This is a genomic window from Streptomyces sp. NPDC051677 (assembly GCF_044453465.1).
Lineage (GTDB): Bacteria > Actinomycetota > Actinomycetes > Streptomycetales > Streptomycetaceae > Streptomyces.
Genome location: NZ_JBITCT010000030.1, coordinates 1 through 57,671, shown reverse-complemented (window position 1 = coordinate 57,671; position 57,671 = coordinate 1). Strand labels below are relative to the sequence as shown.

Sequence of the window (57,671 nt, the reverse complement as noted above, 5' to 3'; positions counted from 1 at the left end):
GGCGGCGTCCCGAACGCCCCCGGTCTGCCCGTCGCCGCCCCCGGCGTCGCTCCGGGCGTCGCTCCGGGCGTCGCTCCGGGCGTCGCTCCGGGCGTCGCTCCGGGCGTCGCTCCGGGCGTCGCGCTCGCCGCCGCGCGGGCCGCGGCGCAGGGCGTCGACTTCGGGAACTGCTCCGACGCGCAGGACCTGCCCGGCAGCATGCAGTGCGGCACCGTCGTCGTCCCGCTGGACTACGCCCGCCCGAACGGCAAGCAGATCACACTGACCGTCAGCCGGGTGCAGGCCACGCACCGGGACCCGCACAACAGCAAGCGCCGGGTGCCCCGGCAGGGCGCGCTGGTCTTCAACCCGGGCGGTCCCGGCGGCTCCGGGCTGTACTTCCCGCTGATCGGGCTGCTGCCGGAGTGGAAGCGGATCGGGGCGGCCTACGACCTCGTCGGCTACGACCCGCGCGGGGTCGGCCGTTCCGCGCCCCTGTCCTGCCAGGATCCCAAACGTTTCCTCAAGGGCCCCTCCCCCGCCCCGGTCCATCCCTCGGAGGCGTACAAGCGGGAGCGCATCGCGCAGGCGAAGGCGTATGCGCAGGGCTGTGCGAAGCGGGCGGGCAGTGCCCTGCGGCACTACAACTCGCTCAACAACGCCCGTGACCTGGACGTGCTGCGCGCCGCGCTGGGCGAGGAACGGCTGACGTTCATGGGGGCGTCGTACGGCACCTACTTCGGGGCGCTCTACGCGACCCTGTTCCCCTCGCACGTGCGGCGGATGGTGTTCGACGCGGCCGTCGACCCGGACCCGGCGCAGATCTGGTACCGCAACAACCTCGACCAGTCGGCGGCGTTCGAGAGCCGCTGGACGGACTTCCGGGAGTGGATCGCCGAGCACGACGACGTGTACGGCCTCGGCCGCACGGCGGAGGCCGTGCTGGCCAGCTACGAGCGGGCCCGGGCGCGGCTGGCCGCGAAGCCGGCCGGCGGGAAGGTGGGACCGGGCCAGCTCCAGGGCGCGTTCTTGCAGGCCGGGTACTACGACGACTACTGGCCGACCCGGGCGCAGGCCCTGTCGGAGTACCTGAAGGGCGACCCGAGGCAGCTGATCGCGCAGGCCGGGCCGGTGCCGGAGGCCGCCGCGGAGGCGGAGAACGCCAACGCCGTGTACACGGCCGTGGAGTGCAACGACGCGTCCTGGCCGACGGACTGGAAGGTGTGGGACCGCGACAACACGCGGCTCGCGCGCGTCGCGCCGTTCGAGACGTGGGACAACGTGTGGGCGAACCTGCCGTGTGCGTTCTGGCCGGCCCCGCGGCAGCGGCCGCTCGACGTGCGGACCGGTCCGGGTGAGCTGCCGCCGACGCTGATCCTGGCCGCCGAGCGGGATGCCGCCGCGCCTTACGCCGGCGCCTTGGAGATGCACCGGCGGCTGACGGGCTCGGTGCTGGTGACCGAGCGGGACTCCGGCGCCCACGGCATCGCGGGCGGCCCGAACGCCTGCGTCAACGGCCACCTCGACGCGTATCTGCTTCAGGGCCGGCTCCCGGTGCGGCGCGCGGCCTGCGCACCGCACCCGGAACCACGACCGGCGGCCCCGTCCAAGGAGCGGGCCGACCGGCCCAAGAGCTGATCAGGCGAGCCCTGCGACCAGCTCGGCCACCGACTTGCGACGGCCCGTGTAGAACGGGACCTCCTCGCGGACGTGCATACGGGCCTCGGAGGCGCGCAGATGGCGCATGAGGTCGACGATGCGGTACAGCTCGTCGGCCTCGAAGGCCAGGATCCACTCGTAGTCGCCGAGCGAGAACGAGGCGACCGTGTTGGCGCGGACGTCCGGGTAGCCGCGGGCCATCTTGCCGTGGTCGGCGAGCATGCGGCGCCGGTCCTCGTCGGGCAGCAGATACCAGTCGTAGGAGCGCACGAAGGGGTAGACGCTCACGTAGTCGCGGGGCGTCTCGTCGGCGAGGAACGCCGGGATGTGCGAGCGGTTGAACTCGGCGGGGCGGTGCAGCGCCATGTTCGACCAGACCGGCTCCAGGGCGCGGCCGAGCCGCGTACGGCGGAAGAGGTTGTACGCCTCCTGGAGCTGGTCGGCGGTCTCGGCGTGCCACCAGATCATGAGGTCGGCGTCGGCGCGCAGGCCGGACAGGTCGTACGTGCCGCGGATCGTCACGTCCTTGGCGGCGAGCTGGTCGAACAGCTCCTGGACCTCGTCGGCGTAGCCCGCGCGGTCCTCGGGGAGCACGTCCTTCAGCTTGAAGACGGACCACAGGGTGTAGCGGATGACCTCGTTGAGGTCCTTGGCCAGCTTGCCCTTGTTGGGGATCCTGCCGGCCTCGGTGGTGGGGGCGTCGTCACTCATGGTTCTCATTCTCCCGCTCCGCCGTGCAGACTTTGCACCGGGTTGGCCGTGAGCTCCCGGACGGCGCTCAGGTCGCCGCGGAGCTGGTCCACCGCGGCGTACGCGCTCGCGATGCAGGCCGGGATGCCGACTCCGTCGTACTGCGCGCCGCACACGGCGAGGCCCGCGAGCTTCGCGACGTGCTCACGGATGCGGGCCACGCGCGCGTGGTGGCCGACCGGGTACTGGGGCAGGCCGTCCGTCCAACGGGTGACGCGGGTTTCGAGGGGCGTCGCCTCCAGGCCGGTGGCCTCGCGCAGGTCGTGCCGGGAGACGTCGACGATTTCGGCGTCGTCCTTCTGGAGGATCTCCGTCTCGCCGTACCGCCCCACGGAGGTGCGCAGCACGACCGTGCCCGGGTCCTGGTCGGCGATCCAGCCCCACTTCTGGGAGGCGAAGGTGGACGCCTTGATGGTGCGGCCGTCGACGGGCGGGACGAGGAAGCCGCTGCCGTCGGGCAGGGCGGTCTCGGTGCGCCGGTAGGCGAGGGTGACCAGGGCCATGGAGGCGTACTCCACCGTGCGCAGTTCGGCGGCGGCCTCGGGGGACTCGGCGGCCAGCAGCGCGGCGGCGGCCGGGGCGGGGACGGCGACGACCACGGCGTCGGCGCGCAGCACCCGCTCCCCCGCGGTGACCTGCCAGCCGCCCGCGGGCTCCCGGCGCAGTCCGGTCACCGGCACGCGCGTGTGGATCTCGCCGCCGCGGGCCCGGACGGACTCGGCGACCGCGAGCGGCAGGGAGCCCACGCCGCCCTCGATGCCCATGAACACGGGCCCGGTCTGCTGGTTGGCCGCCGCCTTGGCCTGGATCTCGCGGACGGCCTGCGTCAACGACGTGTGCATGCGCGCCGCCTGGAAGAGCTGCGGGACGGCCGAGCGCATCGAGATCCGGTAGGCGTCACCGGCGTACACCCCGCCCAGGAGCGGCTCGATGAGACGGTCGACGACCTCGCGGCCCAGGCGGGCGGCCACGTACTCCCCCACCGCCACGTCCTCCCCGACCTCCGTGCGGGGCAGGTCCGCGTCGCGCTCGATACGGGCGAGGCCCTCGTCGGACAGGACGCCGGCGAGGGCGTCCGCGGTGCCGGGGACGCCCATGACGTGGCCTTTGGGCATGGGGCGCAGAGCGCCGCGGGTCCAGATCGAGGCCGTCGCGGTGGCCGGCGGCTGCAGGCGGTCGTCGAGGTGGACCTCGCGCGCGAGGGCGACCGCCTCGGGCCGGCGGGCCAGCATCGACTCGGCGCCGAAGTCCACGCGCACGCCCGCGATCTCGCCGGGCAGCAGCTTGCCGCCCACCCGGTCGGACGCCTCCAGCACGGTCACCCGCACGCCGTGCGCCAGCAGCCGGTGGGCCGCGGCCAGCCCGGCGATTCCGGCTCCGATGACGACGACGTGCTGCCCCGTGCCCGTACCCGTTGCGCTCATGTCCCCACTCTCTCAAACCCCACTGACACTCCCGCCGCGACCCGGTGTCCTCCCCGCGTCCCGACCGTGACCTCTTCGGAACCGATCCCCGCCAACGTCCCGGCCCACCCGGGCGTCGAAGGAGCGTCAGTCGCCACGACCCTCGGGGGGCACACCCGCATGAGCACACGACAATCCGTACGACGCTCAGGACGACGTTCCGCACGACGTTCCGCGCGACCCGCCCACGTCCTGGCCGGGCTCCTGCTGACCGGCGCGCTCGCGCTCACCGGATGCAGCGGCGCGGACGACACGGACGCGGGCGGCAAGGCCGACAAGGCAGCCGTCGCGGACGCGGCCTCCGGGAACCCGGGGGCCGCCCAGGACACCGAGGAGGGCGCGGGCGCGAGCGGCTCGAAGGCCACCGCCGCGCCGAAGCTCACGGCGAACCGCATCATCCGCACGGCCTCCCTGACCGTGCAGGTCAAGGACGTGCCGAAGGCTCTCGGCGAGGCCCGCACGACCACCGAGAACGCGGGCGGCTACATCGGCGACGAGACGACCGTCCGGGACCAGGACGGCGCCGAGCGGACCCGGGTGGTGCTGCGGGTGCCCGTCGAGAAGTACGACGACGTCCTCGCCGCCCTCCAGGGCGCGGGCAAGCTCCTGGAACGCACGGCGAAGGCCGAGGACGTCACCGACCAGGTCGTCGACGTCGACAGCCGCATCGCCTCCCAGCGCGCCAGCGTCGCCCGGGTCCGCGACCTGATGGACCGGGCCGCCAAGCTGAGCGACGTGGTCGCTCTGGAGGGCGAGTTGAGCAGCCGGGAGGCCGACCTGGAGGCGCTGCTCGCCCAGCAGGCCTCCCTGAAGGACCGAACGAGCCTGGCGACCGTCACCCTGACCCTGTCGCAGAAGCCGGTCGCCCCGGCCGCCGAGGACGACGATCCGGGGTTCGTGGACGCGCTGGCCGGCGGCTGGGACGCGTTCGTGACGATGCTGCGCTGGATCGCCGTCGCGTTCGGCGCGGTGCTGCCCTTCCTCGCGGTGGCCGCGCTGCTCCTGCTGGCGTGGCTGCGCCTGGTACGACCGCGGCGGCGGGCGGCGCGGGTGAGCGAGCCCGGGAGCCGCGCGACGGCGACCGGCGGCACGGGAGCGGCCGGCACGGGAGCGGCCGGCACGGGAGCGGCCGGCACGGGAGCGGCCGGCACGGGAGCGGCCGGCACGGGAGCGGCCGGCACGGGAGCGGGCGGCACGGGAGCGGGCGGCACGGGAGCGGGCGGCACGGGAGCGGGCGGCACGGGAGCGGGCGAGCCCGAGCAGGACTGAACTGCGAGTCCCCCGTAGCGTGTTCGTATGAGCATCGAGCGACTGGTCGTGATCGGCGGTGACGCCGCGGGCATGTCCGCGGCGTCCCAGGCCCGCCGCCTGAAGGGGCCCGAAGACCTGGAGATCGTCGCCTTCGAACGCGGCCACTTCACGTCCTTCTCGGCGTGCGGGATCCCCTACTGGGTGGGCGGTGACGTCACCGAACGGGACGATCTGATCGCCCGCACGCCCGAGGAGCACCGCGCGCGCGGGATCGACCTGCGGCTGCGCACCGAGGTCACCGAGATCGACGTGGCCGGACGACGGGTACGCGCGCGGGACGTGGATTCCGGGGCGCAGTCCTGGACGTCGTACGACAAGCTCGTCCTCGCAACCGGGGCCCGCCCGATCCGGCCGGACATGCCGGGGGTGGACGCTCCGGGCGTGCACGGGGTGCAGACGCTCGACGACGGGCAAGCGCTGCTCGACACGCTGGCACGCGCGCGTGGGAAGCGGGCCGTGGTCGTGGGAGCCGGCTACATCGGCGTGGAGATGGCCGAGGCGCTCATCAACCGCGGCTACCAGGTGACGGTCGTCAACCGGGGCAGCGAGCCGATGTCGACGCTGGACCCGGACATGGGCCGGCTGGTGCACCGGGCCATGGAGGGCATGGGCATCACCATGGTGAACGACGCCGAGGTCACCGCAGTGCGCACGGCCGGGGACGGCCGGGTGCGGGCGGTGGTGACCGAGGACGACGAGTACCCGGCGGACGTGGTGGTGCTGGGCATCGGCGTCCGCCCGGAGACCGGTCTCGCGAAGGCCGCCGGCCTGCCCCTGGGCGCGCACGGCGGGCTGCTCACGGACCTCGCGATGCGGGTCCGCGGGCCCCTCGCCGACGGGTCGATCTGGGCCGGGGGCGACTGCGTCGAGGTCCTCGACCTGGTCTCCGGCCAGGAACGTCACATCGCCCTCGGCACCCATGCCAACAAGCACGGCCAAATCATCGGAACCAACGTCGGAGGCGGTTACGCGACGTTTCCCGGCGTGGTCGGCACGGCCGTCAGCAAGGTCTGCGATCTGGAGATCGCCCGCACGGGCCTGCGCGAGAAGGACGCGCGCAGGGTCGGCCTCCAGTTCGAAACCGTCACCATCGAGTCCACCAGCCGCGCCGGCTACTACCCCGGCGCCTCCCCGATGACGGTCAAGATGCTCGCCGAGCGAAGGACGGGCCGTCTGCTGGGCGTCCAGATCGTCGGACGGGAGGGTGCGGGCAAGCGCGTGGACATCGCGGCGGTGGCCCTGACAGCCGGAATGACGGTGGAACAGATGACGGCCCTGGACCTGGGATACGCGCCGCCGTTCTCACCCGTGTGGGACCCCGTACTGGTAGCGGCAAGAAAGGCGTCGGCGAAAGTACGGAACTTCTAGGCGGGCGCAAGGGCGACTGGCCCGGGGTGCGCGGGGAACTGCGCGACCGCTCCCCACGCACCCGCCCTCACGCACCCGCCCTCACGCGCCCGCCCTCACGGGCCCGCCCCGCAACGCTCCTTAAGCGGTTCCGGTCAGTCGCGGCAGCGCGGAAACCGCCGCGGTGGCCGGCTGTTCCGCCGGCTTCGCGTGGGCCGCAGCCGCCGGCCGCGTCCGCAAGCGGTTACTGACGGCCTCGTCCAGTGTCACCGGCCGCTGCATCTGCGAAGCGAGTCGCCCGGCCTCCTGGCCGAGCCGCGCCACGTCCTCCCAGGGCAGCCGGATCACCAGGGAGATCTCCGCCTCGCCGTCGGGCGTGGCGTGCATCGTGGGAGTAACTCGGTCGTTCATCGCCTGTTCCTCACGTCGTCCCCGCGACCCGCCTTCCTCGTGCCGCGAGCGGTTGCCGGTTCATACGCGCCCGTGGGGACCCGCGTTCACCGGTTCGTCGAACGGATCGGGGGCAGTACTTCCTTGTGGTCATCCCCGTCCATGACGTGAACCCCGTGCGCCGCACCCCCGTGGTGACGTATGCGCTGATCGCGGTGAACGTCTTCGTCTTCTGGTTCATGCCCGGCCTGTCGGGCTCCGTGGCGGGCGACAGCAGCCTGGCCCAGACGTGCCACCTGCACGCCTTCCTGGAGCACTACGCGGCCGTGCCGCGCGAGTTGATCCACCATCAGCTGCCGCAACTCGTCCCCACCGGCGAGACCATGGGCGCGACCTGTCAGCTGGGGCCGCCGGGCTACGACAAGTCGCCGGCGCTGAGCGTCCTCACCGCGATGTTTCTGCACGGCGGCTGGCTGCACCTGCTGGGCAACATGCTGTTTCTGCTGATCTTCGGAAACAACATCGAGGACCGCATGGGGCACGTCCGCTTCGCGCTCTTCTACGTCGCCTGCGGCTACGCGGCGTCGTACGGCTTCGCCGTCCTCAACGCCGACTCGACCGACCCGTTGATCGGCGCGTCCGGGGCCATCGCAGGGGTGCTGGGCGCCTACCTGGTGCTGTATCCGAAGGCCAGGGTGTGGGTGCTCGTCCCGTTCCTGGTGTTTCTGCCGCTGCGCCTGCCCGCCTGGCTGGTGCTGGGTTTCTGGTTCGTGCTGCAGGCGGTGTACTCCTCGGGCGAGGGCGTCTCCGACGCGGGCACCGTGGCGTACGCGGCGCATGTCGTCGGTTTCCTCGTGGGCATGCTGCTGGCCTGGCCGCTCAAGCCGGGCACGCCTGCGCCGCCGGAGCCGCGCGGCCTGCTGTTCGGCAGACGGGCCCGGCCCCGGCACACATGGTGAAACCGGTTACCGGACGGTCTGCGCGTGGACGTACTCGACCAGGCGGGTCAGGGCATCCGGGTCGGTGGACGGCATGACGCCGTGGCCGAGGTTGAAGACGTGGCCCTCCAGGCCGGACGCCGCGTCGAGGACCTCTCGGGTCTTGGTCTCGACGGCCTCGGCGCCGGCGAACAGGACGGTCGGGTCGAGGTTGCCCTGGAGCGCCTTGCCGGGGCCGATCCGGCGGACGGCCTCGTCGAGCGGGACGCGCCAGTCGACGCCGACGACGTCCGCGCCGGCCTCGCCCATGAGCTTCAGCAGCTCGCCGGTGCCCACGCCGAAGTGGATGCGCGGGACGCCGTAGGACTCGACGGCCTGGAAGACCTTCGCGGAGGCGGCCATCACCGAGCGGCGGTAGTCGACGGGGGCGAGCGCGCCGGCCCAGGAGTCGAAGAGCTGGACGGCGGAGGCGCCGGCCTCGATCTGCACCTTCAGGAACGCGGCCGTGATGTCGGCGAGCCGGTCCAGCAGGTCGGCCCAGAGCTCCGGGTCGCCGTACATCATCGCCTTGGCGTTCTCGTACGTGCGCGACGGGCCGCCCTCGACGAGGTAGCTCGCGAGGGTGAAGGGCGCCCCCGCGAAGCCGATCAGCGGGGTGGCGCCGAGCTCGGCGGTCAGCTGGCCGATGGCCTCGGTGACGTAGGAGACGTCATCGGGGGTGAGGTCGCGCAGCTGGGCGAGGTCGGCGCGGGTACGGATCGGCTTCTCGACGACCGGGCCGACGCCGGGCTTGATGTCGAGGTCGACGCCGATCGCCTTGAGCGGGACGACGATGTCGCTGAAGTAGATCGCCGCGTCCACGTTGTGCCGACGGACCGGCTGGAGAGTGATCTCGGTGACCAGGTCGGGCCGCATGCAGGACTCGAGCATCCCGACGCCCTCGCGGACCTTGCGGTACTCCGGCAGCGAGCGCCCGGCCTGCCGCATGAACCACACGGGCGTGTGCGGCACGGGCTCACGCCTGCACGCCTTCAGGAAGGCACTGTCATACGTCGCTGTCGGCTGCCGGCCCGCAGGGCTCTCGTTCACGCTCACGACGGCAAGTCTCGCACGCCCCCACAGCCCCCGAACCCGCCCCCTACCGGGACCCCACCCCCCGCCCACCACAACCCCACGGCACCCGCACCGCCCCCTGCCACACCTCGCCCACACCCCCGCCACGGCGACTGCACCGCCCCCTGCCACACCCCGGCCCCACCGCCTGCGGCACCCCTGCCATGCCCCTGCCATGCCCCTGCCGGGACCTAACCGGCCCCCCGCCACGCCCCCGCCAGCCGGGCAGCGCCTCGGCCCCGCCCCTCCGCAAGCCCATGCCACACCTCCACCGCGCTTCGCGGACCACCTCCGCCATGGCCCCCGTCACGCCCTTGCCACACCCCCGCCGCGCTTCGCGGACCACCTCCGCCATGGCCCCCGTCAGGACCTCGCCGAGCATCCGCCATCCCCCCGCTGCCGCTCCGCCACGGCCCGACCACACTCCCCGCAGCGCCCCGTCGGAACCCTGTCCAACCCCCGGCGCGACTCCGCTCCTCCGCACCCCGGCTGCGCCTCGCCACACCTCCACCGCGCCCTGTCGGAGCCTTGTGCGACGCCCGTTGTTCTCCGCGCGCGCCCCGTCGATGTCTTCGGCAGGGGTGTCAGGCGCGTGTGGGCCGTGTGTCTGTTCGCCCAGCGCGCATCCGTCCGCGAGCGCCGCAGGGGTGTCTTGCCCTGCGCGGAGGCCCCGTTCCCCTTAATCTTCCCCGCATGGCTGCGGCTCAGGGACGACTGTCGGACGGCGCTGGCGGGATGGATGACGCGAACGAGGGGGACCCGGATGGGAGCACGTCGGCTCCGTTGCCCTTCCGGGCCGCCGTCGACGCGCTGAGGGCGACGCGACTGCGGCCGCAGATCGAGGTCGAGCCGACGCCGGCGCCCAAACGGCTCGCCCCGTTCGCGTACGCGCTGGAGGCGACGGTCGTGGACGGCGAGCAGGATCTGGCCGACGGCCGGCTGGTGCTGCTGCACGATCCGGCCGGGCACGACGCCTGGCACGGAACGTTCCGGCTGGTGACCCTCATCCGGGCCGAGCTGGAACCCGAGATGGCCGCCGACCCGCTGCTGCCGGAGGTGTGCTGGTCGTGGCTGACCGGCGCGCTCCAGGCGCGCGGACTGACGTACGGCGAGCCGAGCGGGACCGTCACGCGCGCGAGCTCGCACTACTTCGGCGGGCTGGCGGAACGCCCGGCGGCCTCACAGATCGAGATCCGGGCCTCCTGGACGCCGCGCGAGGGCCTGGGCGGCGTGCCGGACACGGGGTCGCACCTGGCGTCCTGGTGCGACTTGCTGGCGCAGGTCGCGGGGCTGCCGCCGGCCGGACCTGGAGACGCGTCGGTGGTGACGCTGCCGCAGCGCAGGGGGCCACACTCACGTTGACCATCTCTTTGTCGATACGGCCATTTTCGGTCCCGTAAGAGGCCCACTTAAACCGACTCGATCTTCGGATGATCGATCGCATGTCCGAGTCGCACAGATTGTTACTCACTAGATCGTGATCATTCTCTAAAGGACCCCGGGTTCGCTGCCGAAGACGACTGTGACCTTGAAAGCACGGTTCGTCCCGGCTTCATCCCCACAAGCCCCACGAGCCGGCTCCCGTCCCCCACCCAGGAGGCCTGGTGTCCGTTCTCCTCGAGCAGCCCGCAAGCCTGGTCGCCTACCGCCCGAACAAGCCCACCGCCATGGTGGTCGTGGCCGACCCGCGCGTCCGCTCCACCGTCACCCGCCACCTGTGGGCGCTCGGTGTGCGCGATGTCATCGAGGCCTCGTCCATCGCGGAGGCTCGTCCCCGCATCGGCAACCCCCGCGACATCTGCGTCGCCGACGTCCACCTGCCCGACGGCTCCGGCCTCACCCTTCTGTCGGAGACCCGCGCCGCGGGCTGGCCCAACGGCCTCGCCCTCTCCGCCGCCGACGACATCGGCGCCGTGCGCAACGCCCTCGCGGGCGGCGTCAAGGGCTACGTGGTCACCGGCACCCGCACTAACCTCGGTCTCCCCAACCGACCCGGTGCCGCCCCCCTCGGCTCGGCCGCCCGCCTGCACCGCCGCCCCCCGGGTGCCCCGAGTCACCCGGGTGGCTACCGCGAGCTCTCCGGCCGTGAGGTCGAGGTGCTGCGGCTGGTCGCGGAGGGCCAGTCGAACAAGGCGATCGGCGTCTCGATGGGCCTTTCGGCGCTGACCGTCAAGAGCCACCTGGCCCGCATCGCCCGCAAGCTCGGCACGGGCGACCGCGCCGGCATGGTCGCGGTGGCGCTGCGGACCGGCATCATCCACTGAGCGACCGCCAGTACCACACAAGCCCCACGAGCCGACTCCCGTCACCCCGATCATTCACCGACCTGACTGGTTTACGACCCTCTCGCGCCCGCCGACGGAACGTTCCGTCGGCGGGCGCCGTCCATACACAGATACCCTTGACAGGTGACCGACGCCCAAGAAACCGCAGCAGCCAGTTCACTGCGAACCACCGGAGGCGCCCCTCCGGACGACGGCGGATCGACTGATTCCGGGGCGCCGACACCATTGCTCGAACCACGCGAGGGCATCCCTCCCGTGATCGCCGACGAAGCCTCCCTCGCCGAGGTGATCGCCGCCTTCGCCGCCGGCTCCGGCCCGCTCGCCGTCGACGCCGAGCGGGCTTCCGGCTACCGCTACGGACAGCGCGCCTATCTGGTGCAGCTACGTCGCGAGGGCGCCGGCAGCGCGCTGATCGACCCCGTGGCCTGCCCCGACCTGTCCGCGCTCGACGAGGCCCTCTCCGACGTCGAGTGGGTCCTGCACGCGGCCACTCAGGACCTGCCGTGTCTGCGCGAGATAGGCATGGCGCCGACGCGGCTGTTCGACACCGAGCTGGCCGGAAGGCTCGCCGGGTTCCCGCGGGTCGGCCTCGGCGCGATGGTCGAGGGCGTGCTCGGCTTCGTCCTCGAGAAGGGCCACTCCGCGGTGGACTGGTCGACGAGGCCGCTGCCCGAGCCGTGGCTGCGGTACGCGGCCCTCGACGTCGAGCTCCTGGTCGACCTGCGCGACGCGCTGGAGAAGGAGCTGGACCGGCAGGGCAAGCTGGAGTGGGCCCGCCAGGAGTTCGACGCGATCGCGTCCGCCCCGCCGGCCGAGCCCCGCAAGGACCCGTGGCGTCGTACGTCCGGCATGCACAAGGTGCGCCGGCGACGGCAGCTGGGTGTGGTGCGGGAGCTCTGGCAGACGCGGGACAAGGTCGCGCAGCGGCGGGACGTGTCGCCGGGCAAGGTGCTGTCGGACGCGGCCATCGTGGAGGCCGCGCTCGCCCTTCCGGCGAACGTGCACGCGCTCGCCGCGCTGAACGGGTACGGGCACCGGATGGGACGGCGGCAGCTGGAGCAGTGGCAGGCGGCGGTCGACCGGGCGAAGGCGCTGAGCGAGTCCCAGCTGCCCCAGCCGGGGCAGCCGGTGGCGGGGCCTCCCCCGCCGCGGGCCTGGGCCGACAAGGATCCGGCGGCGGCTGCGCGGCTCAGTGCGGCGAGAGCGGCCGTCTCGGCGTTGGCCGAGGAGCTGAACATGCCCCAGGAGAACCTCATCGCCCCGGACGCGGTACGACGGGTGTGCTGGGAGCCCCCGAAGGCGCTGGACCGGGAAACGGTTGCGCAGGCACTCGCCTCGTACGGGGCGCGGCCCTGGCAGGTGGAGCAGGTCACGCCCGTCCTGGTCGCGGGACTGTCCGGCCAGGAGGACTAGGGCTGGCCTGGGGCCTGTCCTGGCCGCCGTAGAACCGTGCGTCGTACGGCGGCCCGGGGACCCGTCTCGGAAGCGGTTACCTCGTCGCGCCTCGCATGAAACCGTTGTAGATGTATTTCTGGAGCGCCAGGAAGACGATCAGTGTCGGCAGGATGACCAGGACCGCTCCTGCCGAGATCGTTTCCCAGTGCGCGGCGTAGGGGCCCTTGAACCGGAACAGGGACGTCGAGATCACGCCAAGATCTTGCGAGGGCATGTAGAGGAAGGGGATGTAGAAGTCGTTGTAGACGGCGATCCCCTTCACGATCACGACCGTCGCGATCGCCGGTTTCAGCAACGGAAAGATGATCTTTCGGTAGATCGTGAAGGCGTTGGCGCCGTCGAGGCGGGCGGCCTCGTCCAGGGAGATCGGGATCGACCGCACGAACTGCAGGAAAATGTAGATCGAGACGATGTCCGTTCCCATGTAGAGGGCGATCGGCGCCCAGCGGGTGTCGAACATGCCGAGGCTGTGGACGATCTGGAAGGTGGCCACCTGGGTGGTCACCCCGGGAACCAGCGCGGCGACCAGAAACAGGGCGATCACCAGTTTCCGGAACCGGAAGGTGAACCGGTCGATCGCGTACGCCGTCATCGAGCCGATGAGGACCGTTCCGCCGACGGAGACGACGAGGATGAAGGCGGTGTTTCCGAACGCCGTGAGCATTCCGCCGTCCTGGAACGCCGTCACGTAGTTGTGGAAGTTGAGCAGGTCGTGCGGGAGCGTGAGCGCCCCGCCGCCGTTCGCCGTCTCGTTCTCGGTCTTCAGGGATGTCAGCAGGACGACGCCCAGCGGGAGCAGGACGACCAGGGTCGCGGCGATCAGCGACAGGTACACGAGGGTGCGGGCAACGGCTCGACGCGTCATACGAGGTCCACCCTGTCATCGGGGACGAGGCGGCGCTGCACCCAGGTCACCAGCAGGATGATCAGCAGCAGCACGACGGCCGCCGCCGAGGCGAGCCCCGTCTTGTTGAACTGGAAGGCCAGTTTCACGGTCTGGATCACGAAGGTCTCGGTGCCGGTCGCCCCGCCGGTCATGATGTACGGGATCTCGAAGGCGGAGAGCGACCCGGAGACGGAGAGGATCACCGTCAGGGTCAGCACCGGCTTGATGCCGGGCAGGATGATGTAGCGGAACTGGTGCCGGCGCCCGGCGCCGTCCAGTTCGGCCGCCTCGTACAGCTCCCCCGGGATGGACTGGATCGCGCCGAGGAACAGGACGAAGTTCATGCCGAGGTAGCGCCAGATCGAGACGCCGGCGAGGGAGACGTTCGCAGAGGTCGGAGTGCCCAGCCAGGCGTGGTCGGTGTGGTAGCCGAAGAGGCCGAGGACGGTGTCGAGGGTCCCGCGGTCCTGGAAGAAGTAGAGGAAGACGAAACCGATGGCCACGCCGTTGACCAGGGACGGGAAGAAGAGCACGCCCTTGAAGAAGTTCCGGAAACGGATGTTGAAACTCAGGATGGTCGCGAAGTAGAGCGCGGCGACGATCTGGATCACCGAGGCGGCCAGGTAGTAGCCGCTCACCCAGAAGACCTGGAACAGGTCCTCCCTGGTGAAGATCTCCGTGTAGTTCTCGGCGCCCGTGTAGTGCAGCTCGGGGCTCACGCCGTCCCAGTCGGTGAAGCTGTAGGCGACCATGTTGGCGATCGGCGCGTAGGTGAAGGTGATCAGCAGGGCGAGCGGGGCGAGCAGGAACAGCCAGGGGGTGAGCAGCCGCCAGGTGCGGGCCCGGCGCGGAGCCGGAGCGGGAGCGGGAGCGGGGGCGGCGCGCTTCGAGGCCGGCGCCATGGCCTCGAAGGTCGCTTTCTCGGTGCCGGGCCCGGGGGTGTGCGTGTGCGCGTGCGTCATCAGTGGCCCACGTTCGCTTGCGTCCCGGTCCACTTCTTGCCGAGGCCGCCGAGGAAGTCGTCCAGGCTGCCCTTCTTGGCTCCGCGGGCGAGGTCGACCAGGTCCTGGCGGTACTCGGGCTTGTAGATGCCGACCTCGGACTCGTCGTCGATCAGCTTGACCTTCGCGCCCGCTGTGTCGTCCAGCTCGATGAGCTTGACGCCCGCCGCCTCGTACGGCTTCAGCACCTCGGGCATCGCCGCGTCCTTGAGCGGGGAGATCGCCAGGTTGTCCTTGTCGTAGCCGGACTTGTCGGTGAACCAGTCGATCCAGGCGCGGGCCGCCTCCTTGTGCGGGGAGTGGACGTTGACGGCCTGGTTGTAGTCGGGGCCGACGGTCGCGCAGAACGCGCCGCCCGTCTGGGCGGGAAACGGCATGAAACCGATGTCGTCCGGGTTCACGCCGGCCTTCTTCGCGGCGTCCTGGAACTGGATGATCGCCCAGGTGCCGAGCCACTGGGTGGCGATCTCGCCCTTGGCCGTACGGGGCTTGGACTCCTCCCAGTTGCTGGTGGTGGGGTCCTTCTCGGCGAGGCCCTGCTTCACGATGTCGTACAGCAGCGTGTCCCCGACGCGCAGGTCGGAGCCCTCGGCCCACGGGTCGCCCGCGGCGAGTTTCGTGGTCGCCTGCGGGTCGCAGTGGACCGAGCCGTCGACGTACGTCCACGAGGTCAGCGGCCACTGCGCGGCGAAGTTGGTGTAGTAGGGGATCGCGTCGGTCTTCGCCTTGATCGCCTTGAGGTCGGTGAGGAACTCGGCCGGGGTGGTGGGCCATTGGGTGACCCCGGCCTCCTTCCAGACCCGCTTGTTGTAGACGAAGCCGGGCATCACACCGACCGGGCTCTGGCCGTACACCTTGCCGTCGACGGCGGTGAAATCGGTGAAGCGGTATTTCTTGCTGCGTTCGGCGGCGGTGCCGAGGGAGGCGAAGAACTTCGGGTAGTCGTCCTTCTTGATCACCGCGGGGATCAGCAGGACGTCGCCGTAGTCGTCCGTGTTCATCCGGATCTTGATCTCGGACTCGTAGTTGGTGAGGGCCTGGAACTCCACCTTGACCTTGGGATAGGTCTTGTTGAACTCGGCGGCGTACTTTTTCATCGTGCCGTCCTGCACGAGGTCGGTGCGCACGGTGAGGACCGTGATGTCTCCGCTGACCTGCGACGGGTCGTCGGGCGCCGTGGCGTCCGCGCCCTTCGTGCTGCCTGAGGTGCCGGTGCAGCCCGGGAGCAGCAGAGCGGCTCCCGCGACCGTGGCGAGGATCTGGGCTGTACGACGGTTCATGTGCACCACTTCCGTTCTCGGGGCGTTCACGGGACGGATGAGCACGTGCGGGTTGGTCGAACACGAGTGAGTCGGTCGAACACGAGCGGGTTGGCTGATTCGGCACTCTGACAGCGCTTTCTCAACCGGTAAAGTCCCATTCCCGCCAACGATGAAGACATGGCGCTCAGTTATGGGCTTGACCGGTTTAGGGAGTGCGCATGCTGGAGGCCTCACCGCTCGACGACGGATGGCAGCTGCGGCACGAGGGACGGGCGCTCCCGGCCGTGGTACCCGGCTGTGTGCACACCGATCTGCTCGCCGCCGGGGTGATCCCGGACCCGTTCCTCGGCGTGGGTGAGCGCGAGGTCGCCTGGGTGGGGCGGCGCGAGTGGACGTACGAGACGGAGCTGCCGGCCGTCCCGTCCGGGCATGAGCAGACCGACCTGGTCTTCGACGGGCTCGACACGGTCGCGGAGATCACGCTGGGCGGTCAACTCCTGGGCCGGGTACGGAACATGCATCGTTCGTACCGTTTCGACGTGACGGGGCTCGGCGGGCCGCTGTCCGTCCGTTTCGTCTCGGCCTACGCCGAGGCGGAGGCCGTGCGCGGGAAGGTCGGCGATCGACCGGCCGCGTACGCCGAGCCGTACCAGTACGTGCGCAAGATGGCCTGCTCGTTCGGCTGGGACTGGGGGCCCACGCTGGTGACGGCCGGGATCTGGCGACCGGTGCGGGTGGAGCGCTGGTCGACGGCCCGGCTGGCCCGGGTGCGCCCGCTGGTGACCGTCGAACAGGGCGTCGGGGTGGTCGAGTTGCAGGTGGACGTGGAGCGGACCCGGGTGGAGGCCGGACTCACCCTTCAGGCCCGGGTGGGAGGAGTGCGGGCGCGGGCCCAGGTGGCGGGGACGAGCGGTGTCGTACGGGTGGAGGTGCCGCAGGCGGCGCTCTGGTGGCCCCGGGGCTACGGCGAACAACCGTTGTACGACGTCGAGTTGACGCTGCATCACGGAAACGCCCCACTCGACGTCTGGCGGCGGCGCGTGGGTTTCCGCAGCGTCGAGCTGGACACCTCCGCGGACGGGCATGGCACCGGCTTCACGCTGGTCGTCAACGGGGAGCGGCTGTTCGCGCGGGGCGTCAACTGGATCCCGGACGACGTCTTTCCGTCCCGGGTGACCCGGGAGCGTTACCGCAAGCGGTTGCGACAGGCGGCCGACGCGGGCGTCGACCTGGTCCGGGTCTGGGGCGGCGGGATCTATGAGAGCGAGGACTTCTACGACGCCTGCGACGAGCTGGGCCTGCTGGTGTGGCAGGACTTTCCGTTCGCGTGCGCGGCCTACCCCGAGGAGCAGCCGCTGCGGGGCGAGGTGGAGGCGGAGGCCCGCGAGAACGTCGTACGGCTGATGCCGCATCCGTCGCTGGTGTTGTGGAACGGGAACAACGAGAACCTGTGGGGGTTTCGGGACTGGGGGTGGGAGGAGCGGCTCGGCTCGGACTCCTGGGGTGAGGGGTACTACCTGGGGGTGCTCCCGCGGATCGTGGGCGAGTTGGATCCGACGCGGCCGTACACGGCGGGGAGTCCCTGGTCGGGGTCGTGGGAGCACCATCCGAACGACCCGGCGCACGGGACGCACCACTCGTGGGAGGTGTGGAACCGGGAGGACTACGCCGAGTACCGGAGCGAAGTGCCGCGGTTCGTCGCCGAGTTCGGCTGGCAGGCGCCGCCCGCCCATGCGACGCTGCGGCGGGCGCTGCCGGGCGAGGAGCTCGCGGCGGACTCCCCCGGCATGCTGCACCACCAGAAGGCGGAGGACGGCAACGGCAAGCTGGAGCGCGGGCTCGCCCGCCATTTCGCCGTGCCGGAAGGGGACTTCGACCGGTGGCACTACCTCACGCAGGTCAACCAGGCGCGGGCGGTGGCGACGGGGATCGAGCACTGGCGGTCGCACTGGCCGGTGTGCGCGGGCACGATCGTCTGGCAGCTCAACGACTGCTGGCCGGTGACGTCCTGGGCGGCGATCGACGGCGACGGGCGGGAGAAACCGCTGTACCACGAGTTGCGGCGACTGTACGCGGACCGGTTGCTCACCTTTCAAGCGCGGGGCGAAAGCCTGGTGTTGGCCGCCGTCAACCAGTCCGCCGAGCGGTGGACGGGTGCGTTGTCGTTGCGGCGGATGTCCGTGGCGGGTGTGGTGGTCGCGGCGGTGCGGGTGGAACTGGCGGTCGGCGCACGGGCGGTGAGCGAGGTGCGGGTGCCGGCGGAGCTGGGGCCGGCCGGGGCGAAGGAGTTCCTGGTGGCGGACGCGGACCCGGATGGGCTGCGGGCCGTGCACTTTCCGGTGCCGGACCGTGAAATCGCTTATCCGACGCCCGAGTTCGAGGTGAGTGTGACGCCGGGGGGAGTCACGGTCGCGGCCCACACGCTCGTACGGGATCTGCTGTTGCAGGCCGATCGGCTGGAGCCGGGGGCGCGGGCCGACCGGGGGCTCGTGACGTTGCTTCCCGGGGAGCGGGTGACCATCCAGGTGGCGGGCTGGGAGACTCCGGACGTCGCCGCCGCCCGGGCCGCGCTGTACTGCCAGGAGCCCGCTCGATGACAGCGTCCTCGTCGCCTCGCGTCACCATCAAGGACGTCGCCGCGCGCGCCGGTGTGTCCAAGGGGGCGGTGTCGCTGGCCTTCAACCGCAAGCCGGGGCTGTCGGAGGCGACCCGGGACCGGATCTTCGCGGCGGCGCGGGAGCTCGGCTGGGAACCGAACCTCACGGCCCGGTCGCTGTCGAGCTCGCGGGTGGACGTGGTGGGGCTCGCGATCTGCCGGCCGGCGCGGATGCTGGGGCTGGAGCCGTTCTACATGGAGTTCGTCTCCGGGGTGGAGAGCGTGCTGACCGAGCACTCCTGCTCGCTGCTGCTGCGGCTGGTGCGCACCGTCGAGGAGGAGGTCGGGCTGCAGGAGTCGTGGTGGCGGGGCCGGCAGATCGGCGGGTCGATCCTGGTGGACTTCCGGGCCGACGATCCCCGGGTGGCGGCGGCCGAACGGCTCGGGATGCCGGTGGTGGCGGTGGGGCATCCCTCACTGACCGGGAACCTGACGTCGGTGTGGACCGACGACGCGACGGCGGTGACGGAGGCGGTGCGGTATCTCGCGGCGCTCGGGCACCGGCGGATCGCGCGGGTCGGGGGCGCGGCCGCGCTCGGGCACACGATGATGCGGACGGCGGCCTTCGACGCGGCGGCGCGGAGTCTGGGGCTGGCCGGGGCGTGGCAGGTCGCCACGGACTACTCCGGCGAGGCGGGCGCGCGGGCGACCCGGTCGATGCTGACCGCCGCTCCGCCGGACCGGCCGACGGCCATCGTCTACGACAACGACATCATGGCGGTGGCCGGACTGGCGGTGGCGGCCGAGATGGGGCTCGGGGTGCCGGGCGACGTCTCCCTGCTCGCCTGGGACGACTCCCAGCTGTGCCGGCTCACCCATCCGACGCTCTCCGCGATGAGCCATGACGTGCACGGATTCGGCGCGGAGGCGGCGCGGACGCTGTTCGGGGTGATCACGGGAACGGGCCCGGGATCCCATCCGGTGCCGACGCCGGTCCTGACGCCACGGGGGTCGACGGCGCCCCCGCGAGGCTGACGGCCGGGTGATCGCGGGGTGCTCGCGGGGTGATCGCCGACGCGTCCCGGGTGTGACCTTCGCCGCTTGGCCCTCCCGGACTGGGCAGCTACGTTACCCATAAGTAGCATGGGTCCTGAGCGCGCGCTCAGCGCTTGCGTGTCGCAGCAGTGCCATCCCGCACCTGGAGGAGAGCCATCGTGCCTCGTACCGTCAGGGACGTCGTCTTCGTCGACGGCGTCCGTACCCCGTTCGGCAAGGCGGGCCCGAAGGGCATCTACCACGAGACCCGCGCCGACGACCTCGTCGTGAAGGCGATCCGGGAGCTGCTGCGCCGCAACCCCGGTCTCGACCCCAAGAAGATCGACGAGGTCGCCATCGCCGCGACCACGCAGATCGGCGACCAGGGCCTGACCATCGGCCGCACGGCCGGCATCCTCGCCGGTCTGCCGCAGTCCGTGCCCGGCTACTCCATCGACCGCATGTGCGCGGGCGCCCTGACCGCCGTCACCACGGTCGCCGGCTCCGTCGCCTTCGGCGCGTACGACATCGCCATCGCCGGCGGTGTCGAGCACATGGGCCGGCACCCGATGGGCGAGGGCGTGGACCCGAACCCGCGGTTCGTCAGCGAGAAGCTGGTCGACGAGTCCGCCCTGTTCATGGGCATGACCGCGGAGAACCTGCACGACCGCTACCCGCACATCACCAAGCAGCGCGCCGACGAGTACGCCGTGCGCTCGCAGGAGAAGGCCGCCAAGGCGTACGCCAACGGCAAGATCCAGGCCGACCTGGTGCCGATCTCGGTCCGCCGCACCAACCCGGAGGCCGGTGAGACGGGCTGGGGCCTGGTCACCGCCGACGAGCCGATGCGCCCGGGGACGACGCTGGAGAGCCTTTCCGGCCTCAAGACCCCGTTCCGCGTCCACGGCCGGGTCACCGCCGGCAACGCGGCCGGTCTGAACGACGGCGCGACCGCTTCCCTCATCGCCTCCGAGGACTTCGCGCGGGAGAACAACCTCCCCGTCAAGATGCGCCTGGTCGCCTACTCCTTCGCGGGCGTCGAGCCGGAGGTCATGGGCTACGGTCCGATCCCGGCCACGGAGAAGGCCCTCGCGCAGGCGGGCCTGTCCATCTCCGACATCGGTCTGTTCGAGATCAACGAGGCCTTCGCCGTCCAGGTGCTGGCCTTCCTCGACCACTACGGCATCGCGGACGACGACGAGCGCGTCAACCAGTACGGCGGCGCGATCGCCTTCGGCCACCCGCTGGCCTCCTCCGGCGTGCGTCTGATGACGCAGCTGGCCCGCCAGTTCGAGGAGCAGCCGGGCGTCCGCTACGGCCTGACCACCATGTGCGTCGGCTTCGGCATGGGCGCGACGGTCATCTGGGAGAACCCGCACTTCGATGGAGGCGACAAGTGAGCACCACCGAACTCCTGAAGCGGGCGGCCGAGTTGTTCCCGGACGAGGTCGTCACCCAGGCGCACGTACGCCACCTGGACCTGCCGTTCGGCGCGGGGCGCTTCGCCCTGATCACGCTGGACAACGGCTTCGACCACACCAAGCCGACCACCTTCGGGCCGCAGTCCCTCGCGAACCTCGACGTCGCGATCGACCAGGTCGAGCAGGAGGCCAAGGCAGGCGAGATCGTCGGCGTCGGCGTCACCGGCAAGCCGTTCATCTTCGCGGTCGGCGCGGACCTGAAGGGCGTCGAGCTCCTCAAGGAGCACAAGGACGCGCTCGCCATCGGCAAGGGCGGCCACGAGGTCTTCAAGCGTCTGGCGGGCCTCGCGGTCCCGACCTTCGCGTACTACAACGGCGCGGCGATGGGCGGCGGCGTCGAGGTCGGTCTGCACTGCGCGTACCGCACCGTCTCGAAGGCGCTTCCCGCGTTCTCCCTCCCCGAGGTCTTCCTCGGCCTGGTCCCCGGCTGGGGCGGCTGCACGCTGCTGCCGAACCTGATCGGCGCCGACAAGGCCGTCTCGGTGATCATCGAGAACAGCCTCAACCAGAACAAGCAGCTCAAGGGGCAGCAGGTCTTCGACCTCGGCATCGCCGACGCCCTCTTCGAAGGTGCGGACTTCCTGGAGCAGTCGCTGATCTGGACGGCGAACGTCCTCAAGGGCGACGTCCAGGTCGAGCGTCCGGTGATCGACCGCGGTGAGGCCTGGGACCAGGCCGTCGCGCGCGGCCGGTTCGTCGCCGACTCCAAGGTGCACGGGGCGGCCCCGGCCGCGTACCGCGCGCTGAACATCATCGCCGCCGCGAAGAACGGCGACCTGCAGCAGGGCTACGACGCCGAGGACACCGCGCTCGCCGACCTGATCATGGGCGGCGAACTGCGCTCCGGCATCTACGCGTTCAACCTGGTGCAGAAGCGCGGCAAGCGCCCGGCGGGCGCCCCGGACAAGAACCTGGCCCGCCCGGTCACCAAGGTCGGCGTCGTGGGCGCGGGTCTGATGGCCTCGCAGCTCGCCCTGCTGTTCCTGCGCCGCCTGGAGGTGCCGGTCGTGCTGACCGACATCGACCAGGAGCGCGTCGACAAGGGTGTGGGCTACGTCCACGCCGAGATCGAGAAGCTGCTCGGCAAGGGCCGCATCAACCAGGACAAGGCCAACCGCCTCAAGGCGCTGGTCTCCGGTGTCCTGGACAAGGCCGAGGGCTTCGCGGACGCGGACTTCATCATCGAGGCCGTGTTCGAGGAGATCGGCGTCAAGCAGCAGGTGTTCGCGGAGGCCGAGGCCGTCGCCCCGGCGCACGCGATCCTCGCCACCAACACCTCCTCGCTGTCGGTCACCGAGATGGCGTCGAAGCTGAAGAACCCCGAGCGGGTCGTGGGCTTCCACTTCTTCAACCCGGTCGCGATCCTGCCGCTGCTGGAGATCGTGCGCGGCGAGGCGACCGACGACGCCTCGCTGGCCACCGCGTTCGCCGTCGCCAAGAAGCTGAAGAAGACCGCGGTCCTGGTGAAGGACGCCCCGGCGTTCGTCGTGAACCGCATTCTGACCCGTTTCATGGGCGAGGTGCAGAACGTCATCGACGAGGGCACCTCGGTCGAGGTCGCGGAAAAGGCGGTGGAACCGCTCGGCCTGCCGATGTCCCCGCTGGTCCTGCTGGAGCTGGTCGGTCCGGCGATCGGTCTGCATGTCTCGGAAACGCTCAACCGGGCGTTCCCAGACCGTTTCACGGTCTCCCCGAACCTCGCGGCCGTCGTCAAGGCCGGCAAGCGCGGTTTCTACGTCTACGACAGCGGCAAGCCCGAGCTGGACCCCGAGGTCGCCGCGCTCCTCAAGCAGGGCGACAACGCCCTGACCGAGGAGCAGGTGCGGGCGCGTGTCCTGGACGCGGTGGCGCAGGAGATCGGGCTCATGCTCGACGAGGGCGTCGTCGCCGAGGCGCAGGACATCGACCTCTGCCTGATCACGGGCGCCGGCTGGCCCTTCCACCTGGGCGGCATCACGCCGTACCTGGACCGCGAGGGTGTCTCCGAGCGCGTGAACGGCAAGAAGTTCCTGGCGCCGGGCGTGGCGTCGGTTCCCGCGTAACCTTCGTACGGCTGTGAAGAGGGCCTCCGCCCGTTTGGCGGAGGCCCTCTGTCATGCCTGCTCAAGGCAGGGGATAGCCGCCCGCTCCCGCGTACACCGTGTCAGCCACGAGACGTTCCCGCTCGTTGCCGTCCGAGGGGTGGTTGACCACCGTGTTCTGCCAGACCAGGGTGGTGGAGCCGCCGCCGTCCAGGTTGAGGGCGTCCACCGCGCCGAGATCGCGCAGCAGCGTCGCGAGTTCCAGGCGGGTGGCGCCCTGGCTGACCTCCGGGTGGTAGCCGTCCACGGTCACCAGCAGGGTCCGGCCGAAGCCGTCCGCGGCGAGGGCGGTGCGAGGGGCGGCGTCGGGGACGAACGGAGTGCCGTTCGGGTACGTGGCCGGCTGGACGTACTGGATGGCCCCGTTGCGCAGGAGGAGGTCGCCGCCGGCCGTGACGTCCATCGACGGGTCGAGGGTGACGGTGTCGCCGAAGCGGGTGTCGGTGACGGTCTCGGCCAGGTCGAGGACGGCGCCCACGGGGGCGTGGGCGCGCAGCCAGTCGGCGCCCTCGCCGATGCCCTGCAGGACGCGGCCGCCGGAGGGAACGGTGCGTCCGCCGCGTGTACCGGTCCGGCAGGTGCTGCCGGCCGGCGGTGCGGGTTCGTAGCAGGCGGTGACCTTCGCACCGGCGTCGAGGAGCAGCTCGATGCCCTCGTCGGTGCTGACGGCGGTCTCTCCGGTGGGGTTGTCGGGGTCGGTGTCGCGGGCGATGGCCGCCGTCGAGGGCGTACGGGCGCCGTACTCCGGAGTGAAGGAGACGATCTCGGACGGGTCGTGGCAGATGCCCTCGGCGTCGAGCGTCTCGCCGGGTTCCGCGCCCTCGCAGTGGGCGTTGCGGCCCGGGAAGCGGTTGATGCCGTCGAGTTGCCGGGCGGCGGTGGAGCCGTCCGCGGGGGCGATGGTCAGGGTGGTGGCGAGTTCGGTGATGTAGAGCCGGCCGTGCTGGAGCACGGCGGCGGAACCGACCGGCTTGTTCCCCTTGCCCCGGGCCGCCTCGCTGATCAGCTTTCCGCCCTGGACGGCGATACCGCCGATGTCGCCGTCGTAGCCGCTCGTGGCGGGGTAGCTGACATGGCCGTCGAAGAACGCGGCGTTGACGCCGACGCGGGGGCGGCGCAGCGCGTTGACGGAGACGCCCTGGAGCATCGACGAGGTGGTCTCGGCGACGGCCAGGTCGGCGCCGGTGGTGTCGTGGAGGGTGAGGGGCGCCTTGTCGGGGTCGATGACGACGACGTTGACGATCCAGGGGCCGCCGGCGCCCCCGAGGTAGGTGGTCCGGGTGACGCCGGGGACGGTGGTGTCGACGGTCTTCCCCGCGCTCCTCTCCAGCTCGGCGAGCGTGAGCCCGGTCTCGGCGGCGGAGGCGTCGGAGGCGACGGGGACCGCCAGCAGCGAGGCGGTCAGGGCGAGCGCGGCGGCGGCCCGCCGTAGGGGGCGGGGGGTCGGTGTCAGCACAGGCTCGTCCCGGTGACCAGCTTGTGGGAGGTGAAGGTCGCCGCGTACGGCAGCGGGATCACGGTGGCGTCCGACGCGAGGACGACGTACTTGGCGTACGTCTTGCCCGCGTCGTTCCACGAGCCGGAATAGTCGGCGCCGGGGTAGAAGCAGGCATGGCGGTCGGTGTGGTTGGCGACGGAGACGACCTTGTCGTTCCACCCGGTGCTGTAGCGCGCGATGTCGAGCTGGGTGGCGGTCATCGCCCCGCGGCCGGCGGGCTCGGTGAAGAGGCAGAGGTAGCCGGTGCGGCAGCGCTCGAAGCCGGTGAAGCAACCCGCCTTGGACTTGGCGAGCTTGTGCGAGCTGACCTGGTCGTCCAGCTGGGTCGACGTCTGCGCGAGGTTGCCCCGGAAGCCGGGCCGGATCGCCTGGACCGTGCCGCCGTAGGCGGCGTCCTCGTACACGCAGGCCCAGTAGGCGGTGTTGTTGTGGACCGAGCTGACCCGCTCGTCCCATTCGGCCGAGTAGACCTGGACCGGGTTGGCGGGCCCGAAGCCGGCCACCGCGCCCTGCCCGTCCGCGTCCGTGTAGATGCAGAAGCGTTCCGCCGCGCACTCCTGCCAGTCGGCGGCGCCGGCCGTGGCGCCGACGAGCGCGGAGAACACCAGGGCCAGGAACGCCGCACACACGCCCGCCCGTCTTGTCATCGGTCGCACGAGCGACTCCCCCCGTGATCGAGCCGACTGCCTGCTCAGCCCGTGATCATTGTGAACCTGGGCGAATCCTATGCGTTGGCATGTCCCCCTTCGGTCTCACATCTGCTGCCAGGCCGTCAGGGCCAGGACCGGTTCGTCCTTGCGGCGGGTGAGCCGCAGGTCGCCGGTGGACGGGGACAGGGTCGCGGCGACGACCCGGTCCTCGTGGTCCTTCGCGAGCGCCACCACGGCGTCGGCGGGCAGCGCGGGGCCCGACTCGGCCCACCAGGCGCCGGCGGACTCCCGTTCGGTCGGGTACGCGGCGAAGGCGACCCGGCCGCTCGCCGAGCGCTGGGCGAGCAGCGTGCAGTCGTGGCCGTCGAGTTCGGTGCGGATCGCGGCGACCGGGCCGGGTCCGGCGGCGGCGAGCACGGGGACGGGCTCGCCGCCGGGACGCCAGGCGCACACGTCGCCGGAGTCGTCGGTGTAGAAGAGGGTGGTGTGCTCCGGGGAGGTGGCCAGCGCTCGCAGCGTGCCCGGCCGGACCGGCGCGTCGAGGGGCTCCTGCAGCACCGGCTGAGCGCCCGGCGCCTCCTGCCGCCAGTGCAGGATCCCGCCGGCGACGGCCGCGTACGCGGCGACGCACCCGGACTCGGCCGTCACCGCGACGGGCGGTCCCTCGACGCCCTGTCCCTTCAGGTCGCGCCACGGGTCCCAGCCGCCCTTCTCCTTCTGGGCGACCATGCACAGTCCGGTGCCGATGTTGCGCACGAAGACGTGCGCGCGCCCTTGGGCGTCCACGGCGACGGCGGGCGTGCCGGTGCGGTCGCCCTTCTTGTTGGGATGGCCGATGGGCGCCCAGTCCAGGGCGGACAGCAGCGGCCGGTAGTGCGTGGAGTGCACGAGGGCCGCCTCGCCCTGCACCGTGGGCCGCCAGGAGGCCAGGTGGGCGTAGCCGTCGGCGCCGTGGCCGACGGCGAGCACCCGCTGCACCTTCTGGTCGCCGCCCACCGGGCGGGGGTCCTCCCAGGACCCGCCGGGGAGGCGCTCGGCCCGGCAGAGGACCGCGTCGTCCGACATCAGATAGACACCCAGCCGCCCATCGCGGCCCCGTATGAGCCAGTCGCCGTTCACCCGATCACCTTATGCCGGGGCCGGTGCGCCCCCTGGGCGCGGGTCCGGCCGGCGGGGCCGCCCGTGCGACCCTGGGGTCCATGGACGGTTCCCTGGACGGCTCCCCGGACGACGGCGCCCGGCTGCTCGTGATCGTCGACGCGGCGAACGTCGTCGGGTCGGTGCCCGACGGGTGGTGGCGGGACCGGCGGGGCGCGGCCGAGCGGCTGCGCGACCGGCTGGCCGCCGACGGACTGCCGGGGCACTCCGGGCCCGAGGAGATCGTCCTCGTCGTCGAGGGCGCGGCCCGCGGGGTGGAGCCGGTGCCCGGCGTACGGGTGGAGGCGGCGCCCGGCAGCGGCGACGACCGTATCGTCGAGCTGGTCGCCGAGGCCGGCGAGCGCCCCCGCCTGGTCGTCACGGCCGACCGCGAGCTGCGCCGCCGGGTGACGGAGCTGGGCGCGGACGTCACGGGCCCGCGCTCGGTACGGGGCTGAGGCGGTACGAGGCTGAAGCGGTACGGCGCGGGAGCCGGCCCCGGCGGGCGGTGCGGGGCCGGCTGCCGGGCCGTTACGCGGTGTCGTCGCGGCCGGGTCCGGTGACGTCGCCCACGGATGTCTCCTCGTGGCGCCCGAGTCGGCTGTGGGAGCGGCCGTAGAGGAAGTACACGAAGAACCCGATGACCATCCAGATGCCGAACCGCAGCCAGGTCTCGGCGGGCAGGTTGAGCATCAGCCACAGCGAGGCGCACACCGACAGGATCGGGATGACCGGCACCCACGGGGTGCGGAAGGCGCGGGGCAGGTCGGGGCGGGACCTGCGCAGGATGATCACGCCGATCGCGACGACCACGAAGGCGAACAGGGTGCCGATGTTCACCAGTTCGGCGAGTTCGCTGAGGCTGGTGAAGCCGGCCAGGATCGCGATGAGCACGCCGAGCAGGATGGTCGGTCGGTGCGGGGTCTTGAACCGCGGGTGGACGTGGGAGAAGAAGCGCGGCAGCAGTCCGTCGCGGCTCATCGCGAAGAAGACCCGGGTCTGGCCGAGGAGCAGGATCATGCAGACCGTCGTCAGGCCGACGGCGGCGCCGAAGCTGATGAAGCCCGCGAACCAGGGGTGTCCGGTGGCCTTGAAGGCGTCGGCGAGCGGGGCGCTCACGGACAGCTTGGTGTAGTGCTCCATCCCGGTGACGACGATCGACACGGCGACGTACAGGACCGTGCAGATGACGAGGGAGCCGAGGATGCCGCGGGGCATGTCGCGCTGCGGGTTCTTGGTCTCCTCGGCGGCGGTGGCGACGACGTCGAAGCCGATGAAGGCGAAGAAGACGACGGAGGCGGCGGTGAAGATGCCCATCACGCCGAAGTTGGAGGGCGCCCAGCCGAACATCAGCTGGATGAGCGGGGACTGGAGGCTGTTGCCCGCCTCGACGGTCTGCGCCTTCGGGATGAACGGGTCGTAGTTCTCACCGTGGATGAAGAAGGCGCCCGCGACGATCACGGTCAGGACGACGGTCACCTTGATGGCGACCACGACGGAGGTGACCCGCGCGGAGAGCTTCGTGCCGACCACGAGGATGGCGGTGAGCACCAGGACGAGGGCGGCGGCGAGGATGTCGAAGCCGAAGCCGTCGGCTCCCTCTCTTCCGCTCAGCGCCGCCGGCAGGTGCCAGCCGGCGTTGTCCAGCAGCGAGGCGATGTACCCGGACCAGCCGACGGCGACCACCGCCGTGCCGAGGGCGAACTCCAGGACCAGGTCCCAGCCGATGATCCAGGCGGGCAGTTCCCCGAGAGAGGCGTACGAGAAGGTGTACGCGGAGCCCGCCACCGGGACGGTGGAGGCGAACTCGGCGTAGCAGAGCGCGGCGAGCGCGCAGGCGACCCCGGCCGCGACGAAGGCCAGGGCGACGGCGGGGCCGGCGTTGTTCTTGGCGACGGTGCCGGTGAGGACGAAGATGCCGGTGCCGATGATGACACCGACGCCGAAGACGGTCAGATCGAGCGCGGACAGGGATTTCTTGAGCGCGTGCTCGGGTTCCTCGGTATCGAGGATGGACTGCTCGACCTTCTTCGTCCGGAAGAGGGTGCTGCTCACGGGGACCTCCCACGCTGTGTCGTCCTCGACATGATCGAGAGGGGGCGTGGTACGTATGCCCCGGCGCGAGCGGATTCACGCAAATGGGCCGGTTCCACCACCCTTCGCGGTGGTCGAACCGGCCCGTTCGCAGCAGGCGGGCGGGTCAGTCGCGCGCGGGCTCGACCGAGTCGACCTCGGCGGCGGCGCTGCCGTACTTGCCGTCGAGCCGGGAGACCAGGCCGGTGACCTGGCGGGCGATGTCGGGGGCGGTGAGCCCGATCTCCGTCATCACCTCGGCGCGGGAGGCGTGGTCGAGGAAGCGCGGCGGGATGCCGAAGTCGCGCAGCGGCACGTCGACGCCCGCGTCGCGCAGGGCCTGGGCGATCGCCGAGCCGACGCCGCCCACGCGGGAGTTGTCCTCGACGGTGACGACCACGCGGTGGCGCTCGGCGAGGGGCGCCATGGCCTCGTCGACGGGCTTGACCCAGCGCGGGTCGACGACCGTGGCAGTGATGCCCTGCCGGTCGAGGAGCGTCGCGATCTCCAGGCACATGGGGGCGAGGGCGCCCACGGAGACCAGCAGCACGTCCGGGGCGCCGGTGCCGCTCTCGCGCAGCACGTCCATGCCGCCGACGCGTCCCACGGCGGGGACGGCGGGGCCGACGGCGCCCTTGGAGAAGCGGACGACGGTCGGCGCGTCCTCGACCGCGACGGCCTCGCGCAGTTGGGCGCGGACCTGGTCGGCGTCGCGCGGGGCGGCGAGCCTGAGGCCGGGGACGACCTGCAGGATCGACATGTCCCACATGCCGTTGTGGGAGGCGCCGTCGGTGCCGGTGACACCGGCCCGGTCCAGTACGAACGTCACACCGCACTTGTGGAGGGCGACGTCCATCAGGACCTGGTCGAAGGCACGGTTGAGGAAGGTGGCGTACACCGCGAAGACCGGATGCAGTCCGCCGGTGGCGAGGCCGGCGGCTGAGACGGCGGCGTGCTGTTCCGCGATGCCGACGTCGTAGATGCGGTTCGGGAAGGCGTCCGCGAACTTCTTCAGGCCGACCGGCTGCAGCATCGCCGCCGTGATCGCGACGATGTCCGCACGCTCCTTGCCGAGCGCGACCATCTCGTCGCCGAAGACGGACGTCCAGTCGGCGCCCGAGGCCTTGACCGGCAGACCGGTGTCGGGGTGGATGGGGCCGATGCCGTGGAAGCGGTCGGCCTCGTCCTGCAGGGCGGGCTGGTAGCCGCGGCCCTTCTCGGTGAGGCAGTGCACGATCACCGGGCCGCCGAAGCGCTTGGCGCGGGCCAGCGCGGACTCCAGTGCCTCGATGTCGTGGCCGTCGATCGGGCCGACGTACTTCAGGCCGAGGTCCTCGAACATGCCCTGGGGGGCGATGAAGTCCTTCAGGCCCTTCTTCGCGCCGTGCAGGGTCTCGTAGAGGGGCCTGCCGACGACGGGGGTGCGCTCCAGCACCTCCCTGGTGCGGGCGAGGAAGCGCTCGTAGCCGTCCGTCGTGCGCAGGGTGGCGAGGTGGTTGGCGAGACCGCCGATGGTCGGGGCGTACGAGCGCTCGTTGTCGTTGACGACGATCACCAGCGGGCGGTCGCCGTCGGCGATGTTGTTCAGTGCCTCCCAGGCCATGCCGCCGGTGAGCGCCCCGTCGCCGATGACGGCGACCACGTGGTCGTCGCGTTCGAGGATCTGGTTGGCCTTCGCGAGGCCGTCGGCCCAGCCGAGGACGGTGGAGGCGTGGCTGTTCTCGATGACGTCGTGCTCGGACTCGCCCTGCGAGGGGTAGCCGGAGAGGCCGCCCTTCATCTTCAGCCGGGAGAAGTCCTGTCGGCCCGTGAGCAGCTTGTGCACGTAGGACTGGTGGCCGGTGTCCCACAGCACCTTGTCCTTGGGGGACTCGAAGACCCGGTGCAGGGCGATGGTGAGCTCGACCACGCCGAGGTTGGGACCGAGGTGGCCGCCGGTCTTGGACACGGCGTCGACGAGGAAGGTCCGGATCTCCTCCGCCAGCTGGTTCAGCTCCTCCGGGCTGAGCCGGTCCAGATCGCGCGGTCCCCTGATGCGGGTCAGCAGCGGCACCCGTGCCTCCTTGCAGTAAAAGCCGATCGAGCTGTTGCCGGGCTTGTCGAGTCTAATGTTCCGCTCGGGCGGACGGACTCCGGCCCGTGCGTCATAGGTCACGCGAACGGCCGTACCCAGGATGAGGCCTTCCTATGACATGGCTGTGCCCGGCATCCCTGCGGATGCCGGGCACAGCCATGTCAACGGGCGAACTAGCCGCGGCCGGCGGCCTTCTGGCTCCTGCGGGAGACGGAGTCGATGACGACCGCGCCGAGCAGGACACCACCGGTGATCATGTACTGGATCGAGGTACTCATGTTCAGCAGGTCGAGGCCGGTCTGGATGGACTGGATGACCAGCATGCCCAGGAGGGCGGACCAGACGGTGCCGCGGCCGCCGAAGAGGCTCGTGCCGCCGATGACGGCCGCCGCGATGGCGAGCATCAGGGTGTTGCCGCCACCGGCGCTCAGCGTCGCGGACGCCGTCACGCCGGCGAAGAACATGCCGCCGACCGCCGCGAACCCGCCAGAGATGGCGAACACGGTGATCCGGACCATCGGCACGTTGATACCGGCACGGCGGGCGGCCTCGATGCCGCCGCCGACCGCGAACACCTTGCGGCCGTACGTCGTACGACGCAGCACGAAGTCCACGATCACCAGCGTGGCCAGGAAGATCACCAGTGCGTTGGAGACACCCTCGGCGTTGTTCAGCACGGCCGCGGACACGAAGGCCGCGACGGCCAGAGCGCCCACCCGCAGCAGGATCTCGCTGGTGGCACGGTGCGGGACGCCCGCGGCCCGGCGGCGACGCTGCTCACCGAAATTGCCCACCAGGGACAGCACGACGGCGAGGCCTGCCAGCAGGTAGGCGCCGATGATGGCCTGGTCCATGAAGAAGGAACTCTTGCCCAGCAGGTGCACCGGACCGCTGTCCGACGGAATGTTGATGGTGCCGCTGGAGCCCAACAGCCACAGCATCAGGCCGTTCCAGCCGAGGAAGCCGGCCAGGGTGACGACGAAGGCCGGTACGCCGACCTTCGCGAAGAACCAACCGTGCAGCGCTCCGATGGCGATGCCGGTCAGGATCGCGAGGACCAGCGCTAGCCAGGGGTTCATGCCGTGGTTCACCACGAACACGGCGAACACCGTGGACGCCAGGCCGCTGACGGAGCCGACGGACAGGTCGATCTCACCGAGCAGCAGCACGAACACCAGGCCGATGGCGAGCATGCCGGTGGCCGACATGAAATAGCTGATGTCGGAGAGGTTGCCGGCGCTCAGGAACAGGTCGTTCTTCAGCTGGAAGATGGTCCAGATGACGATCAGGCCGAGGACGACCGGGATCTGGCCCAGCTCGCCGCCCCTGACCTTGCGCTTGAACTCGGTGAGGTAGCCCTTGAGGCCCTCTTCACGGATCAGCAGACGCGGGTCGACGACGGTGACCGGCGCGGCGGTCGGGTCGTCGGCGGGGGCGACGGTGTTCTGGTCCTCGACGACGCCGTCGGTCTTGTCGACCTTCGTCGCGGTGTCGGTCTTCTCCGTCTTCGCGGCCTTCTCGGGCTCGGTCTTCGACGTGTCGCTCACTTTGCCGCCTCCGCGGTGCGACGCCCCGCACGACGGGTCACGGCGTTGTCCGTGGCACCCGTGATCGCGGCGATGATCTCTTCGTGGCTGGTGTCCTTCACGGGGAAGGAGCCGTTGTTCTTGCCCAGGCGCAGGACGGCGACGGTGTCCGCGACCGCCTTGACGTCGGCCATGTTGTGGCTGATGAGGATGACGCCGAGGTCGCGCTCGCGCAGCCGCTCGACGAGGTCGAGGACCTGTGCGGTCTGCTCGACGCCGAGGGCGGCGGTGGGCTCGTCGAGGATGACGACCTTCGGGTCGCCGATCAGCGCGCGGGCGATGGCGACGACCTGGCGCTGACCGCCGGAGAGGCTCGCGATCGGGATGCGCACGCTCGGGATGCGGATGGAGAGCGTGGACAGCAGCTCCCGGGCGTTCTTCTCCATCGTCACCTCGTCGATGACGCCGCGGTGCAGCAGCTCGCGTCCGAGGTAGAGGTTGCCGACCACGTCGAGGTTGTCGCACAGGGCGAGGTCCTGGTAGACGGTCGCGACACCGAGTCCCTGGGCGTCGTGCGGCTTGTTGATGCTGACGGGCGTGCCCTCCCACTCGATGACGCCCTCATCGATGGGGTGGACACCCGCGATCGTCTTGACCAGGGTGGACTTTCCTGCGCCGTTGTCGCCCACCAGGGCGACCACTTCTCCGGCGTGGACCTCCAGCTCGACGTCGGTGAGTGCCTGCACCGCACCGAATCGCTTGGAGACTCCGCGCAACGCCAGCACGGGCGTAGCGGACACGTGAACCATCTCCTTCGCCGCCTGACCGGCGGGGATGCCGCGCGCAAAGACAAGGCGCGGAGGGATGTGGGCGACGCGCGTGGAACGCGGCGTCACCGCACGAGGTTTACAAGATGAACATGCGCGAATCCGCTGCGCTTGGCAACGGTTCCGTCCGACGCCCGCCCCGGCAGCGGGGTGTGAAGGTGGGGCGGACGTCGGAGGGGTCTCGCGGGACCGCCGGGGCGGTCGGCGGGACCCGAGGGCCGCTGGTGAGGCACGCCTTGGCAGACGGCCCGCAAGCGCCCTCGGGACCGGGCGCCTACTGGATGCCGGCGGCCTTGCAGGCGGCGGCGTACTGGGCGGTGCAGATGTCCGCGGCGGTGTAGAAACCGTCCTTGATCACGGTGTCCTTGATGTTGGCCTTGGTGACCGACACCGGGGTCAGCAGCTGCGAGGGCACCTTGTCGCCGGAGCCGCTGGTCAGCGTGGTCGGGGCGAGGGACTTGATGTCCTTGCCGTTCAGCAGGTTGACCGCGATCTGGGCGGCGGTCTCGGCCTCGACCTTGTAGGTCTTCATGATCGTGGCGGACTGGGTGCCGGCCACGATCCGCTGGATGGCGGCGAGTTCGGCGTCCTGACCGGTCAGCGGGATGTTGCCGATCTTCGCACCCTTGAGGGTGTTGGCGATGCCGCCGGCCATGCCGTCGTTGGCGGAGTAGACGCCCGCGATGTTCTTGGCGCCGAGCTGGGTGATGGCCGCGGACATCTTCTGGGCGGCGACCGTGTCCTTCCAGAGGCCGGACTGCTCGTAGGCGATGTCGACCTTGCCGTCGAGGACCTTGTGCGCGCCTTCCTTGAACTGGGCGGCGTTCGGGTCGGCGTCGTCACCGTTGATCATGACGACCTTGGCCTTGGGGGTCGCCTTGGCGCCGAGGGCGTCGAGCAGGGCCTGGCCCTGGAGCTCGCCGACCTTGACGTTGTCGAAGGAGACATAGGCGCTGACCGGGCCCTGGGCGAGACGGTCGTACGCGACGACCTTGACGCCCTTGTCCACCGCGGACTGGATCGAGGACTTGATCGCGGCGGAGTCCTGGGCGGAGATCACGATGACCTTCACGCCCTTGGTGACCATGCTGCTGACCTGCTGGGCCTGCTTGGCCGGGTCGGCCGCGGCGTTCGCGTACTCGAGCTTGCAGTCGGCGCAGAGCGCCTTGACCTTGGCGTCGAAGTACGGCTTGTCGAACTTCTCGTACCGCGTGGTGACGCTGTCGGGGAGCAGCAGGCCGATGGACTTGTCGCCCGAGCTGCTGCTGCCGGAGCCGCTGTCCTTGTCGTCGCCCGCCTTGCCGCACGCGGCAATCGACAGCGCCATGGACACGGCGGTGGCGCCGATCACGACTCTACGCATCGTTGCGTTCATGTGGGGTGTGCCTCCCTGACAGGGCCGCAACGCTGCGGCCGAGGTGGCTGGAAGTCAACTCGGCCACACGTGCGACGTCAAGAAGTAAATACTTAACGAGATGGCAACGGCGTCATTCGTTCTCTAAGTGAAGGCAGGTGTCACGGCGTGCAGGGTGCTGTCCAAAAGGGTGGAATCGCCCATCTCGCTCAGTGCGAGAGCGAGCGCTCCGAGCACCTCCGCACGACCGCCAAGTGCCCCTGGGAGAACGGACAGTTGACGCGCCGCACTCGGGATCGCATAGCGGCCGACGGATTCTCTTATCGGCCCGAGCACCAGCTCACCGGCCTCGGCGAGATCACCGCCCAGGACGACCCGGCTCGGGTTCAGCAGGTTGCAGAGATTGGCGACTCCACTGCCGACATGTCGGCCGACGTCGGCGATCACCCGACGGCAGCCCGGGTCTCCGTCCCTGGCCAGCCGCACGACGCCTTCCATCGTCAGGTCCGTGCCGTGACTGGACTGGAGCAGCGGCAGCACGTAGCGCGCGGCCGCGAAGGTCTCCAGGCAGCCCCGGTTTCCGCAGCGGCAGACAGGGCCGGATTCATCAAGAGTAATATGTCCGATTTCTCCTGCGGTCCCGCCCGGACCCCGGTAGATCTTCCCGTCGATCACCAGACCCGCGCCGACACCGCTCGCGACCTTGATGTAAGCAAGATCACGTACACCCCGGCCGCTGCCCCAGACCATCTCGCCGAGGGCTCCGAGGTTGGCGTCGTTGTCCACGTGCACCGGGACGCCGAGCCGGCCTCTCATCTCCGCGGCGGGCCTGGTGCCGATCCAGCCGGGCAGGATGGCGGAGGAGCCGAGTGTGCCGGACTCCAGATCGATCGGCCCGGGCACGCCGAGCCCGACCCCCGCGACCTTCGTACGGTCCACCCCGGTGGCCTCGATCAGCCGGTTGACCAGCTGTTCCGCCCGGTCGAAGCCCTGGGTCGAGGAGGCGTCCACATCCAGCGGCTCGGACTCCTCGGCGAGGACCTGGTGGGCCAGGTTGCCCACGGCGACGCGCAGGTGGGTGTGGCCGAAATCGACCCCGATGACGATGCCCGCGTCGCCGCTCAGACTGACGCTGCGGGCCCTTCGTCCGCCGGCCGAGGTGGGCGTCACCTCGACGGTGCCGCCTTCCTTCAACTCGCGCACGATGTTGGAGACGGTCGCGGCGGACAGCCCGGTCGTCCGGGCGATCTCCGCCTGGGTCAGGGACCCGGCCAGACGCACGGCACGTACGACTCGCTCCAGGTTGGCTCGGTGCAGTGACGACTGCGACCCCGGAGTCTCCACGACGACCTCCTGCGCGCGGGACCGCTTCGATGAGGCCCCGTCTATGTCCAACTAGTGAACTCTAAGCTGAGCTGTTCGGGTCGCCTCCCGTCAAGAGGTTGAACAGTATCCGTGTGCTTGCGGAGAGACACGGAGGGTGGCTGAACCGCGGTTGCGGGGCGTGTGGGAGCGGGTGCGGGGCGTTGCGGGCGGGGGGCGGAAACGGGGGCGGGCCTGCGCGGCAGTCCCGTGACAGGGAGGTCCGCGCAGGCCCGAGGAGCATGTCGCCCGGCGAAAGCGCGCCGCCCGTGCTCAGGACACGCGACTACTTGAGCGCCCCCGCGGTCAGCCCCTGCACCACCTGCCGCTGGAAGACGATGTACGCGGCCAGCACCGGCAGCATCGCCATCACCAGACCCGCGAAGAGGCCCGACCAGTCGCCCTTGTAGCCCTGGCTGACGGCCAGTTGGACCAGTCCCTGGGTGAGGACGTGCTTGTCGGGGTCGGTGTTGAGGACCGTGGGCAGCATGTACTGGTTCCACTGGCCCAGGAAGTTGAAGATGCCGACGCTGATCAGACCGGGCTTGGCCATGGGCAGCATGATCTGGAAGAACGTACGGCTGTGCGAGGCGCCGTCCACGAAGGCCGCCTCCGCCACCGACGTCGGCAACGTGCGGAAGAACGCCGTCAGGAAGAACACCGTGAACGGCAGCGAGTAGGCGATGTAGACGAGGATCAGGCCGTGCAGGGAGTTCAGCAGGCCCATGTTGTTCACGACGTAGAACAGCGGGACCAGGGCCAGCATGACCGGGAAGCTCATGCCGCCGATGAAGAGGTAGTAGATGAAACGGTTTCCGGGGAAGTCGAAACGCGCGAGGACGTAGGCCGCCATGGAGCCGAGGACCAGGGTTCCGATGAGCGAACCGCCCACCACCAGCACGGTGTTGAGGAAGTAGTCGCTCATGTTGGCCTCGGTCCAGGCCCGCGACCAGTTGTCGAAGTGCAGCTTGTCCGGCAGCGACCAGGGCGAGCCGAAGATGGAGCCGTCGTCCTTGAAGGAGGTCATCACCGCCCACAGCAACGGCAGCACGACCATGATCGCCCAGATGACCAGGATGCCGTGGGAAAAGGCGTTGAGGACCTTTCCTTCCGTCTTCTTCTCCACGGGCGGTTTCCCGAGGGCCAGGTCGACCTTCGTGACGGGAACCCCGGAGCCCGACTCGGCCGGCCGGGGCGCGGGGGTGTCTGTCGTCTTCACTGTCAGTACTCCAGCCGCTCGCGCCGCCCCAGCCGCATCACGACCGCGGCGAAGGCCAGCGTCACGATGAGCAGCGCGACGCCGATGGTGGTGGCGTAGGCGGCCTGACCGTCCCGGAACGCCTTCTGGTACACGTACAGGACCATGACGGTGGTCGAGTAGTCGGGGCCGCCGGGCCCGGTCGTCATGATCTGCACGACCGCGAACGACTCGGCGCCGAGCGCGAGGATGCCCATGTAGACCCAGCCCGACTGCACCGTGTCCCAGAGCAGCGGCAGGGTGATCCGGAAGAACGTCGCCGACCGGCTCGCGCCGTCCAGCAGCGCGGCCTCGTACAGGTCCGCCGGGATGGAGGCCATGCCCGCCGAGAACAGGACCACGAAGAAACCGACCGTGGACCACAGGAGCACCGCCATCACACACCACAGCGCGAGGTCCGGATCGCCCAGCCAGAGAGGCTGGACGCCGTCCAGTCCGATCCCGCGCAGGAACGAGTTGATCGCGCCACTGTCCGGGTTGTACGCGAAGGCGAACAGCAGCGCCACGATGGCGATCGACAGCACTTGCGGAAAAAAGTAAACGATCTTGTAGAAGGAGGAGCCCCGGACACCGGAGATCGCCGGGCCGCCCTTCCTTCTGCGGCCGCCGACATTGATCATGAAGGCGAAGAACAGCGCCAGGCCGATCGTCACCACCGGCAGCACGATCGCGAACAGCAGGCTGTGCTGCAAGGACTTCCAGAAGATCTCGTCGTCCAGCATCCTCCGGTAATTGTCCAGGCCGACCATCTTGAATTCGGGGCTCAAGCCGGTCCAGTCCGTGAACGAGTAGTAGATGGACTGGATGAACGGCCACACCACGAAGAGCGCATACAGTCCCAGGGGCAGCGCCAGGAACCCCACGATGAACCGGTACTTGCCGTGCTGCATCGCCACTCCGGTGCTTTTATGGATGCTTTGCCGTGATTCTCGCCGTCACTGGTGTTTGTAATGCTTGATCGTCGTGTCCTTGGCCGTCGCGTCGGCGTATCCCTGGATCTTCTTGATCGCCTCGGCGGGGGTGAGCCGGCCGGCCATCATCTCGCCGAGACCGGACACGCCGATCTTCTCCTTCTGCAACTGGACATACCAGTCCTGCAGCCGCGGATTCACCACGTTGTCGCCGGCCTTCTCCAGTGCCGCGACACCTGACTTGAGACCCGGTGTGAGCGTGATTCCGTCGGTGCCGCCGTTGTACGCGGTCAGTGACTTGACCGTGGCGGTGAAGTTCTTGGCCGACGCCTCACTGAGCATGATGCGCAGTTGTTCCATGCCGCCCGCCGCGTTCTTCGCCTTGGCCGGCACGACGAACGGCTCGCCGCCGGAGGCCCAGATGGTGCCGAACGGCATCTTGTCGGAGGAGTCGATGCCGGTGGGCGCGGAAACGGCCAGATCGAAGTCCTTCGGGATGACGTCCGCCGACTCGTTCTCCACCCAGGAGCCGTTGGGGATGAACAGGGCCTTGCCCTTGGCCCACGCGGTCTGCGACTGGGTGTGGTCCAGGCCGGGGGTGCCCTGCAGGATGTAACCCTTCTTGTAGAGCTCGTAGTAAGCGTCGAAACACGCCTTCACCGCAGGGTGTTTCCAGGCGTTCGGCTCCAGGTTGTCGATGGCGTCGAGGACTTCGCGGCCGCCCACCTTGCCGATCATCGGGTACAGCGAGAAGGGGAGGTAGTAGGGGTATTTGCCCGCATACGTCCAGCCGGCCATGCCCTTCTTCTTGGCCTTCTCGCAGACCGCGAGCATCTGGTCCCAGGTCTCGGGGTACGTGGCGTCGAGCGAGTCCAGGGCCTTCTGCGAGTACCAGACGCCGTAAACGGTGTAGGCGTAGTACATGATCCAGACCGGGGCGCCGTCGAACTGGCCCATCTCGACGATGCCGGGCCGCAGGGTGTCGCGGACCTTCTTGTTCGGGTCGTCGTAGGACGCGGCGTCGAGGAGCGGAGTGAGGTCGGCGAGCTGCTTCTTGCCGACCAGGACGCCCATGTCCATCTGCTCGGCGCCGGAGTTGTCGATCAGGTCGGGCGGGGCGCCCTGGTTGAAACGGGGCTGGAGCGTCGACTGGATCTTCTGTATGGCCGAGAACTTCACCTTCGCGCCGGGGAAGTTCTTCTCGTAGATCTTGACCGCGTCCTCGGCGTAGGCCTTGCCGAAACCGCCGTCGAACAGGACGAATTCCATCGGGGCGGTTTCATTGACCGCGAGAGGGTTCTTCGCGGTCTTCTTTCCGGCCTTCGCCTTGTCCTCGTCACCGCCGCCGCTGCTGGCGCATGCGGACAGAAAGCTCATCGTGGGGACGGAGATCAGGCCGAGTGCCGCCGACCTCTTGATCAGGTCTCGGCGGCCGACACCCGCTGAGCCGTTGTTCTCGGAGTGGGATCCCATGCTCAAGTCCTCGCCTTCTCCAGGACTCAGGCGGTGCACCGGATCCTTCCCGGCACCGCGGTCAGGTCAAGCAGGGTCGTTGCGGATCGCGTGGTTCAACGGCGTCGACGGTAACGACCGTAACGGCTGTGTCGACGATGAATCGCCGACAGGTATAGTCCACTCCTTACCGACGGAGCAAGATCGAACGCAAGGTTGCCCACCGGTCTTTTCCGAGTCGAGACCTCCCGGACATATGAACGGCCTGCGGGCGCCATGCCGGAAAAACGCAGGACATGAACCCCGTCTGGCGCAATCAACATCCTTGACATCACCGTCCACTTGGCCCACTACTGATTCCTGCGCAACCATGAGGACAACGTTGTCCGGGGCGTTGTCCGGCGCGGGGAGGGTGCTCACGCATGCAACGGTTCGGACGGTTACGGGCGGTCGTGGTCACGGCCGCCCTGGTCATGACGGTCGGTGCACAGGGGACGGCGGTCGCGCTGCCGTCGCCCGTCCCGTTCCCCGCTCGGGGGTTCGCTTCGTCCTTCGAGGCGGGTGAACGCGCCCCCGACTGGCAGAGCACCGTGGACACCGCACCGGACGGCGGCAAACGGGCCTCGGGGGTCGACGGCGGCTACGGCGGCGGGCTTCCCGGTGAGGTGACCGACCGGGTGACGGAGGTCCGGGCGAGCGCGGAGAACACGGCCGGCGGCGAGGTGAAGGAGAACCTCGTCGACGGCGAGCCGAGCACCAAGTGGCTGGCCTTCGCCGCCACCGGCTGGGTCGAGTTCGACCTCGACCAGCCTGCGCGGGTAACCGCTTACGCGCTCACTTCCGCGAATGACTTCGCCGAGCGCGACCCCGCCGACTGGACCCTCTCGGGCTCGGTGGACGGCGCCTCCTGGACGCCCCTCGACACCCGCTCCGGGGAAACCTTCGCGGAGCGCTTCCAGACCCGGACCTACGGCCTCGCGACCCCCGCCGAGTACCGGCACTTCCGGCTGGAGGTCACCAAAAACCACGGCGCCGGGCTCGTGCAGCTCGCCGACGTGCGGTTCGGCACGGGCGGGAGCGACGGGCCCGTCCCGCCGGACATGCTCACCGTCGTCGACCGGGGCCCGAGCGGCTCGCCGACCGCGAAGTCGGGCGCCGGTTTCACCGGGCGGCGGGCACTGCGTTACGCGGGTCGGCACACCGCTTCCGGCCGGGCGTACTCGTACAACAAGGTGTTCGACGTGAACGTCCGGGTCGGTTCGCGCACCCAGCTGGCGTACCGGATCTTCCCGGCGATGGCGGGCGGCGACCTGGACTACGCCGCGACAAACGTCTCCGTGGACCTGGCTTTCACGGACGGAACGTATCTGAGCGGGCTCGGGGCGAGCGACCAGTACGGCTTCCCGTTGTCGCCGCGCGGGCAGGGCGCGGCGAAGGCGCTGTACGTCAACCAGTGGAACGACGTGGTGTCGGGGATCGGAGCGGTGGCGGCCGGAAAGACGGTCGACCGGATCCTCGTCGCCTACGACTCCCCCGGCGGGCCGGCGCGGTTCCGGGGCTGGGTGGACGACATCGCGCTGCGCACGGCCGCCCCGGAGGCGGCGCAGGCGCATCTGTCGGACTACGCGGTGACCACACGCGGCACCAACTCCAGCGGGAGCTTCTCGCGCGGAAACACGTTTCCCGCGACGGCCGTGCCGCACGGTTTCAACTTCTGGACGCCGGTGACGAACGCGTCCTCGCTGGGCTGGCTCTACGACTACGCGCGGGCCGCCAACGGGGACAACCGGCCCACGATCCAGGCGTTCAGCGCGAGTCACGAGCCGAGTCCGTGGATGGGCGACCGGCAGACGTTCCAGGTGATGCCGTCGGCCGCGCCCGGTGTCCCGGACACCGGGCGGACGGCCCGGGCGCTGGCGTTCCGGCACACCGACGAGACCGCCCGCCCGTACTACTACGGAGTGCGTTTCGAGAACGGTCTCACGGCGGAGATGGCGCCGACCGACCATGCCGCCGCCCTGCGCTTCACCTACCCGGGTTCGGACGCGAGCGTCGTCTTCGACAACGTCACCGACCAGGCGGGGCTGACGCTCGACAAGGAGACCGGGGTCGTCACCGGTTACTCGGACGTGAAGTCGGACCTGTCGGCAGGAGCCACCCGGCTCTTCGTGTACGGCGAGTTCGACGCACCGGTGACGGACGGGGCGTCGAGCGGGGTGAAGGGCTACCTGCGTTTCGACGCGGGCTCCGACCGCACGGTCACCCTGCGGCTGGCGACCTCCCTCATCAGCGTCGACCAGGCCCGCGACAACCTCCGCCAGGAAATCCCTGAGGAAACCGATTTCGAGACGGTCAGGTCGCGGGCCCGACAGCAGTGGGACGCACTCCTCGGCAGGGTGGAGGTCGAGGGAGCGAGCCAGGACCAGCTGACCACGCTCTACTCCAGCCTGTACCGGCTGTACCTGTATCCCAACTCCGGTTTCGAGAAGGTCGGTGAGACGTACCGGTACGCGTCGCCCTTCTCGCCGATGTCCGGCCAGGACACCCCGACGCACACCGGCGCGAAGATCGTGGACGGCAAGGTGTACGTCAACAACGGTTTCTGGGACACCTACCGGACGACCTGGCCCGCCTACGCGCTGCTGACGCCCACTCAGGCGGGCGTGCTGACGGACGGGTTCGTGCAGCAGTACAAGGACGGCGGCTGGACCTCACGCTGGTCCTCCCCCGGGTACGCCGACCTGATGACCGGCACGTCGTCGGACGTCGCCTTCGCGGACGCGTTCGTCAAGGGCGTCGGCTTCGACGCGAAGGCGGCGTACGAAGCGGCCCTCAAGAACGCCACGGTCGTGCCCCCGGCGGCGGGGGTGGGCCGCAAGGGCATGGCGACCTCCCCCTTCCTCGGCTACACCAGCACGGCCACGCACGAGGGCCTGTCCTGGGCGCTGGAGGGCTACCTCAACGACTACGGCATCGCCCGCATGGGCCAGGCCCTGTACCGGAAGACCGGGGAGAAGCGCTATCAGGAGGAGGCCGACTACTTCCTCAACCGTGCACAGGGTTATGTGCACCTCTTCGACGCCAAGGCCGGGTTCTTCCAGGGGAAGGACGACAAGGGCGACTGGCGTGTGGCGTCGCAGAGCTACGATCCGCGCGTGTGGGGCTACGACTACACCGAGACCAACGGCTGGGGCTATGCCTTCACCGCCCCGCAGGACAGCCGGGGCCTGGCCAACCTGTACGGCGGCCGCGACGGGCTGGCGAAGAAACTCGACGCCTACTTCGCCACCCCGGAAACCGCTTCCCCCGAGTTCGCGGGCTCCTACGGCGGCGTCATCCATGAGATGACCGAGGCGCGGGATGTGCGGATGGGCATGTACGGGCACTCCAACCAGGTCGCCCACCATGCGATCTACATGTACGACGCGGCCGGGCAGCCCTGGAAGGCGCAGGCCAGGGCCCGCGAGGTGCTCGCGCGGCTCTACACCGGCAGCGCCATCGGACAGGGCTACCACGGCGACGAGGACAACGGCGAGCAGTCGGCCTGGTACCTGTTCTCCGCACTCGGCTTCTACCCGCTGGTGATGGGCAGCGGCGAATACGCCGTCGGCTCCCCCCTGTTCACCAAGGCGACCGTGCATCTGGAGAACGGCAGAGATCTGGTGGTCAAGGCCCCGAAGAACAGCGCGGAGAACGTGTATGTGCAGGGCCTGAAGGTCAACGGCCGGGCCTGGACGTCGACTTCGCTCTCCCACGCGCTTCTCGCCCAGGGCGGGGTCCTGGAGTTCGACATGGGACCACGGCCCTCGACGTGGGGGTCCGGAAAGAACGCGGCACCGGTCTCGATCACCCGGGACGACAAGGCGCCGACACCCCGCACGGACGTGCTGAAGGGCGCCGGCGCATTGTTCGACGACACGTCGGCGACCCAGGAGACGGTGTCGGGGCCGCTCGCCCTGCCGGTCACGGCGGGCGCCAAGGCCGTGCAGTACACCTTGACCTCCGCCGATCACACGCAGGCGCCCGGGAGTTGGACCCTTCAGGGCTCCGCCGACGGACAGACGTGGACGGATCTGGACCGGCGCTCCGCCGAGACGTTCCCCTGGGACCGACAGACCCGGGCCTTCACGATCGCCCGACCGGGCGCGTACGGGCACTACCGGCTGGTGTTCGCCGGCGAAGCGCGCCTGACAGAGGTCGAGTTGTTGTCATGATCTGGTAACCGCGAGCGACCATCCGCTGTACCGGTCGTCACCGACGTTTCAGAATGATCAGGCCGCCCGCGAGCGCCGGGCGGTCCGTCATGGAGGGGGAAAGCGGTCATGAGCATCATCAGGCGGTTCACGGGACTGCTCGCCGGCGCGGCTCTCGGGGCGGGGGCCCTGTTCGCAACGGCGGCGCCGGCACAGGCGTACAGCCCGAACCCGGAGTTCCACGCCTACTACTACGACACCGACGGCTGCCCGTGCAGCGGCGGCAACCTCACCGACCCGTTCGACAACACGTACTTCGCGAACGACGCCGGCGGCTATGCCGTGAAGATGGAGCTGATCAACTCTGGCGCGTTCGTCGGCAAGGTGGAGTTCCACCCGAACGACGAGAAGCTGTGGGTGTACGACACCGCGAACGACGGTGACACGTACTACGTCAAGGTGAGCTACACGTCCGGCGGCGCCACCCACAACCTGGGCACTTTCAGCCCGCCCGGGACCACGGCGGTGCTGGACTACGAGGTCGAGGACTTCGACCTCCCCGAAGGCGCTTACGTCGACATTTCCGTCTACGACGACGCCGCGCTCACCGACCTCATCGGCGCCGCGCGTGGCACCGGCGCGGCCATCGCCTAGGCAAGCCGCGCCAGCCGCATCGCCCACCCGCATCGACCAGCCTCATCGCCGGACCGCAGTGCCTCGGAGGGACCATGCCGCTGACCGTGCCCGTCCTGCCCGACGGGATCGACCCCGCCTGGCTGCCGCCGGAAGCGTTCCGACCGCTGGGAACCCGGCGGACGCTGGTCCAGGGCGCGGGGCCGCTGGTGGACACCGTGCACGGTGAAGTGGCTTACGCCTGCGAGCAGTTCGGCGGCGAGGTCGTACGGAACACATCGGATGACGCGTCGGGTGACCCGTACGACCTGGTGCTGCGCCTGGCGCGTCCGACAGCAGCCGATGCGGGCGCCGGCGGGAGCATCGGGGATCTCGGTGACGAGGGGTTCGCCTACGAGCGCGCCGACGGCACGGCCATGGTGACGGCAGCCGGTCAACGGGGGCTGCTGTACGGCCTGTTCCACGTCGTGAGACTCGGCGAGGAGGCCTTCCGGGGTGCCCGGGCACGCGAGGTGCACCGCCCGGCGACGGCACTGCGGATGCTGGACCACTGGGACAACGTGGCCGTGCACCCGGTCATGGGCCAGGTGGAGCGCGGGTACGCGGGCGGCTCCCTGTTCTGGCGGGACGGACGGCCCAGCGGGGACTGGGAGCGGGTACGGGCGTACGGCAGGCTGTTGGCGGCCTGCGGGGTCAACGCCGTCTCGGTCAACAACGTCAACGTGCACGAGGCCGAGGCGCACCTTCTCACCGACCGGATCGACGAAGTCGCCCGGATCGCACGGGCGTTGCGGCCGCACGGGATCCGCACGCACCTGTCGGTGACCTTCGCCGCGCCCGTCGTGCTCGGCGGGCTGTCCACCGCGGACCCGTTCGAGGAGGCGGTGCGCGAGTGGTGGGCGGAGGCCGTGCGCGGGGTGTACTCGGCCATCCCGGACTTCGGCGGGTTCGTGGTGAAGGCCGACTCGGAGGGCCAGCCGGGCCCGTTCACCTACGGCCGCTCGCACGCGGACGGCGCGAACATGCTGGCAGCGGCCCTCGCACCGTTCGGCGGCACGGTCCATTGGCGGGCGTTCGTGTACAACCACCGGCAGGACTGGCGGGACCGCTCGACCGACCGTGCGCGGGCCGCGTACGACCATTTCGCCCCGCTCGACGGGCAGTTCGCCGAGAACGCCGTTCTGCAGGTGAAGCACGGGCCGATGGACTTCCAGGTGCGCGAGCCCGTCTCACCCGTGCTCGGCGCGCTGCCGCGCACCCGGGTCGCCGTGGAGGTGCAGGCCACGCAGGAGTACACCGGACAGCAGCAGCACGTGTGCTGGCTCGGGCCGATGTGGAGCGAGGTGCTGCGCTTCCGGCCGGACGGCGAACAGGGCCCTGCCGTCGGGGAGTTGGCGCGCGGCGGCGTGGTGGCGGTGTCCAATGCCGGCGACGATCCGTTCTGGACCGGGCATCCGCTGGCTCAGGCGAACCTCTACGCCTTCGGCCGGCTCGCCTGGCAACCGGACGCCGATCCGCACGACCTCCTGGATGAGTGGATCGCGCTCACCTTCCCGTCCGCCTCCGACCCGGCCGCCTCCGACCCGGCCGCCTCCGAGCGGCTGGCCGCCGGGCTTCGCGCGGTGCTGCACGGCTCCTGGCGGACGTACGAGAAGTACACCGCGCCGCTCGGCGTCGGTTTCATGGTGCAGCCCGGACACCACTACGGGCCCGGTGTCGACGGCTACGAGTACAGCCCCTGGGGGACGTACCACTTCGCGGACCGGGACGGGATCGGCGTCGACCGGAGCGCAGCGACCGGCACGGGCTACGCCGCGCAGTACGCCAAGCCGTGGGCCGAGCTGTACGAGTCGGTCGTCTCCTGCCCCGATGAGCTGTTGCTGTTCTTCCACCATGTGCCGTACGTGCATGTGCTGAAGAGCGGGAAGACGGTGGTCCAGCACATCTACGACACCCATTTCGAGGGCGTCGAGGAGGCCGAGGAGGCCCGCCGGGTGTGGGCGGGCCTCGCGGACCTGGTGGACCCGGCGCGGCACGCGCGCGCAGCGGAACGGTACGAGGAGCAGGTGCGCTGCGCACGGGAGTGGCGGGACCAGGTGAACAGCTATTTCCTGCGGAAGTCCGGAGTCCCTGACGAGCGGGGACGCACGATCCACTGAAGCGGCGGGCAGGAACGTTTACTGAAACCGCAGGATCGCCACGCCCAGCGGGTCCAGGGTCAGTGCCTCGCCCTGGTCGAGCCGTTTGCCGGTGAGGAGATCGGTGGCGGGGGCGGGGGCGGTCAGGTGGGCCGGTTCCTGCGTGTGGTTGAGCAGAAAGAGCAGGCGTGTGCCGTCGGGGGCGACCCGGGTGGCGGTCTCGACGGTGCGGTGGTCGGCGTAGGGGCCGATCAGGTCGTGGCGGGCCAGGACGCGGCGGACCACGTGGTCGACGCCGGGCTGGTCGAGGGCGGTCGCCACGTACCAGGCCTCGCCGGCTTCGAAGGCGTTGCGGGTCACGGCCGGGGCGCCCGCGTAGAAGTCGGCGCCGTAGGCGGCGACCGGCTCGGCGCCGCACAGCTGGACGATCTCGAAGACCAGTCGGGCCTGCGTCGTGAACTCTCCCAGCTGGATGGGCTGTACCACGTCTTCGGGCCGTGCGTCCCACTCGTCGACGCGGATGCCCATGAGGGGGCCCAGTGGGCCGGGGACGTCGGCGAGGAAGGCGCGGTCGTGTTCGTCCGAGCGGGCGGTGAGGAAGGTGGCGAGGACGGTGCCGCCGCGTCGGGCCACGGACTCCAGGCGCTGCGCCAGGTCTCCCTTGACGAGGTGGAGCACCGGGGCGAGGACCACGTCGTACGGCGTGAGGTCGGCGGTGACCGCCACGACGTCCACGTCGGCGCCGGCCTCGCGGGCGGCCCGGTAGTAGGCGTGGACGACATCTGCGTAGCGGACCAGTCGGGACGGGCCGTCGGAGATCTCCAGGGCCCACCAGCTGTCCCAGTCGAAGAGGAGAGCGGTCCGGGCAGGGGTCCGGGCGCCGAGGGTGATCGCTCCGAGCTCCGTCAACTCCCTTCCCAGTGAGGCGACTTCGCCGAAGACGCGGGTGTCGTCGCGACCCGAGTGCCCGATGACCGCGCCGTGGTACTTCTCGCAGGCGCCGCGAGAGGCGCGCATCTGGAAGTAGAGGGCGGCGTCCGCGCCGTGGGCGATGGCCTGCCAGGTGGCGAGGCGGAGTTCGCCGGGGCGGCGCAGGGGGTTGACGTCGCGGCAGGCGGTCGTGGACGGGGTCTGCTCCATCAGCCAGAAGGGGGCGCCGTCCTTGAGGCCGCGCATCAGGTCGTGGGCGAGGGCCGGACGGGTGGGCGGGGCGTCGAGGGGCGGGTAGTTGTCCCAGGAGGCGAAGTCGAGGTGGGGCGCCCAGCGGTGGTAGTCGAGCGGGCGGTAGGCGCCCATGAGGTTGGTGGTGACGGGCGTGTCCGGGTCGTGGGCGCGGATGGCCTCCTTCTCGGCGGTGAAGCAGCCGAGCAGGGCGTCGGTCATGAAACGCTGGTAGTCGAGCGTGATGCCCTGGAAGGCGGTGTGGTCGGGGCCGCGCCAGTGCTCGGTGAGGGCGCTCGGCGGCTCGATCTCGTCCCAGCCGGTGTAGCGGTGCGACCAGAAGGCAGTCCACCAGGCGTCGTTGAGGGCGTCGAGGGTGCCGTGCCGTGCGCGCAGCCAGCCGCGGAAGGCTTCGGCGCACAGGTCGCAGTAACAGACACCGCTGTACTCGTTGTTGATGTGCCAGGCCAGCAACGCCGGGTGTCTCGCGTACCGTTCGGCGAGGCGGCCGGACAGGGCCGCGGCCAGGCGGCGGTAAGCGGGCGAACTGGGGCAGAAGTTGTGCCGTTGGCCGTATCGGCGCCGTCGGCCTTCGAAGTCGGTGCGGTTGACGTCGGGGTGTTTCTTCGCGAGCCAGGGCGGGAGAGCGGCGGTACCGGTGGCGAGGCAGACGTGACGGCCCTCGGCGGCGGCGCGATCGAGGATGCCGTCGAGCATCGTGAAGTCGTACACGTCCTCCGCCGGTTGGGTGAGCGACCAGCTGAAGACGCCGACCGTGAGGGTGTCGACGCCGGCCTGCGTGAACAGGCGGTGGTCCTCGTCCCAGACCTGCCGCGGCCACTGCTCGGGGTTGTAGTCGCCGCCGTACGGGATCTTGCCGGTGCGCGGGAGCCGGCTGTGGTTTCCGGGGTCGGTGGCGGTCATGCGGTGAAGTCCTCCTGGGTCTCGACGATCACCGGGCGGCTCGACTGCACCAGCGAGAGCAGCAGCGGTGCGGCCAGCAGGGCGGGCAGGGCCTCGGTGAGCAGAGCGGTCAGGCCGCCGGTCAGGACGAGCAGAGAGGCCGCGGCGAGGGTGACGCGCCCCCGCCGGAACAGGAAGTACGCGGCCAGGCGGGCGGTGTCGCGGGCGCGGAACGTGAACAACGAGGTGAGGACGACGGCGTGGGCGCCCCAGAGCAGGGACGCCACGCCGATGCCCCCGAGGAGCACCGCCCACCAGCCGGGCAGCCCGGTCGCGGCGAAGTGGGTGAGGCTGAACGCGATCACGGTCAGCCAAGCCAGCAGGGGCGCCCAGAGCTTCAGCGCGGGGAGGGCGTTGAGCCGCCAGCCGCGGGTGTAGACGCGGGCCGGGTGCAGGTCGGCGAGGTCACGGCTGCGGTGGTGCAGGGCGTACAACGCGGCGGAGACGGCCGGGCCGAGCGGCAGCAGGCATGCGGCGGCGAGGGGCAGGTTGGCCGGGTCGGGGCCCAGGAAGAACAGGCCGACGAGGCCTGGAGCGGTCGCCGCGAGAAACAGGGCTTCGACGGTGAGGAGGGTGTGCACGAGGGCGGCGGCGCGGGAGAGGGGCCCGGCGCCCACACTCACGGTGTTCACGGTGGTCATGAGACCTCCTGTGCGGGCGACCGACGGCAGGACGAGAAACCGGTTCCGAAACGGTTCGGGGTACCGCTCGTCGGGCTCATGAGACTGCCGTGCAGGACGACTGGGTGCGGGGAGGGAAGCGGTCTCGAAGCGCTTGCCGGGATCATGTCGCCGGCCTGCCGAAGAGCCGCCGTTCGTCCCACCAGGGCGGGATCTCGTCGGCGACCGGGGTGAGCTCGACGAGAGTGATCTCGTTGCGGGCGAGGCTGAGGTCCAGCTCGGCGCGCCCCTGCGGCGCGGGCAGCCGCCGGTGGCTGCGGGCGGGCTCGGCGGCCTCGTGCAGGACGTCCAGCTGCCCCGGCTTCGGCGAGCGCGGGCTGCCCATGTGCCGCCAGGCGGTGTAGGCGTTCCCGTGCTCCTCGTCGACGGTGGACCGGCGGACGAAGGCCTCGCGCGCCGCGACCGGGAGGGACAGGCGCAGTGCGTGCCGGTCGGGGCCGGGGGTCTCGCCGGTCGGGTCGACGGGCGCCCAGGCCACAACCGTGACCCGGCCGTCGGGGTGGCGGGTGACGAGGTGGTCGTCGCCGCGCGCCAGCAGGTCGGGCCCCATCCGGGCCATGAACGCGTACAGGTGGTACGTCGGTTTCCTGACCTGCCGGTGGGTGAGCAATCCGAATCCGCCGTGGAAGAGGGCGGTGGGGACACCGGTTTCCTCGAACGTGTCGCTGAACGTCCAGTAGGAGAAGGAGTCGGCGAAGTCGCCGCCGTGTGCGAGAACCGGCGCCAGGTAGGCGGCATGGAAAGCGGTGTCGTGGATCGGGTTGTCCGGACGGTAGGAGGAATTGAACTCCGTGATGTGGACCGGCAGTTCGGCCAGCCTGGTGCGCTTGAGGAGTTCGCGGGGTGTGGCGAACTGGTCGAGCAGAGCGGATGCCGGGGCCAGCGTCTGGTGGACGCCGAACGGCACGTGGTGCGCGGGGCCGGAGGTGTAGGCGTGCTTGGACACGAAGTCGACGGGCACGTCCCGGTCTTCCGCGAACTCGGCGAACCGCTCCAGCCAGTCGTCGGCGCCCGGGGAGATCGCCGGGCCCCCGACCTGGAGCCCGGCGTCCACCTCCTTCACGGTGTGCGCGGTGACCTCGTACAGCCGGTGGTACGCCTTTTCGTCCGCGTCCTGCCAGAAGTCGGGGAGGTTGGGCTCGTTCCACACCTCGACGGGCCAGGTGCGGACCTCGTCGAGGCCGTAGCGGTCGACGAGGTGGGCGAGGGTGGCGCGGACCAGGTCGGCCCATTCACGGTGGGAGCGGGGCGGGGTGACATTGCCGCGCCACCAGAAGACCGTCTGGGTGCCGAGAGCCAACTCCGTCGGCATGAAGCCGAGTTCCAGGAAGGGGCGGATGCCGGCTGCCAGATAGGTGTCGACGACCTGGTCGACGTAGGTGAAGGAGTGGTGGACGTGGCGGGCGCCCTCGTGGTCGTACGGGCGGTGCACGCCCATGCCGTCGCTGAGCAGGCCGTGGCCGCGGATGTACCGGAAACCGATGTCACGCTGGAGCACGGCGAGGGAGTCCTGGTAGTCGCGGCGCAGGGCGAGTTCGATGCGGCCGGTGCCGACGCAGTGTCGCCAGGCGTCGGAGAGCCTGCCCATCGGATCGGCAGGGACGCTGATCACCCGTTCTCCTTCTTGAAGCGTTCGCGCGCCTTGTTGTGCAGGCCGACCAGCTGATCCATGTTCTTGGCCTTCAACTCGGTGACGTAGTCGCCCCATTCGGAGAGCGGCCGCTTGCCGAGCGCGAACTTGAGCATGTTCTGGGTGACGTGGTCCCTGAGGGGGGTGTCCCAGAGCGAGGCCTGTTCCTGCTCCACGGACTGCAGCGGGTGGGCCGGGTCGATGGGCAGTTGCCGGTACTGGGCCATGGCGTCCTGGAACTTCTTCTCGTCCGGGCCGAAGGACGAGGAGACGAGCTCCCAGCTGCCCCCGTAGGTGAAGACGCCGTTGAAGAAGCCGTAGTCCTTCTGGAGGTCCTTCGGGGCGTCCGGGTTCGCGCCCATGAGCGAGATGCCGGGCTCCAGCGTGTACTGGCTGCCGGACTGCGTGTAAGTGACGCCCTGGACACCCCACTTGGAGAGACGCTGGCCCTCGTCGGAGTACCACAGCCAGTCGACGAACTGCATCATCGCCACGAACGTGTCGCTCTTGAGGGCCTTGGTGGAGATCATGACGCCGTTCTCCAGCCGGGCGCCGCCGATCACCACCGGGCCGGCCGGCCCGAGCGGCACCGGCACCATCTCGATCTTCGCTCCCTTGACCTGTTTCTCAAGGTTGTAGCGGTAGTTCTGGACCAGTTCCTGCGGGTTGGCGCTGATGGCGAATGATTTCTCACCCAGCAGTTTCTGCACCGCGTCGTCATCGGTCTGCGTGAAACTCTCCGGGTCCATCAGTTTCTCGGCGACCAGCTTTCTCAGGTACTCGACCACCTGGCGGTAACCGTCCGTGGCGCCGGTGAAGACGAACTCCCCCGCCGTCGAGTCGAAACTGATGTTGTCGTAGGTCCAGCCTGCCTTCACTCCGTGCGCCTGACCGAGGTAGCTGAGCAACGCAGCCGCCGGGAAAGGGGTGTTGGTGCTCCAACGGTCGGAGAAGGGGTATCGGTCCGGGTATTCGGCCTTGATCGCCTTGAAGACGTCGTACACCTGGTCCCAGGTGCTGGGCAGGCTCAGACCGAGCTTGTCGAGGACGTCCGTGCGCAAGGACAACGAATAGCCGGACTTCACCCTCTCGTGCAGGCCGGGGAGGAGGTAGTACTTGCCGTCGGACTGCCGGATGGAGTCGAGCTCGGGCTCCAGCTTCCATTTTCTGACCTTGTCCTGGAAGTTGGGCATCAGGTGCACGTACTCGCTGACCGGGAGGATCGCGCCCGACGAGACGAAGGCCACCTCGGAGGGGTGGTACGTCTTGGGGATCAGGAACGGGGCGTCGCCCGCACCGATCAGGACGCTGCGTTTCTTCTCGTAGTCACTGAGCGGGACGGCAGTCGGCTTCAGGGTGATGCCGGTGCGCTTGGTGAGTTCCTTCCAGAACAGCCAGCTGTTCTTCAAGGGGTAGTTCGGGTTGTTGTTGTGCAGCATCGAGAAGGAAAGCGGCTTCGACGCCTTGAACTGCTGACCGGCCCGATACTCCTTCATCGCGCCGTTCTGTTTCTTGGAGAGGTCCTTGGAATCCCCTCCGTCCTCGCCGCTGCCACAGCCGGTGAGAGCGGCGAGGCCGATGAAGCCTGCGGCGGCCATGATCTGACGCCTGGACAACTGCGTGCCGTTCATCACTCAGAACCTCCTGCGGTTGCGGTCGGCGGTTGTGGCGGCGTCGACCGGACTGTTGATTGCAGGCCTCTGATGGAGATTGAGGCGCTGGTCGTGCGGCTCAGCCCTTGACCGCGCCGAGCATCACGCCCGAGACGAAGAAGCGCTGGACGAACGGGTACACGCAGAGGATCGGCAGCGACGTCAGCACGATCGTGACCGCCTGGATGTTCGCCCCGACCTGGCTGAGCTGCTCCGTGCCGGCACCGGCGTTGCCGCCCGTGGTGGCGCCCGAGATGAGGTTGCGCAAGTAGACGGTGGCCGGCATGAGTTCCGTGCGGTCCATGTAGAGGTAGGCCGAGAACCAGGAGTTCCAGAACGACACGGAGTAGAAGAGCACCATCGTCGCGATGACGGCTTTGGACAGCGGCAGCACGATTCTGAGCAGGACGCCGTAGGTGCTGAGCCCGTCGATCTCCGCGGCCTCCTCCAGTTCGGTCGGCAGGCTCTCGAAGAAGGCCTTCATCACCAGCAGGTTGAAGACGCTGATCGCGTTCGGCAGGGCGATCGCCCAGACCGAGTTCTTCAGGCCCATGCTGGTGACCAGGACGTAGTTGGGAATCAGCCCGCCGGTGAAGAACATGGTGAACACGGCTATACCGACGAGGAGGCCACGGCCTTTGAGGTTCCTCTTCGACAGGACGTAGGCGTAACAGGTCGTCAGGACCATGGCGACGACGGTGGAGACGACCGTGTAGAACACGGTGTTTCCGTAGTTTCGCCAGAACATCGAGTCCTGGAAGACGATTTTGTACGTGGTGAGGTTGAACCCCTTGGGCCACAGGCTCACTTCACCGGCGCGGATCTGCCGTTCGCCGCTGAAGGAGCGGGCGATGATGTTGACGAAGGGGTAGAGGGTCACGAGCACGACGAGGGTGAGGATCACTCCGTTGACGCCCTGGAAAACGCGGTAACCGCGCGTGGGCTGGTTCACGGAGGTGCGCGGACGCGGAGCACGGGGGGTCAGGAGGCTCACCACAGGCTCGTCCCCACCGTGCGTCGCGACACCTGGTTCGCGCCGGTGATCAGCACCAGGCCGATGATCGCTTCGAACAGGCCGATGGCGGCGGCGTAGCTGAAGCTGTTGGACTCGACCCCGGCGCGGTAGAGGTACGTGGAGACCACGTCGGCCGTCGGATAGGTCAGCGGGTTGTACAGCAGCAGGACCTTCTCGAAGCCGACCGCCATGAACGTGCCGATGTTGAGGATCAGCAACGTGATCATGGTGGGCCGGATTCCGGGCAGGGTGACGTGCCAGATCTGCCGCCAGCGGTTCGCACCGTCGATGCGGGCGGCCTCGTAGAGGTCCTCGTCGATCGTGGTGAGGGCCGCGAGGTAGAGGATCGTGCCCCAGCCGGCGGTCTGCCAGATCTCCGAGCCCACGTAGATCGTGCGGAACCAGCCGGGTTCCTGGATGAACCGGACCGGGTCCTGACCGAACCAGCCGAGCACCTGGTTGACCGGGCCTTCCGCGGCCAGCATCTGCATGGTGATGCCCGCGACGATCACGATCGACAGGAAGTGCGGAAGGTACGAGATCGACTGCACGAACCACTTCAGGGAGCGCCGGCGCACCTCGTTGAGCAGCAGGGCCAGGACGATCGGGATGGGAAAGCAGAACACCAGCGTCAGTCCGCCGAGCCACAGCGTGTTGCGGAAGACCTGCCAGAAGGTCGGATCGGTCAGGAACATCCGCACATAGCGCAGCCCCACCCACTGCTCCCCCAGGATCGAACCGCCCGGTTCGAAGCGGCGGAAGGCGATCACGTTGCCGATCATCGGCAGATAGCGGAAGACCAGGAAGAACAGCAGCGGCAGCACGGCCAGCGAGTACAGCTGCCAGTCCCGCCGCAGGGCCCGCCGCCAGCCGCGGCGCGCGGCCGGCGGTGTGGGACCGTGCCGGGTCTCGGGCGGTGGGTTCTGGGTTCCTGGGGGTGGGGCCGATGTGGTGGAGGTGCTCATGCTCGGGCCTCCCGGGGCGTCTTCGAAACGCTCGACTCGCAGCGCGTGATCTCGAAACTTTCGTGCCCTTACCGGTAACTCTGCGGCAACGTAAGGGGTTACGGAAAGCGCTGTCAATGGGTGCTGCACGGTGGGCTGGTGGGACTTCGGGGGCGTTGGAATCCCTCACGGGCGGGGTAGAACCGGAGAGTCGGGTGGTACCGTCCTCCGCAAATTTCTGTCTGAGCAACGCAACGATCGATCGCCCACAACCCCTGCGAGGTGCCCCCGTGCCCGCGTTCGACCTGCCGCTGCCGGAACTGCAACGCCACCGACCCGAGCCCGACGAACCCGCCGACTTCGACGCGTTCTGGAGCGACACCCTGAAGGAGGCCGAGCAGCGGGAGCCGCTTGTGTCGGTGGAGCCCGTGCAAACCGGTCTCCGTCTGACGCAGACCTGGGACGTGACGTTCCGGGGTTTCGCGGGAGACCCCGTGCGGGCCTGGTTCAGCCTTCCCTCCGGCGCGCAGGAACCGCTTCCCGCGGTCGTCGAGTACGCCGGATACGGGCGCGGCCGTGGTCTCCCCCACGAGCGCCTGACCTGGGTGAACGCCGGCTGCGCCCACCTGCTGATGGACAACCGCGGCCAGGGCGACCAGTACGGCAACGGCGGTGCCACCCCCGACCCGCACGCCGCCGCACCCGGCGGTCCCGGCCCGGCCGTCCGCGGCCTGCTCTCCCCGCGGGACTACCACTACCGCCGGCTGATCACGGACGCGGTGCGCGCGGTGACGGCCGTCCGGGCGCTGCCGGGCGTGGACCCCGCCCGCACGATCGCCGTCGGGAACAGCCAGGGCGGCGGCCTCGCCCTCGCCGTCGCGGGCCTGGTCCCCGACCTGACCGCCCTCCTCGTCACGGCCCCCCTCCTGTGCGGCATCCGGCGTGCCCTGGACCTCACCGACGCGGGGCCGTACGGCGAGATCGCCGCCTATCTCTCCGTCCACCGCGGCAGCGAAGAAACCGTCTACCGCACGCTGTCCTACGTGGAAGGCGTCTCCTTCGCCCGCCGCGCCCATGCGCCCGCCCACTTCGGCACGGGCCTGCGCGACACGGTCTGTCCGCCGAGCGGGGCGTACGCCGCCTTCAACCGGTACGGGGACCTGAGCGGCGGCGCGGATCCGCAGAGGGAGATCCACCCGTACCCGTTCAACGGGCACGAGGGGGGCGAGGCGGAGCAGGTACGACGCCAACTGCACTGGTTGGCGAGCCAGTTGGGCGACTGATGTCCGCCGCCCCTCATCGCCTGCTCGCTACGGCCCCCTCGTTCAGCTCAAGCCGGGAACCGGTGAACCGCGCCCGCATCCGGCGGTCGTGCGTGACCAGCACCAGCGCGCCCGGGTAACCGGTCAGCGCCTCCTCCAACTCCTCCACCAGGGAGGGCGACAGGTGGTTGGTGGGCTCGTCCAGCAGGAGGAGGTCCACCGGTTCGCTCACCAGCCGGGCGAGCTCGATCCGCCTGCGCTGCCCGTACGACAACTCACCGATTCGCAAACGGAGTTGGCGAGGCTCGAAGAGTCCGAGCGACAGCAGCCGGTCGGCGTGCTCGTCCCGGTCGCCGGGGCGGCCGTGGGCGAACGCCGCCAGCACGGTCAGCTCGGGCGGCCACGGCGCCTCCTCCTGCCGCAGGTGCCCCACCCGGCCGGAGACACTCACCGTTCCGGCGTCCGGTCGCAGTTCGCCGGCCAGGACGCGCAGCAGGGTGCTCTTGCCTGCTCCATTGGGGCCGGTGACCAGCAGCCGTTCGGTGGCGTCGAGTTGCAGCTCCGGCACCGTCAACCGGCCTGGCACGACCACGTCGTCGAGGCGGGCGGCCGGCCCGTCGTCCGTCCTGCCCGCCGTGTCGATGCGGGCGGCGAAGGTCAGCGGGTCCGGCGGCGCCGACACCGGGTTCGCGGTCAGCCGCTCGGTCCGTTCCTTGGCGTTACGGATCCGGCTCATCGCACCGTGAGCGCGACCCCGGGCACGGAAAGCACCATGACCGAACCCCGCCTTGGCCGTCTTGCGCGGGATGCCGTCCAGACGAACCATGTTGGATTCGGCCAGCCGACGGCTGCGCTCGAGTTCGGCACGCCACTCGTCGTACTGCTGCTGCCGCCGACGGCGTTCGGCGGCCTTGGCGGCGAGATAACCGGCGTAACCGTTTCCGTGGCGGGTGACCCGGCCGCCGTCCACTTCCAGAACGGTGGTCGTGAGCCGTTCCAGGAACACCCGGTCGTGGGTGACCGCGACGACGGTGCCGCGGTGGGCCCGCAGATGATCCTCGAGCCAGCCGACGGCCCGGTCGTCGAGGTCGTTGGTCGGTTCGTCGAGCAGCAGCAGCTCGGGCCGGGACGCCAGCGTCGCGGCCAGGGCCAGCCGTGACCGCTCGCCGCCGGAGAGCGTGCCGAGCCTGCGGTCCCGGGAAAGTCCCGGCAGGCCGAGCCCGTGCAACGCGGCGGCGACGCGGGTGTCGGCGCCGTAGCCGTCGCGCGCTTCGTACTGTCCGGTCAGTCGGGCGTACGCGGAAAGGGCGGCATCCAGTTCCGCGCCCTCGGCCGCCTCGGCCAGGACCGCCTCGGTGCGCCGCAGCGCCGCCTCCAACGCGCGGAGCTCCGCCAGCGCCAGGTCGAGGGCGTGCTGGACGGTGGCCTCTGCGGGCAGGGCGAGGGTCTGGGCGAGGTAACCGGTTCCGCCGGGCGCCGCCACGGTGATCTCCCCCAGGTCGGGCCGCTCGTCGTCGGCGAGGAGACGGAGCAGCGTGGACTTCCCGGCCCCGTTGTCGCCGATCACTCCGACCTTCTCGCCCGGGGCGAGATTGAAGGAGACCTGATCGAGCACCGTGTGGTCGTCGTAGCGCTTGGTGACGCCGTGCAGGGAGAGCTGGGAGGAGTGGGTGGGCTTGGCGAGGTGGGAGCGCTCGGAGGAACGGGAGGAACGGGAGGACCGGGGGTGCGGTGAGGTGGGCGAGGATGTTGGCGCACGCATGTGAAAGCCCCTGTTCTCGGCCAAGTGGGAAAGGCCGATGGAACGGATTCGATGAGGAATCAGCACGCCACGACGACGGAGCGGGGCTCTGCAGCAGCGCCGTGCGCCGCTGCCGAAACCGTGCGCCACGGCAGAAACCGTGCGTTACGGCCGAGCAGTGCTCTACGTGGTCGGACGGGGGGCGATCACAGAGTTCCCATGCGCAAGAACGTACGCGTGCGTCCGCATGCCGGGCAAGGCATTTTCGGCCGACTGGTCGCCAACTCAGTTGGCCACTACATCCGTTGGCCCGGTAGAGTCGTCCACGCGACATCGCGACAACGTTGTCGCACCGCACGTACCCCCACCCGTGGCACCGTCCGGGCGGGGGCGCCCGGGACCGCCCCACTCCCCGTTATGTTCTTCGCGGTCCTGCAACGGGGCCGCTGGCCTCCGGGCCCGGCATGACTGTGTCCCCCTGTCGAAGGCATGACCTGGGGGGTGG

The 57,671-nt window shown here is 70.1% G+C and carries 42 protein-coding genes (1 of these 42 running past the window's edge); 16 read left to right on the top strand and 26 right to left on the bottom strand.

Annotated features, from left to right (window positions below; genetic code table 11):
• A protein-coding gene (locus ACIBAF_RS30280; RefSeq protein WP_399467264.1) for an alpha/beta hydrolase crosses the window boundary here: on the top strand, positions 1-1,617 show its 3' portion. The gene continues 69 nt to the left of window position 1, outside the view; the window shows 1,617 of its 1,686 coding nt (coding positions 70-1,686); the start codon falls outside the window, past its left edge; its stop codon occupies positions 1,615-1,617.
• On the opposite strand, the gene hemQ is transcribed toward ACIBAF_RS30280, so the two are convergent.
• Both hemQ and hemG read right to left on the bottom strand, forming a co-directional pair.
• Complete coding sequence (gene hemQ / locus ACIBAF_RS30275; RefSeq protein WP_399467263.1) at positions 1,618-2,349, bottom strand: hydrogen peroxide-dependent heme synthase; 732 nt, start codon at positions 2,347-2,349, stop codon at positions 1,618-1,620.
• Between the two features lie 5 nt (positions 2,350-2,354).
• Complete coding sequence (hemG, locus tag ACIBAF_RS30270; protein ID WP_399467262.1) at positions 2,355-3,812, bottom strand: protoporphyrinogen oxidase; 1,458 nt, start codon at positions 3,810-3,812, stop codon at positions 2,355-2,357.
• A gap of 159 nt (positions 3,813-3,971) precedes the next feature.
• Between hemG and ACIBAF_RS30265 the strand changes: the two genes are divergently transcribed.
• Both ACIBAF_RS30265 and ACIBAF_RS30260 read left to right on the top strand, forming a co-directional pair.
• Positions 3,972-5,120, top strand: coding sequence for a DUF4349 domain-containing protein (locus ACIBAF_RS30265; protein WP_399467261.1), 1,149 nt, complete (start codon positions 3,972-3,974; stop codon positions 5,118-5,120).
• A gap of 27 nt (positions 5,121-5,147) precedes the next feature.
• Positions 5,148-6,530, top strand: a complete 1,383-nt coding sequence (locus tag ACIBAF_RS30260; protein ID WP_399467260.1) for an FAD-dependent oxidoreductase — start codon at positions 5,148-5,150, stop codon at positions 6,528-6,530.
• A gap of 120 nt (positions 6,531-6,650) precedes the next feature.
• Here ACIBAF_RS30260 and ACIBAF_RS30255 read toward each other — a convergent pair whose 3' ends face one another.
• Positions 6,651-6,920: a hypothetical protein gene (locus ACIBAF_RS30255; protein ID WP_399467258.1), complete on the bottom strand. Its 270-nt coding sequence runs from the start codon at positions 6,918-6,920 to the stop codon at positions 6,651-6,653.
• Positions 6,921-7,045: 125 nt separating this feature from the next.
• On the opposite strand from ACIBAF_RS30255, the gene ACIBAF_RS30250 reads away from it, so the two are divergent.
• Positions 7,046-7,858 carry a rhomboid family intramembrane serine protease gene (locus ACIBAF_RS30250; protein ID WP_399467257.1) on the top strand — a complete coding sequence of 271 codons (813 nt, stop codon included), beginning with the start codon at positions 7,046-7,048 and terminating at the stop codon, positions 7,856-7,858.
• A 6-nt stretch (positions 7,859-7,864) separates the two neighbouring features.
• Here the strand turns inward: ACIBAF_RS30250 and hemE are convergent, their stop codons facing one another.
• Positions 7,865-8,932 carry a uroporphyrinogen decarboxylase gene (gene hemE / locus ACIBAF_RS30245; protein WP_399467256.1) on the bottom strand — a complete coding sequence of 356 codons (1,068 nt, stop codon included), beginning with the start codon at positions 8,930-8,932 and terminating at the stop codon, positions 7,865-7,867.
• Positions 8,933-9,643: 711 nt separating this feature from the next.
• Here hemE and ACIBAF_RS30240 point away from each other — a divergent pair.
• The 3 genes from ACIBAF_RS30240 (at position 9,644) to ACIBAF_RS30230 (ending at position 12,648) form a co-directional block, all read left to right on the top strand.
• Positions 9,644-10,312, top strand: a complete 669-nt coding sequence (locus ACIBAF_RS30240) for a DUF3000 domain-containing protein (RefSeq protein WP_399467255.1) — start codon at positions 9,644-9,646, stop codon at positions 10,310-10,312.
• Positions 10,313-10,554: 242 nt separating this feature from the next.
• Positions 10,555-11,214: a response regulator transcription factor gene (locus tag ACIBAF_RS30235; RefSeq protein WP_079658912.1), complete on the top strand. Its 660-nt coding sequence runs from the start codon at positions 10,555-10,557 to the stop codon at positions 11,212-11,214.
• Positions 11,215-11,358: 144 nt separating this feature from the next.
• Positions 11,359-12,648: an HRDC domain-containing protein gene (locus tag ACIBAF_RS30230; protein ID WP_399467254.1), complete on the top strand. Its 1,290-nt coding sequence runs from the start codon at positions 11,359-11,361 to the stop codon at positions 12,646-12,648.
• A gap of 76 nt (positions 12,649-12,724) precedes the next feature.
• Here the strand turns inward: ACIBAF_RS30230 and ACIBAF_RS30225 are convergent, their stop codons facing one another.
• From ACIBAF_RS30225 to ACIBAF_RS30215, 3 genes are read right to left on the bottom strand one after another with little or no spacing between them, the layout of a single operon-like run.
• Positions 12,725-13,555 (bottom strand): carbohydrate ABC transporter permease, encoded by an 831-nt coding sequence (locus ACIBAF_RS30225; protein ID WP_399467252.1) that lies wholly within the window; start codon positions 13,553-13,555, stop codon positions 12,725-12,727.
• Positions 13,552-14,478: a carbohydrate ABC transporter permease gene (locus ACIBAF_RS30220; protein ID WP_399467363.1), complete on the bottom strand. Its 927-nt coding sequence runs from the start codon at positions 14,476-14,478 to the stop codon at positions 13,552-13,554. The genes ACIBAF_RS30225 and ACIBAF_RS30220 overlap by 4 nt, the downstream gene beginning before the upstream one ends.
• A gap of 59 nt (positions 14,479-14,537) precedes the next feature.
• The gene (locus ACIBAF_RS30215) at positions 14,538-15,857 is read right to left on the bottom strand and encodes an extracellular solute-binding protein (RefSeq protein ID WP_399467251.1); all 1,320 of its coding nucleotides are present in this window, start codon (positions 15,855-15,857) and stop codon (positions 14,538-14,540) included.
• A 200-nt stretch (positions 15,858-16,057) separates the two neighbouring features.
• On the opposite strand from ACIBAF_RS30215, the gene ACIBAF_RS30210 reads away from it, so the two are divergent.
• The 4 genes from ACIBAF_RS30210 to ACIBAF_RS30195 all read left to right on the top strand — a co-directional run bounded on the left by ACIBAF_RS30210 (position 16,058) and on the right by ACIBAF_RS30195 (position 22,993).
• Positions 16,058-18,436 carry a glycoside hydrolase family 2 protein gene (locus tag ACIBAF_RS30210; protein ID WP_399467250.1) on the top strand — a complete coding sequence of 793 codons (2,379 nt, stop codon included), beginning with the start codon at positions 16,058-16,060 and terminating at the stop codon, positions 18,434-18,436.
• Positions 18,433-19,470 carry a LacI family DNA-binding transcriptional regulator gene (locus ACIBAF_RS30205; RefSeq protein WP_399467249.1) on the top strand — a complete coding sequence of 346 codons (1,038 nt, stop codon included), beginning with the start codon at positions 18,433-18,435 and terminating at the stop codon, positions 19,468-19,470. Before ACIBAF_RS30210 ends, ACIBAF_RS30205 begins: the two co-directional genes overlap by 4 nt.
• A 179-nt stretch (positions 19,471-19,649) precedes the next feature.
• On the top strand, positions 19,650-20,870 hold the full coding sequence (locus tag ACIBAF_RS30200; RefSeq protein WP_399467247.1) for a thiolase family protein: 1,221 nt from the start codon (positions 19,650-19,652) through the stop codon (positions 20,868-20,870).
• Positions 20,867-22,993 carry a 3-hydroxyacyl-CoA dehydrogenase NAD-binding domain-containing protein gene (locus ACIBAF_RS30195; RefSeq protein ID WP_399467246.1) on the top strand — a complete coding sequence of 709 codons (2,127 nt, stop codon included), beginning with the start codon at positions 20,867-20,869 and terminating at the stop codon, positions 22,991-22,993. The genes ACIBAF_RS30200 and ACIBAF_RS30195 overlap by 4 nt, the downstream gene beginning before the upstream one ends.
• A 61-nt stretch (positions 22,994-23,054) precedes the next feature.
• Here the strand turns inward: ACIBAF_RS30195 and ACIBAF_RS30190 are convergent, their stop codons facing one another.
• From ACIBAF_RS30190 to ACIBAF_RS30180, 3 genes are all read right to left on the bottom strand, one after another.
• Positions 23,055-24,488 carry a phosphodiester glycosidase family protein gene (locus ACIBAF_RS30190; protein ID WP_399467244.1) on the bottom strand — a complete coding sequence of 478 codons (1,434 nt, stop codon included), beginning with the start codon at positions 24,486-24,488 and terminating at the stop codon, positions 23,055-23,057.
• A complete protein-coding gene (locus tag ACIBAF_RS30185) occupies positions 24,482-25,177 on the bottom strand; it encodes a peptidase inhibitor family I36 protein (RefSeq protein ID WP_399467362.1) in 696 nt (231 codons plus the stop codon). Before ACIBAF_RS30185 ends, ACIBAF_RS30190 begins: the two co-directional genes overlap by 7 nt.
• 105 nt (positions 25,178-25,282) lie before the next feature.
• Positions 25,283-26,299 carry a hypothetical protein gene (locus ACIBAF_RS30180; RefSeq protein ID WP_399467243.1) on the bottom strand — a complete coding sequence of 339 codons (1,017 nt, stop codon included), beginning with the start codon at positions 26,297-26,299 and terminating at the stop codon, positions 25,283-25,285.
• An 80-nt stretch (positions 26,300-26,379) separates the two neighbouring features.
• Between ACIBAF_RS30180 and ACIBAF_RS30175 the strand changes: the two genes are divergently transcribed.
• Positions 26,380-26,775, top strand: coding sequence for an NTP pyrophosphohydrolase (locus tag ACIBAF_RS30175; protein ID WP_399467242.1), 396 nt, complete (start codon positions 26,380-26,382; stop codon positions 26,773-26,775).
• A gap of 73 nt (positions 26,776-26,848) precedes the next feature.
• Here the strand turns inward: ACIBAF_RS30175 and ACIBAF_RS30170 are convergent, their stop codons facing one another.
• The 9 genes from ACIBAF_RS30170 to ngcE form a co-directional block, all read right to left on the bottom strand.
• A complete protein-coding gene (locus tag ACIBAF_RS30170; protein WP_399467241.1) occupies positions 26,849-28,372 on the bottom strand; it encodes an amino acid permease in 1,524 nt (507 codons plus the stop codon).
• A 145-nt stretch (positions 28,373-28,517) separates the two neighbouring features.
• Positions 28,518-30,443 (bottom strand): 1-deoxy-D-xylulose-5-phosphate synthase, encoded by a 1,926-nt coding sequence (gene dxs, locus ACIBAF_RS30165; protein WP_399467360.1) that lies wholly within the window; start codon positions 30,441-30,443, stop codon positions 28,518-28,520.
• Between the two features lie 194 nt (positions 30,444-30,637).
• A complete protein-coding gene (locus tag ACIBAF_RS30160) occupies positions 30,638-32,011 on the bottom strand; it encodes a sugar ABC transporter permease (protein ID WP_399467240.1) in 1,374 nt (457 codons plus the stop codon).
• Positions 32,008-32,799 (bottom strand): ATP-binding cassette domain-containing protein, encoded by a 792-nt coding sequence (locus ACIBAF_RS30155; protein ID WP_399467239.1) that lies wholly within the window; start codon positions 32,797-32,799, stop codon positions 32,008-32,010. The genes ACIBAF_RS30160 and ACIBAF_RS30155 overlap by 4 nt, the downstream gene beginning before the upstream one ends.
• A gap of 292 nt (positions 32,800-33,091) precedes the next feature.
• Positions 33,092-34,192: a sugar ABC transporter substrate-binding protein gene (locus ACIBAF_RS30150; protein WP_399467238.1), complete on the bottom strand. Its 1,101-nt coding sequence runs from the start codon at positions 34,190-34,192 to the stop codon at positions 33,092-33,094.
• A 123-nt stretch (positions 34,193-34,315) separates the two neighbouring features.
• The gene (locus ACIBAF_RS30145; protein ID WP_399467237.1) at positions 34,316-35,515 is read right to left on the bottom strand and encodes an ROK family protein; all 1,200 of its coding nucleotides are present in this window, start codon (positions 35,513-35,515) and stop codon (positions 34,316-34,318) included.
• A 304-nt stretch (positions 35,516-35,819) separates the two neighbouring features.
• A complete protein-coding gene (locus ACIBAF_RS30140; RefSeq protein WP_399467236.1) occupies positions 35,820-36,752 on the bottom strand; it encodes a carbohydrate ABC transporter permease in 933 nt (310 codons plus the stop codon).
• 2 nt (positions 36,753-36,754) lie between these two features.
• Positions 36,755-37,681 (bottom strand): carbohydrate ABC transporter permease, encoded by a 927-nt coding sequence (locus tag ACIBAF_RS30135; protein ID WP_399467235.1) that lies wholly within the window; start codon positions 37,679-37,681, stop codon positions 36,755-36,757.
• A gap of 45 nt (positions 37,682-37,726) precedes the next feature.
• Positions 37,727-39,175, bottom strand: coding sequence for an N-acetylglucosamine/diacetylchitobiose ABC transporter substrate-binding protein (ngcE, locus tag ACIBAF_RS30130; protein ID WP_399467234.1), 1,449 nt, complete (start codon positions 39,173-39,175; stop codon positions 37,727-37,729).
• 401 nt (positions 39,176-39,576) lie between these two features.
• On the opposite strand from ngcE, the gene ACIBAF_RS30125 reads away from it, so the two are divergent.
• From ACIBAF_RS30125 to ACIBAF_RS30115, 3 genes are all read left to right on the top strand, one after another.
• The gene (locus tag ACIBAF_RS30125) at positions 39,577-43,368 is read left to right on the top strand and encodes a GH92 family glycosyl hydrolase (RefSeq protein WP_399467233.1); all 3,792 of its coding nucleotides are present in this window, start codon (positions 39,577-39,579) and stop codon (positions 43,366-43,368) included.
• Between the two features lie 108 nt (positions 43,369-43,476).
• A complete protein-coding gene (locus tag ACIBAF_RS30120; RefSeq protein WP_399467232.1) occupies positions 43,477-44,001 on the top strand; it encodes a hypothetical protein in 525 nt (174 codons plus the stop codon).
• 74 nt (positions 44,002-44,075) lie between these two features.
• Positions 44,076-46,139 (top strand): alpha-glucuronidase, encoded by a 2,064-nt coding sequence (locus tag ACIBAF_RS30115; RefSeq protein WP_399467230.1) that lies wholly within the window; start codon positions 44,076-44,078, stop codon positions 46,137-46,139.
• An 18-nt stretch (positions 46,140-46,157) separates the two neighbouring features.
• Here the strand turns inward: ACIBAF_RS30115 and ACIBAF_RS30110 are convergent, their stop codons facing one another.
• The 6 genes from ACIBAF_RS30110 to ACIBAF_RS30085 all read right to left on the bottom strand — a co-directional run bounded on the left by ACIBAF_RS30110 (position 46,158) and on the right by ACIBAF_RS30085 (position 54,184).
• Positions 46,158-48,203 (bottom strand): beta-galactosidase, encoded by a 2,046-nt coding sequence (locus ACIBAF_RS30110; protein ID WP_399467229.1) that lies wholly within the window; start codon positions 48,201-48,203, stop codon positions 46,158-46,160.
• Entirely contained in the window at positions 48,200-48,883 is a 684-nt protein-coding gene (locus ACIBAF_RS30105) for a hypothetical protein (RefSeq protein ID WP_399467228.1), read from the bottom strand. The genes ACIBAF_RS30110 and ACIBAF_RS30105 overlap by 4 nt, the downstream gene beginning before the upstream one ends.
• A 142-nt stretch (positions 48,884-49,025) precedes the next feature.
• Positions 49,026-50,534, bottom strand: a complete 1,509-nt coding sequence (locus ACIBAF_RS30100; RefSeq protein WP_399467226.1) for a xylan 1,4-beta-xylosidase — start codon at positions 50,532-50,534, stop codon at positions 49,026-49,028.
• Entirely contained in the window at positions 50,531-52,183 is a 1,653-nt protein-coding gene (locus ACIBAF_RS30095; RefSeq protein WP_399467225.1) for an extracellular solute-binding protein, read from the bottom strand. The genes ACIBAF_RS30100 and ACIBAF_RS30095 overlap by 4 nt, the downstream gene beginning before the upstream one ends.
• Before the next feature lie 100 nt (positions 52,184-52,283).
• Positions 52,284-53,198 carry a carbohydrate ABC transporter permease gene (locus ACIBAF_RS30090; protein ID WP_399467224.1) on the bottom strand — a complete coding sequence of 305 codons (915 nt, stop codon included), beginning with the start codon at positions 53,196-53,198 and terminating at the stop codon, positions 52,284-52,286.
• A complete protein-coding gene (locus ACIBAF_RS30085) occupies positions 53,195-54,184 on the bottom strand; it encodes an ABC transporter permease (protein ID WP_399467223.1) in 990 nt (329 codons plus the stop codon). The genes ACIBAF_RS30090 and ACIBAF_RS30085 overlap by 4 nt, the downstream gene beginning before the upstream one ends.
• Positions 54,185-54,453: 269 nt before the next feature.
• Here ACIBAF_RS30085 and ACIBAF_RS30080 point away from each other — a divergent pair, with 269 nt between their 5' ends.
• Entirely contained in the window at positions 54,454-55,446 is a 993-nt protein-coding gene (locus ACIBAF_RS30080) for an acetylxylan esterase (protein WP_399467222.1), read from the top strand.
• Positions 55,447-55,459: 13 nt separating this feature from the next.
• Here the strand turns inward: ACIBAF_RS30080 and ACIBAF_RS30075 are convergent, their stop codons facing one another.
• Positions 55,460-57,187, bottom strand: a complete 1,728-nt coding sequence (locus ACIBAF_RS30075; RefSeq protein ID WP_399467221.1) for a TlrC/CarA/OleB/SrmB family ABC-F type ribosomal protection protein — start codon at positions 57,185-57,187, stop codon at positions 55,460-55,462.
• Positions 57,188-57,671 lie beyond the last annotated feature (484 nt).

What these genes read in the sequence shown, in the direction of transcription:
- ngcE (WP_399467234.1), bottom strand. Translation starts at nt 39,175, where the DNA reads ATGGGATCCCACTCCGAGAACAACGGCTCAGCGGGTGTCGGCCGCCGA.
- ACIBAF_RS30220 (WP_399467363.1), bottom strand. Translation starts at nt 14,478, where the DNA reads ATGGCGCCGGCCTCGAAGCGCGCCGCCCCCGCTCCCGCTCCCGCTCCG.
- ACIBAF_RS30175 (WP_399467242.1), top strand. Translation starts at nt 26,380, where the DNA reads ATGGACGGTTCCCTGGACGGCTCCCCGGACGACGGCGCCCGGCTGCTC.
- ACIBAF_RS30150 (WP_399467238.1), bottom strand. Translation starts at nt 34,192, where the DNA reads ATGAACGCAACGATGCGTAGAGTCGTGATCGGCGCCACCGCCGTGTCC.
- ACIBAF_RS30255 (WP_399467258.1), bottom strand. Translation starts at nt 6,920, where the DNA reads ATGAACGACCGAGTTACTCCCACGATGCACGCCACGCCCGACGGCGAG.
- ACIBAF_RS30260 (WP_399467260.1), top strand. Translation starts at nt 5,148, where the DNA reads ATGAGCATCGAGCGACTGGTCGTGATCGGCGGTGACGCCGCGGGCATG.
- hemQ (WP_399467263.1), bottom strand. Translation starts at nt 2,349, where the DNA reads ATGAGTGACGACGCCCCCACCACCGAGGCCGGCAGGATCCCCAACAAG.
- ACIBAF_RS30135 (WP_399467235.1), bottom strand. Translation starts at nt 37,681, where the DNA reads ATGCAGCACGGCAAGTACCGGTTCATCGTGGGGTTCCTGGCGCTGCCC.
- ACIBAF_RS30110 (WP_399467229.1), bottom strand. Translation starts at nt 48,203, where the DNA reads ATGACCGCCACCGACCCCGGAAACCACAGCCGGCTCCCGCGCACCGGC.
- ACIBAF_RS30105 (WP_399467228.1), bottom strand. Translation starts at nt 48,883, where the DNA reads ATGACCACCGTGAACACCGTGAGTGTGGGCGCCGGGCCCCTCTCCCGC.
- ACIBAF_RS30075 (WP_399467221.1), bottom strand. Translation starts at nt 57,187, where the DNA reads ATGCGTGCGCCAACATCCTCGCCCACCTCACCGCACCCCCGGTCCTCC.
- ACIBAF_RS30205 (WP_399467249.1), top strand. Translation starts at nt 18,433, where the DNA reads ATGACAGCGTCCTCGTCGCCTCGCGTCACCATCAAGGACGTCGCCGCG.
- ACIBAF_RS30210 (WP_399467250.1), top strand. Translation starts at nt 16,058, where the DNA reads ATGCTGGAGGCCTCACCGCTCGACGACGGATGGCAGCTGCGGCACGAG.
- ACIBAF_RS30155 (WP_399467239.1), bottom strand. Translation starts at nt 32,799, where the DNA reads ATGGTTCACGTGTCCGCTACGCCCGTGCTGGCGTTGCGCGGAGTCTCC.
- ACIBAF_RS30240 (WP_399467255.1), top strand. Translation starts at nt 9,644, where the DNA reads ATGGCTGCGGCTCAGGGACGACTGTCGGACGGCGCTGGCGGGATGGAT.
- ACIBAF_RS30115 (WP_399467230.1), top strand. Translation starts at nt 44,076, where the DNA reads ATGCCGCTGACCGTGCCCGTCCTGCCCGACGGGATCGACCCCGCCTGG.
- ACIBAF_RS30120 (WP_399467232.1), top strand. Translation starts at nt 43,477, where the DNA reads ATGAGCATCATCAGGCGGTTCACGGGACTGCTCGCCGGCGCGGCTCTC.
- ACIBAF_RS30085 (WP_399467223.1), bottom strand. Translation starts at nt 54,184, where the DNA reads ATGAGCACCTCCACCACATCGGCCCCACCCCCAGGAACCCAGAACCCA.
- ACIBAF_RS30215 (WP_399467251.1), bottom strand. Translation starts at nt 15,857, where the DNA reads ATGAACCGTCGTACAGCCCAGATCCTCGCCACGGTCGCGGGAGCCGCT.
- ACIBAF_RS30125 (WP_399467233.1), top strand. Translation starts at nt 39,577, where the DNA reads ATGCAACGGTTCGGACGGTTACGGGCGGTCGTGGTCACGGCCGCCCTG.
- ACIBAF_RS30095 (WP_399467225.1), bottom strand. Translation starts at nt 52,183, where the DNA reads ATGAACGGCACGCAGTTGTCCAGGCGTCAGATCATGGCCGCCGCAGGC.
- ACIBAF_RS30185 (WP_399467362.1), bottom strand. Translation starts at nt 25,177, where the DNA reads ATGACAAGACGGGCGGGCGTGTGTGCGGCGTTCCTGGCCCTGGTGTTC.
- hemG (WP_399467262.1), bottom strand. Translation starts at nt 3,812, where the DNA reads ATGAGCGCAACGGGTACGGGCACGGGGCAGCACGTCGTCGTCATCGGA.
- ACIBAF_RS30225 (WP_399467252.1), bottom strand. Translation starts at nt 13,555, where the DNA reads ATGACGCGTCGAGCCGTTGCCCGCACCCTCGTGTACCTGTCGCTGATC.
- ACIBAF_RS30265 (WP_399467261.1), top strand. Translation starts at nt 3,972, where the DNA reads ATGAGCACACGACAATCCGTACGACGCTCAGGACGACGTTCCGCACGA.